This is a genomic window from Serratia sp. PGPR-27 (assembly GCF_022678525.1).
GTDB lineage: Bacteria > Pseudomonadota > Gammaproteobacteria > Enterobacterales > Enterobacteriaceae > Serratia > Serratia nematodiphila.
Window position 1 is genome coordinate 1 of record NZ_JALBYS010000041.1, and the last position, 52689, is coordinate 52689.

Annotated in this window: 44 protein-coding genes and 3 tRNA genes; 20 read left to right on the forward strand and 27 right to left on the reverse strand. The window is 60.4% G+C overall.

Annotated elements, in window-relative coordinates; translation table 11 throughout:
• Positions 1-46: 46 nt before the first annotated feature.
• From odhB to sdhC, 6 genes are all read right to left on the reverse strand, one after another.
• Positions 47-1264 (reverse strand): 2-oxoglutarate dehydrogenase complex dihydrolipoyllysine-residue succinyltransferase, encoded by a 1218-nt coding sequence (odhB, locus tag MMS95_RS19620; RefSeq protein ID WP_033633906.1) that lies wholly within the window; start codon positions 1262-1264, stop codon positions 47-49.
• Positions 1265-1328: 64 nt separating this feature from the next.
• The gene (gene sucA, locus MMS95_RS19625) at positions 1329-4136 is read right to left on the reverse strand and encodes a 2-oxoglutarate dehydrogenase E1 component (protein ID WP_015376976.1); all 2808 of its coding nucleotides are present in this window, start codon (positions 4134-4136) and stop codon (positions 1329-1331) included.
• Between the two features lie 276 nt (positions 4137-4412).
• Positions 4413-5129 (reverse strand): succinate dehydrogenase iron-sulfur subunit, encoded by a 717-nt coding sequence (locus MMS95_RS19630; RefSeq protein WP_015376975.1) that lies wholly within the window; start codon positions 5127-5129, stop codon positions 4413-4415.
• A 16-nt stretch (positions 5130-5145) separates the two neighbouring features.
• Entirely contained in the window at positions 5146-6912 is a 1767-nt protein-coding gene (sdhA, locus tag MMS95_RS19635; protein ID WP_015376974.1) for a succinate dehydrogenase flavoprotein subunit, read from the reverse strand.
• On the reverse strand, positions 6913-7260 hold the full coding sequence (gene sdhD, locus MMS95_RS19640; RefSeq protein ID WP_004939891.1) for a succinate dehydrogenase membrane anchor subunit: 348 nt from the start codon (positions 7258-7260) through the stop codon (positions 6913-6915).
• Positions 7254-7643, reverse strand: coding sequence for a succinate dehydrogenase cytochrome b556 subunit (gene sdhC, locus MMS95_RS19645; RefSeq protein ID WP_004939893.1), 390 nt, complete (start codon positions 7641-7643; stop codon positions 7254-7256). Before sdhC ends, sdhD begins: the two co-directional genes overlap by 7 nt.
• Before the next feature lie 729 nt (positions 7644-8372).
• On the opposite strand from sdhC, the gene MMS95_RS19650 reads away from it, so the two are divergent.
• Positions 8373-9665, forward strand: a complete 1293-nt coding sequence (locus MMS95_RS19650; RefSeq protein WP_004939895.1) for a citrate synthase — start codon at positions 8373-8375, stop codon at positions 9663-9665.
• Between the two features lie 58 nt (positions 9666-9723).
• On the opposite strand, the gene nei is transcribed toward MMS95_RS19650, so the two are convergent.
• The 12 genes from nei to MMS95_RS19710 form a co-directional block, all read right to left on the reverse strand.
• Complete coding sequence (gene nei / locus MMS95_RS19655; protein WP_015376972.1) at positions 9724-10515, reverse strand: endonuclease VIII; 792 nt, start codon at positions 10513-10515, stop codon at positions 9724-9726.
• Positions 10516-10569: 54 nt separating this feature from the next.
• Positions 10570-11214 carry a pyroglutamyl-peptidase I gene (pcp, locus tag MMS95_RS19660; RefSeq protein WP_049186579.1) on the reverse strand — a complete coding sequence of 215 codons (645 nt, stop codon included), beginning with the start codon at positions 11212-11214 and terminating at the stop codon, positions 10570-10572.
• Between the two features lie 8 nt (positions 11215-11222).
• A complete protein-coding gene (locus MMS95_RS19665) occupies positions 11223-12242 on the reverse strand; it encodes a DUF979 domain-containing protein (protein WP_004939900.1) in 1020 nt (339 codons plus the stop codon).
• A complete protein-coding gene (locus MMS95_RS19670) occupies positions 12239-12970 on the reverse strand; it encodes a DUF969 domain-containing protein (RefSeq protein WP_015376970.1) in 732 nt (243 codons plus the stop codon). Before MMS95_RS19670 ends, MMS95_RS19665 begins: the two co-directional genes overlap by 4 nt.
• A gap of 62 nt (positions 12971-13032) precedes the next feature.
• Entirely contained in the window at positions 13033-13773 is a 741-nt protein-coding gene (gene pxpA / locus MMS95_RS19675; protein ID WP_033633909.1) for a 5-oxoprolinase subunit PxpA, read from the reverse strand.
• Complete coding sequence (pxpC, locus tag MMS95_RS19680; protein WP_015376969.1) at positions 13763-14695, reverse strand: 5-oxoprolinase subunit PxpC; 933 nt, start codon at positions 14693-14695, stop codon at positions 13763-13765. The genes pxpA and pxpC overlap by 11 nt, the downstream gene beginning before the upstream one ends.
• Positions 14689-15345 (reverse strand): 5-oxoprolinase subunit PxpB, encoded by a 657-nt coding sequence (gene pxpB / locus MMS95_RS19685; protein ID WP_015376968.1) that lies wholly within the window; start codon positions 15343-15345, stop codon positions 14689-14691. The genes pxpC and pxpB overlap by 7 nt, the downstream gene beginning before the upstream one ends.
• A gap of 156 nt (positions 15346-15501) precedes the next feature.
• On the reverse strand, positions 15502-16245 hold the full coding sequence (locus MMS95_RS19690; protein WP_004939910.1) for a type 2 GTP cyclohydrolase I: 744 nt from the start codon (positions 16243-16245) through the stop codon (positions 15502-15504).
• An 18-nt stretch (positions 16246-16263) separates the two neighbouring features.
• On the reverse strand, positions 16264-17244 hold the full coding sequence (locus MMS95_RS19695) for an MBL fold metallo-hydrolase (protein WP_076740480.1): 981 nt from the start codon (positions 17242-17244) through the stop codon (positions 16264-16266).
• Positions 17245-17266: 22 nt separating this feature from the next.
• On the reverse strand, positions 17267-18697 hold the full coding sequence (phrB, locus tag MMS95_RS19700) for a deoxyribodipyrimidine photo-lyase (RefSeq protein ID WP_242142129.1): 1431 nt from the start codon (positions 18695-18697) through the stop codon (positions 17267-17269).
• A gap of 15 nt (positions 18698-18712) precedes the next feature.
• Positions 18713-19669 carry a DUF523 and DUF1722 domain-containing protein gene (locus tag MMS95_RS19705; protein ID WP_033633915.1) on the reverse strand — a complete coding sequence of 319 codons (957 nt, stop codon included), beginning with the start codon at positions 19667-19669 and terminating at the stop codon, positions 18713-18715.
• Positions 19670-19812: 143 nt separating this feature from the next.
• On the reverse strand, positions 19813-20022 hold the full coding sequence (locus tag MMS95_RS19710; protein ID WP_004939916.1) for a YbfA family protein: 210 nt from the start codon (positions 20020-20022) through the stop codon (positions 19813-19815).
• 441 nt (positions 20023-20463) lie between these two features.
• Here MMS95_RS19710 and MMS95_RS24280 point away from each other — a divergent pair, with 441 nt between their 5' ends.
• The 6 genes from MMS95_RS24280 (at position 20464) to kdpE (ending at position 28399) form a co-directional block, all read left to right on the forward strand.
• Positions 20464-20553 carry a K(+)-transporting ATPase subunit F gene (locus MMS95_RS24280; RefSeq protein ID WP_016928742.1) on the forward strand — a complete coding sequence of 30 codons (90 nt, stop codon included), beginning with the start codon at positions 20464-20466 and terminating at the stop codon, positions 20551-20553.
• On the forward strand, positions 20553-22241 hold the full coding sequence (gene kdpA, locus MMS95_RS19720; RefSeq protein ID WP_060558780.1) for a potassium-transporting ATPase subunit KdpA: 1689 nt from the start codon (positions 20553-20555) through the stop codon (positions 22239-22241). The genes MMS95_RS24280 and kdpA overlap by 1 nt, the downstream gene beginning before the upstream one ends.
• A 24-nt stretch (positions 22242-22265) precedes the next feature.
• Positions 22266-24335: a potassium-transporting ATPase subunit KdpB gene (gene kdpB / locus MMS95_RS19725; protein ID WP_242142131.1), complete on the forward strand. Its 2070-nt coding sequence runs from the start codon at positions 22266-22268 to the stop codon at positions 24333-24335.
• Positions 24336-24353: 18 nt separating this feature from the next.
• The gene (gene kdpC / locus MMS95_RS19730; protein ID WP_015376963.1) at positions 24354-24923 is read left to right on the forward strand and encodes a potassium-transporting ATPase subunit KdpC; all 570 of its coding nucleotides are present in this window, start codon (positions 24354-24356) and stop codon (positions 24921-24923) included.
• Between the two features lie 73 nt (positions 24924-24996).
• A complete protein-coding gene (gene kdpD / locus MMS95_RS19735; protein WP_033633919.1) occupies positions 24997-27693 on the forward strand; it encodes a two-component system sensor histidine kinase KdpD in 2697 nt (898 codons plus the stop codon).
• Positions 27694-27709: 16 nt separating this feature from the next.
• Entirely contained in the window at positions 27710-28399 is a 690-nt protein-coding gene (gene kdpE, locus MMS95_RS19740) for a two-component system response regulator KdpE (RefSeq protein WP_033637458.1), read from the forward strand.
• A 27-nt stretch (positions 28400-28426) separates the two neighbouring features.
• Here the strand turns inward: kdpE and MMS95_RS19745 are convergent, their stop codons facing one another.
• The 4 genes from MMS95_RS19745 to seqA form a co-directional block, all read right to left on the reverse strand.
• The gene (locus MMS95_RS19745; RefSeq protein ID WP_004939927.1) at positions 28427-28726 is read right to left on the reverse strand and encodes a DUF3861 domain-containing protein; all 300 of its coding nucleotides are present in this window, start codon (positions 28724-28726) and stop codon (positions 28427-28429) included.
• Entirely contained in the window at positions 28726-29364 is a 639-nt protein-coding gene (locus MMS95_RS19750) for a PadR family transcriptional regulator (RefSeq protein WP_015376959.1), read from the reverse strand. Before MMS95_RS19750 ends, MMS95_RS19745 begins: the two co-directional genes overlap by 1 nt.
• A gap of 191 nt (positions 29365-29555) precedes the next feature.
• On the reverse strand, positions 29556-31199 hold the full coding sequence (gene pgm / locus MMS95_RS19755) for a phosphoglucomutase (alpha-D-glucose-1,6-bisphosphate-dependent) (RefSeq protein ID WP_060560416.1): 1644 nt from the start codon (positions 31197-31199) through the stop codon (positions 29556-29558).
• Between the two features lie 77 nt (positions 31200-31276).
• The gene (gene seqA / locus MMS95_RS19760; RefSeq protein ID WP_242142132.1) at positions 31277-31819 is read right to left on the reverse strand and encodes a replication initiation negative regulator SeqA; all 543 of its coding nucleotides are present in this window, start codon (positions 31817-31819) and stop codon (positions 31277-31279) included.
• 224 nt (positions 31820-32043) lie between these two features.
• Between seqA and ybfF the strand changes: the two genes are divergently transcribed.
• From ybfF to fur, 4 genes are all read left to right on the forward strand, one after another.
• Positions 32044-32817, forward strand: coding sequence for an esterase (ybfF, locus tag MMS95_RS19765; protein ID WP_081835542.1), 774 nt, complete (start codon positions 32044-32046; stop codon positions 32815-32817).
• Between the two features lie 256 nt (positions 32818-33073).
• Positions 33074-33361, forward strand: a complete 288-nt coding sequence (gene ybfE / locus MMS95_RS19770) for a LexA regulated protein (RefSeq protein ID WP_004939936.1) — start codon at positions 33074-33076, stop codon at positions 33359-33361.
• Between the two features lie 255 nt (positions 33362-33616).
• Complete coding sequence (fldA, locus tag MMS95_RS19775) at positions 33617-34156, forward strand: flavodoxin FldA (protein ID WP_004939938.1); 540 nt, start codon at positions 33617-33619, stop codon at positions 34154-34156.
• 329 nt (positions 34157-34485) lie between these two features.
• On the forward strand, positions 34486-34932 hold the full coding sequence (fur, locus tag MMS95_RS19780; protein WP_004939939.1) for a ferric iron uptake transcriptional regulator: 447 nt from the start codon (positions 34486-34488) through the stop codon (positions 34930-34932).
• Positions 34933-35180: 248 nt separating this feature from the next.
• On the opposite strand, the gene MMS95_RS19785 is transcribed toward fur, so the two are convergent.
• From MMS95_RS19785 to nagE, 5 genes are all read right to left on the reverse strand, one after another.
• Entirely contained in the window at positions 35181-37838 is a 2658-nt protein-coding gene (locus MMS95_RS19785; RefSeq protein ID WP_242142134.1) for a beta-N-acetylhexosaminidase, read from the reverse strand.
• A gap of 13 nt (positions 37839-37851) precedes the next feature.
• The gene (gene chiQ / locus MMS95_RS19790; RefSeq protein ID WP_076740485.1) at positions 37852-38178 is read right to left on the reverse strand and encodes a ChiQ/YbfN family lipoprotein; all 327 of its coding nucleotides are present in this window, start codon (positions 38176-38178) and stop codon (positions 37852-37854) included.
• 46 nt (positions 38179-38224) lie between these two features.
• Positions 38225-39628 carry an OprD family outer membrane porin gene (locus MMS95_RS19795; RefSeq protein WP_004939945.1) on the reverse strand — a complete coding sequence of 468 codons (1404 nt, stop codon included), beginning with the start codon at positions 39626-39628 and terminating at the stop codon, positions 38225-38227.
• Positions 39629-40206: 578 nt separating this feature from the next.
• The gene (gene glnS, locus MMS95_RS19800; protein ID WP_015376953.1) at positions 40207-41871 is read right to left on the reverse strand and encodes a glutamine--tRNA ligase; all 1665 of its coding nucleotides are present in this window, start codon (positions 41869-41871) and stop codon (positions 40207-40209) included.
• A gap of 240 nt (positions 41872-42111) precedes the next feature.
• Positions 42112-44148, reverse strand: coding sequence for an N-acetylglucosamine-specific PTS transporter subunit IIBC (nagE, locus tag MMS95_RS19805; protein ID WP_031299992.1), 2037 nt, complete (start codon positions 44146-44148; stop codon positions 42112-42114).
• Between the two features lie 334 nt (positions 44149-44482).
• Here nagE and nagB point away from each other — a divergent pair, with 334 nt between their 5' ends.
• The 9 genes from nagB to MMS95_RS19850 all read left to right on the forward strand — a co-directional run bounded on the left by nagB (position 44483) and on the right by MMS95_RS19850 (position 52593).
• Entirely contained in the window at positions 44483-45283 is an 801-nt protein-coding gene (gene nagB, locus MMS95_RS19810) for a glucosamine-6-phosphate deaminase (RefSeq protein ID WP_004939952.1), read from the forward strand.
• An 18-nt stretch (positions 45284-45301) separates the two neighbouring features.
• Positions 45302-46441, forward strand: coding sequence for an N-acetylglucosamine-6-phosphate deacetylase (gene nagA, locus MMS95_RS19815; protein ID WP_015376951.1), 1140 nt, complete (start codon positions 45302-45304; stop codon positions 46439-46441).
• A 27-nt stretch (positions 46442-46468) separates the two neighbouring features.
• Positions 46469-47689, forward strand: coding sequence for an N-acetylglucosamine repressor (locus MMS95_RS19820; protein ID WP_004939956.1), 1221 nt, complete (start codon positions 46469-46471; stop codon positions 47687-47689).
• Between the two features lie 67 nt (positions 47690-47756).
• On the forward strand, positions 47757-48509 hold the full coding sequence (locus tag MMS95_RS19825; RefSeq protein ID WP_004939957.1) for an HAD-IIA family hydrolase: 753 nt from the start codon (positions 47757-47759) through the stop codon (positions 48507-48509).
• Positions 48510-48699: 190 nt separating this feature from the next.
• A complete protein-coding gene (locus tag MMS95_RS19830) occupies positions 48700-50142 on the forward strand; it encodes a glycosyl hydrolase family 18 protein (protein ID WP_242142136.1) in 1443 nt (480 codons plus the stop codon).
• A 284-nt stretch (positions 50143-50426) separates the two neighbouring features.
• Positions 50427-52091 (forward strand): asparagine synthase B, encoded by a 1665-nt coding sequence (asnB, locus tag MMS95_RS19835; RefSeq protein WP_015376949.1) that lies wholly within the window; start codon positions 50427-50429, stop codon positions 52089-52091.
• A 219-nt stretch (positions 52092-52310) separates the two neighbouring features.
• Positions 52311-52387 (forward strand) — tRNA-Met (locus tag MMS95_RS19840).
• A gap of 16 nt (positions 52388-52403) precedes the next feature.
• Positions 52404-52488 (forward strand) — tRNA-Leu (locus MMS95_RS19845).
• Between the two features lie 30 nt (positions 52489-52518).
• Positions 52519-52593 (forward strand) — tRNA-Gln (locus MMS95_RS19850).
• The last annotated feature ends 96 nt before the right edge of the window (positions 52594-52689 follow it).

The window sequence follows — 52689 nt, forward strand, 5'->3', positions numbered from 1 at the left end:
ATCGTCGGCAGCGTCAGATGTGTATAAGAGACAGCGGCAAGGGTTACTAGACGTCCAGCAACAGACGAGCCGGATCTTCCAGCATCTCTTTGACCGTCACCAGATAACCGACGGATTCCTTACCGTCGATCAGGCGGTGGTCATAAGACAGCGCCAGATACATCATCGGCTGGATCACCACCTGACCATTGACCGCCATTGGGCGATCTTTGATGGCGTGCATGCCCAGGATGGCGCTCTGCGGCGGGTTGATGATCGGGGTGGACATCAGGGAGCCGAATACGCCGCCGTTGGTAATGGTGAAGTTACCGCCGGTCAGCTCTTCCACGGTCAGTTTGCCGTCGCGGCCCTTAACGGCCAGCTCTTTGATTTTCTTCTCGATGTCAGCCATGCTCATGGCGTCTACATCGCGCAGTACCGGCGTCACCAGGCCGCGCGGGGTAGAAACCGCGATGCTGATGTCGAAGTAGTTGTGGTAAACCACGTCGGAACCGTCGATCGACGCGTTCACTTCCGGGAAGCGCTTCAGCGCTTCAACCACCGCCTTGATGTAGAAGGACATGAAGCCCAGACGCACGCCGTGGCGTTTCTCGAAGGCTTCGCCGTACTGCTTGCGCAGATCCATGATCGGCTGCATGTTGATTTCGTTGAAGGTGGTCAGCATCGCGGTGCTGTTCTTCGCTTCCAGCAGACGCTCGGCGACGCGTTTGCGCAGGCGGGTCATCGGCACGCGTTTTTCGCTGCGGCCGGCCAGAGCCGGCTGCGGTGCGGCTTCAACGGCGGCGGCCGGTTTGGCGGCGGCGCCGCCTTTGGCCAGGTGCGCTTCCACGTCTTCACGGGTGATGCGGCCACCCACGCCGGTGCCTTTGATGGCGCCGGCATCGAGGTCGTGTTCGGCGATCAGGCGGCGAATCGCCGGGCTGAGCGCGTCATTGCTTTCTTCTTCCAGGCTCGCGGTCGCGCGCTGTGCAGGCGTGGACTCTTTCTCCTGGCTCTTCTCGGCGGTCGGTTTGCCGGAGCTGTCGCCTGGGCGGATGCGGCCGAGCAGCTGGCGAGACAGCACGGTCGCACCCTCTTCTTCCACGATAGCATCGAGAATGCCCGCTTCACTGGCCGGCACTTCCAACACCACTTTGTCGGTTTCGATTTCAACCAGGACTTCATCACGCTGCACGCTGTCGCCCGGTTTTTTGTGCCAGGTGGCTACGGTCGCATCGGCAACCGATTCAGGAAGGTCAGGAACCAGAATATCTACGCTACTCATTTAGCTTTCCCTTAAGTTTTTTATCATCTGCTTGCCGACCCCTCGGCCGGCAAGCGAGCGAACATTAGTCAATATTCAGCGCGTCGTTCACCAGAGCCTGCTGCTGCTTCTGGTGTACGGACATATAGCCCACCGCCGGAGAAGCGGAGGCCGGACGTCCTGCGTAACGTAAAGAAGCCCCGAACGGCACCACTTCACGGAAGTTGTGTTGGCTGCAGTACCAGGCGCCCTGGTTCAGCGGCTCTTCCTGACACCAGACGAAATCATGCACGTGCGAGTATTGCTCCAGCACGGCCTGCACGGCCTGATGCGGGAACGGATACAGCTGCTCGATGCGCACGATGGCCACGTCTTTCTGCTCGTTCTTGCGACGCTGTTCCAGCAGGTCGTAGTAGACCTTGCCGGAGCACAGCACGACGCGCTTGACCGCTTTCGGATCCAAGTCGTCGATCTCGCCGATCGCCGGCAGGAAGGTGCCGTTAGCCAGCTCGTCCAGCGAAGAAATCGCCAGCGGGTGACGCAGCAGCGACTTCGGTGACATCACCACCAACGGACGGCGCATACCGCGCAGCGCCTGACGACGCAGCATATGGTAAACCTGCGCCGGCGTAGACGGGACGCACACCTGCATGTTCTGCTCTGCGCACAGCTGCAGATAGCGTTCCAGACGCGCGGAAGAGTGCTCAGGGCCCTGGCCTTCATAGCCGTGCGGCAGCAGCATCACCAGGCCGCACATACGGCCCCATTTTTGCTCGCCGGAGCTGATGAACTGGTCGATAACGACCTGTGCGCCGTTGGCGAAGTCGCCGAACTGCGCTTCCCAGATGGTCAGCGTGCGCGGTTCCGCCGTAGCGTAGCCGTATTCGAACGCCAGCACCGCTTCTTCAGACAGCACGGAGTCCCAGACCTTGAATTCGCCCTGGCCGCTGTGGATGTTCGCCAGCGGAACATAGACCGAACCGTTTTTCTGGTTGTGCACCACCGCGTGACGGTGGAAGAAGGTGCCGCGGCCGGCGTCTTCGCCGGAGATGCGGATGGGAATGCCTTCATCCGCCATGGTGGCGTAAGCCAGCGTTTCGGCGGCGCCCCAGTCGAACGGCTTGTTGCCTGCGGCCATCTCGGCGCGGTCCGCGTAGATTTTCGCCACGCGCGATTGCATTTCGATCGCTTCCGGCACGGTGCTGATGCGGCGGCCCAGCTCCTGCAGGCGCTTCATCTCAACCTTGCTCGGGTACTCTTCGTCCCACTCGTGGTTCAGGTACGGCGACCAGGTGAAGGAGTGCAGGTTCATCGGACGCCACTCTTCAACCACGCAATCGCCGCGGTCGAGCGCATCACGATAAAGGTTGACCATTTCCGTGGCATCTTCCAGGCTGGCCACTTTCTGTTCGGTCAGAACGTCAGCATAGATTTTGCGCGGCGTAGGGTGTTTCTTGATCTTCTGATACATCACCGGCTGGGTGGCGCTCGGCTCGTCGGCCTCGTTGTGCCCATGGCGACGGTAGCAGACCAGATCGATCATCACGTCACGCTTAAAGGTGTTACGGAAATCCAACGCCAGGCGAGTGACGAAGGCCACGGCTTCCGGATCGTCCGCGTTAACGTGGAAGATCGGTGCCTGAACCATTTTGGCGATGTCGGTACAGTATTCGGTAGAGCGCGCATCCAGCGGGTTGGAGGTGGTGAAACCAACCTGATTGTTGATGACGATGCGCACGGTGCCGCCCACTTCGTAGCCGCGAGCCTGAGACATGTTCAGGGTTTCCTGAACCACGCCCTGGCCGGTGATGGCGGCGTCGCCGTGGATGGTGATCGGCAGCACCATGTTGCTGCGCGCTTCGTCCAGACGATCGCGACGGGCGCGTACCGACCCCATGACCACCGGGCTGACGATCTCCAGGTGCGACGGGTTGAACGCCAGCGCCAGGTGAACCATGCCGCCTTCGGTTTCCACGTCGGAGGAGAAGCCCTGGTGATATTTCACGTCACCGGTGCCGAGGTGTTCTTTATGCTTGCCGGCGAATTCGTCGAACAGATCGGCCGGCTTTTTGCCCAGCACGTTGATCAGCACGTTCAGACGGCCGCGGTGGGCCATGCCCAACACCACTTCGCGCGTGCCGTTCTTGCCGGCGTGGCGCACCATCTCTTTCAGCATCGGCACCAGCGCGTCGCCGCCTTCCAGCGAGAAGCGTTTGGCGCCCGGGAATTTGGCGCCCAGGTAGCGCTCCAGGCCTTCCGCCGCGGTCAGCTCGTTCAGGAAACGGCGTTTTTCGTCGGCGGTAAAGCTGGCGCGCCCCACCACCGACTCGATGCGCTGCTGGATCCAGCGTTTCTCTTCGGTGTTGGTGATGTGCATGTACTCAGCGCCGATCGACCCGCAATAGGTCTGCTTCAGCGCGGCGTACAGATCGCCCAGCTTCATGGTTTCTTTGCCGATGGCGAAAGAGCCCACGTTGAAGGTTTCCTGGAAATCGGCTTCGGTCAGGTTGTGGTAAGCGGGATCAAGGTCAGGAACTTGCTCGCGCTGCCACAGGCCGAGCGGATCGAGGTTGGCATGCTGATGCCCGCGGAAGCGGAAGGCGTTGATCAGCTGCAGTACCTTGACCTGTTTGGCGTCGGTTTCCGGATCGGTGATGGTGGTGTTGTAGCGCGCGGAGTCTTTCGCCAGGCGGCGGAAGTAATCGCGCGTTTGAGAGTGAAGCTGATCGGGTTTGACACCCGCGGTTGGTAGCTGTTGAAAAATGGAACGCCAGCTATCTTCAACGGAACCCGGATCGGTTAAGAAGTCTTCATAGAGCTGCTCTATGTAAGACTGGTTCGCGCCCGCCAGATAGGAGGAATCCAGCCAGGCCTTCATTGCGCCGTTCTGCATCATGATCCCTTAAGCTTTGAAGCTTTAGTTTTCGCCGTGGTTAACATAATTACCGTGATGAATACGGTTTGCCGTAAAACGGTTCACTCGACGTACTTGCGGCCATGTCGGCCCGATACGTTCTGTTATGGACCTTGCGGTCCCTTACAAGGAACCTCTAAAAACCGGCGGAAGAACCAGGCTGCATAGCGCCGCAGCCGCGGGTCAGTTTTTAGAGGTTCCCTCCCCTATGGGACGTGCGCCGGAAAAAGAGCCCGGCGCAGCATCTCATTCCGTTTATGCGCCGCGTTGCAGCAGCATGGACTTGATATGCCCGATCGCACGCGTCGGGTTCAAGCCTTTAGGACATACACTGACACAATTCATAATGCTATGGCAGCGGAAAACACTAAAAGCGTCGTCCAGATCATCTAAACGTTCTTGCGTTTCCGTGTCACGGCTGTCGATCAGGAAGCGATACGCCGCCAACAGACCGGCTGGGCCGATGAACTTGTCCGGGTTCCACCAGAACGATGGGCAAGAGGTCGAGCAGCAGGCGCACAGGATGCACTCGTACAGACCGTCCAGCTTGGCGCGCTGCTCCGGCGACTGCAGGTGCTCGCGCGCCGGCGGGTTCTTGCCGTCGTTCAGCAGGTAAGGCTTGATCTTTTCATACTGGGTGTAGAACTGCCCCATATCCACCACCAGATCGCGCACCACCGGCAGGCCCGGCAGCGGACGGATCACGATCTTGCCGTTGCCTTTGCGCAGCGACGAAACCGGAGTGATGCACGCCAGGCCGTTTTTACCGTTCATGTTCAGGCCGTCGGAACCGCACACGCCTTCGCGGCATGAGCGACGGAACGACAGGGTCGGGTCTTTTTCTTTCAGCTGGATCAACGCATCCAGCAGCATCATGTCACGGCCTTCTTCCGCTTCCAGGGTGTAGTCCTGCATGTGCGGGGCATCGTCGACATCCGGGTTGTAGCGATAAATGGAAAATTCGAGTTTCATCTGTCGATCTCCGCAATTAGTAAGAACGCACTTTCGGCGGGAATGCCGGGCGCAGCTTCGGTTGCATGTTCACTTCGCGGCGCGTCATGCTTTCCGATTGCGGCAGATACAGCGAATGGCACAGCCAGTTGGCGTCATCGCGTTCCGGATAGTCGAAGCGGCTGTGCGCGCCACGGCTCTCGGTACGGAAGTTGGCCGACACGGCGGTGGAATACGCGGTCTCCATCAGGTTATCCAACTCCAGGCATTCGATGCGCTGGGTGTTGAACTCGCTGGAGGTATCGTCCAGGCGTGCGTTCTTCAAACGTTCACGGATCACTTTCAGTTCTTCCAGGCCCTTGGCCATCGCATCGCCTTCGCGGAATACCGAGAAGTTGTGCTGCATGCAAGACTGCAGCGCTTTGCGAATTTCGACCGGGTCTTCGCCGGAACGGGTGTTGTTCCAACGGTTCAGACGATCCAGCGAGGCTTCCACGTCGGAGTCGCTGGCGTCACGGCTCACGCCCTGCTCTTCCAGCGATTCCTGCAGGTGCATGCCGGCGGAACGGCCGAACACCACCAGATCCAGCAGCGAGTTGCCGCCCAGGCGGTTGGCGCCGTGCACCGATACGCAGGCGATTTCGCCCACGGCGAACAGCCCCGGGATCACCACGTCTTCACCTTTCTCGTTCACGGTCAGCGCCTGGCCGGTCACCTTGGTCGGAATGCCGCCCATCATATAGTGACAGGTTGGGATAACCGGGATCGGCTCTTTCACCGGATCGACGTGCGCGAAGGTGCGGGACAGTTCCAGAATGCCCGGCAGACGGGATTCCAGCACCTCTTTGCCCAGGTGATCCAGCTTCAGCTTGGCGTGCGGGCCCCAAGGACCGTCGCAGCCGCGGCCTTCGCGGATTTCGATCATGATCGAACGGGCAACCACGTCGCGGCCCGCCAGATCTTTGGCGTTCGGCGCATAACGCTCCATGAAGCGCTCGCCGTGCTTGTTCAGCAGGTAGCCGCCTTCGCCGCGGCAGCCTTCGGTCACCAGCACGCCCGCGCCGGCGATGCCGGTCGGGTGGAACTGCCACATTTCCATGTCCTGCACCGGCACGCCGGCGCGCAGCGCCATGCCGACACCGTCGCCGGTGTTGATGTGGGCGTTGGTGGTGGACTGGTAAATGCGGCCAGCGCCGCCGGTCGCCAGCACGGTGGCCTTGGCTTTGAAGTAAACCACTTCACCGGTTTCGATGCAGATAGCCGTGGTGCCGACCACCGCGCCGTCCTGGTTTTTCACCAGATCAAGCGCATACCACTCGGAGAAGATGGTGGTGTGGTTTTTCAGGTTCTGTTGATACAGGGTGTGCAGCAGCGCATGGCCGGTACGGTCGGCTGCGGCTGCGGTACGTGCCGCCTGCTCGCCGCCGAAGTTCAGCGACTGGCCGCCGAACGGGCGCTGATAGATGCGGCCGTCGTCCAGACGAGAGAACGGCAGCCCCATGTGTTCCAGTTCCAGAATCGCTTCCGGGCCGGTTTTACACATATATTCGATGGCGTCCTGGTCACCGATATAGTCGGAACCTTTCACCGTGTCGTACATATGCCATTCCCAGTTGTCCTCGTGGCTGTTGCCCAGCGCGACGGTGATGCCGCCCTGTGCAGACACGGTATGGGAACGGGTCGGGAAAACTTTGGACAGCAGGGCACAGGTCGAGCCCGCTTGGGAAATTTGCAGCGCGGCACGCATGCCCGCACCGCCGGCGCCGATTACGACGGCATCAAACTCTCTGACTGGCAGTTTCATTTAAGCACCCCACACTACGATTGTTCCGTACAGTAAATAGACCAGCAACGCGACCACGACAGCCAGCTGCAACACCAGGCGAACCGCCAGCGGCTTGACGTAGTCCGTCAGCACCTGCCACAGCCCGATCCAGGCGTGCACCAGAATCGACAGCAGGGTCAGCAGAGTGAACACTTTCGTAATGGAAGTGGCGAAGAAACCGCGCCAGATGTCATAAGTGAGTTCCGGAGCCGTGACGAAAAAGCCCAGGATATACAGGACGTACAGGGTAATGATGATAGCGGAAGCGCGCAGCAGCAGCCAATCGTGCACGCCGTTGCGCCCTAATGCAGAAACGTTGTTTACCATACGAGGACTCCAGCCAGAACTGACAGCACGACGGTCAGACCGATCGCCACCTGGGCGGAACGGGTGCCGGCGGCCAAACTCTCTTCGATGTAGCCAAAATCCATTAACAAGTGACGGATGCCACCGCAAATGTGATAGGCCAGCGCCGTGAGGATGCCCCAGAATATGAATTTGACGATGAAGCTATTCATGATGGCGGCCGCCTGCAGGAACCCCTCTTGGGAAGAGAGTGACAGGCCCAGCAGCCAGAGGAGGATACCCACGGCAACGAAGGTAATTACGCCAGAGACTCGGTGTAAGATAGACGCTATCGCAGTTACGGGGAACCGGATCGTTTGCAGATCCAAGTTGACAGGTCGTTGTTTTTTCACGTATTTGCCCACACAGCTCTTATTATTTTCCTTCCTCCGGGCCTGGGCGGGGATCAGACAGCGTTAAGAGCCTAAAACCCTTACACGTCACGCGCTCAAACATCAACATCCTCTGTGCTCAAACGGCGCGCATTTATAACGCTGGGTGCTCCTACTTCAGGGTAATCCGGAGACCTGGCGGCAGTATAGGAGGATCACATTCTGATTACAATTCTCATACAACCGCTTTGATAACATTTCCCCCGAACAGTGATTCAGATCACGGATTTCACAATTAGTGCAAAATTAATTATCTGATTTGACAAGAGATCAACATTTCCATTACATATAGGGGCACAAACGGTCCTATGATGCGCTATGGGTCAGCAGATACACTTCCTCCCGGGTTCGAGTTATGCAACAGTGTATTTGGCGAACCTATCCCAATAGCCGTTGTTTCCCGCTCGAGTTTGCCGGCGTCTAAAGCAAATAAAGCACACAAAAACAGATTATTGGGATAGGTTCACATCTCTTCGAACAGCTCATAGGTAAGATTAACAGACTATAACGAATTACTATGAATCGTTAACAACTGGTCACCCGTCTCGTTCGCCTGGTCAGCACTCTGTACCCTACCCGCGCACAGTTGCGCAGTCGCTCACAGAGTTAGCGTCCGCACCATTTTTTTGCGGGCAACCTGCAGAGATTTAAGGTATTTCAGTTGTTAGTGGTTTTTAAAATAAGGCGCTAAGGAGACAGTAAATGACTGATAAGAAAGCGACGCTAACCATTAACGACAGCGAAGCTCCGATCGAACTGGGCGTATTGACACCGACACTGGGCCCCGATGTCCTCGATGTCCGCGCTCTGGGTTCCAAAGGTTATTTCACATTTGATCCCGGCTTTACCTCCACCGCTTCTTGCGAATCCAAGATTACCTTCATCGACGGCGACAAAGGCGTGCTGCTGCACCGCGGCTTCCCTATCGAGCAGCTGGCGAAAGAATCTTCCTACCTGGAAGTGTGCTACATCCTGCTGTACGGCGAGACCCCAACGCCGGAAGAGTTCGAAACCTTCAAGACCACCGTGACCCGCCACACCATGATCCACGACCAGATCACCCATCTGTTCCGTGGCTTCCGTCGCGACTCGCACCCGATGGCGGTGCTGTGCGGCGTGACCGGCGCGCTGGCGGCGTTCTACCACGATGCGCTGGACGTCAACAACGAGCGTCACCGTGAAATCACCGCGTTCCGTCTGCTGTCCAAAATGCCGACCGTGGCCGCGATGTGCTACAAATACTCCCTGGGCCAGCCGTTCGTTTACCCGCGCAACGATCTGTCCTACGCCGGCAACTTCCTGCACATGATGTTCGCCACCCCGTGCGAAGAGTACGTGGTGAACCCGGTGCTGGAACGCGCCATGGATCGCATCCTGATCCTGCACGCCGACCATGAGCAGAACGCCTCTACCTCAACCGTGCGCACCGCCGGCTCTTCCGGCGCCAACCCGTTCGCCTGCATCGCGGCCGGCATCGCCTCCCTGTGGGGGCCGGCGCACGGCGGCGCCAACGAAGCGGCGCTGAAAATGCTGGAAGAGATCAAGACCGTCGAGCACATTCCGGAATTCATCAAGCGCGCCAAGGACAAGAACGACTCCTTCCGCCTGATGGGCTTCGGCCACCGCGTGTACAAGAACTACGATCCGCGCGCCACCGTGATGCGCGAGACCTGTCACGAAGTGCTGAAAGAGCTGAACAAGAAGGACGACAACCTGCTGCAGGTGGCGATGGAGCTGGAACACATCGCGCTGAACGACCCGTACTTCATCGAGAAGAAACTGTACCCGAACGTCGACTTCTACTCCGGCATCATCCTGAAGGCGATGGGCATTCCTTCTTCCATGTTCACCGTGATCTTCGCCATCGCGCGCACCATCGGCTGGATCGCCCACTGGAACGAAATGCACGACGAAGGCATCAAAATTGCCCGTCCGCGTCAGCTGTACACCGGCTATGCCGAGCGTGATTTCAAATCCCAGCTGAAAACCAAGTAAGCCGCTTCCCCGGCTGAAACCGCACAGCGCCGCCCCTTCGGGCGGCGTTTTTTTTTGCTTATTTCTGGCAGCCCGGGCACCAATAAAACGGCCGCGACGACAGCTCGGTGCGCACGATCATCCCACCGCAGCGCTCACAGGGCTCGCCGCTGCGATGAAACACCTTGAAGCGAAACAGCGCGCCGTGATGGCGGTTGTCATCCGCCTGCCCGCGCGTCTGGTAGGAAAGGCGCGGCACCGCCAGCAATGCCTCCGCCAGGTGGCGCAGCGCCTCTGGCGCCAGATCCTGTGGTTTGTGCTGCGGCGCCAACTCGGCCTGCCACAGGATTTCGGCGCGCAGATAGTTGCCCAATCCGGCGAGAAACGCCTGGTCGAGCAGCATGCCGCTCAGCTGCCGGCGGCGAAAACGCGGCGTCAGCAACCGCTCCACCACATCGTCTACCGTCAGCGACATGTCCAACACGTCAGGGCCGATGCGTTGCAAAAACGGGTGTTGCTCTATTTCCTCGCGCGGCCCGACGGTAATGTCGGAAGCGCTGTAGAGCAATATCGCGCGGTGGGCGGTTTCCAGCCGCACCCGCAGATCGCGCTTGGTCTCCGGCGTCTCCCCCGCCGCCGCCACTTTCCACACGCCGTACAGCTGGTTATGGCTGTACATCGTCAGCCCGTTGGAAAAGTGGGTCAACAGCGCCTTGCCGCGCGGCTCGATGGCGACGATGCGCTCGCCGAGCAAACGCTGGCGATAATGTTTCAGCTGAGGAAAAGCGAAATCGACGGCGGTCAGCGGCTGATCGATCACCGCCGCCGCCAGTTTGTCCGCCGCCCGGCGGATCTCCGGTCCTTCCGGCATAGACCACTCCTTACATAGACCCGGCGCAGCCCGATGCGCCGGGGATTCTCTTGATTAATGCGTTGCGCCGCCCGCCACTTTCAGATCGTGTTCCACCTGCAACGCGATGGAAACGGCCAGCTCCAGCGCAAACAGCACCGTCGAGGCCGCCATGCTCGGTGCGCCGGGGTGCGCCGCCGCCTGTTCCGGCAGGTACGGGATATGAATAAACCCGCCCTTCACCTCGCGCTGGCCGCTCAACCGGTGCAGCAGGCCGTACATGACATGGTTGCACACGTAGGTGCCGGCGGTCTGCGAAACGGAGGCCGGAATGCCGGCCTCGCGCATCGAGCTGACCATCGCCTTGATCGGCAAGGTGCTGAAATAGGCCGCCGGGCCGCCGGCGACGATCGGCTCATCCACCGGCTGCTGCCCCTGATTATCGGGGATACGTGCGTCGTCGACGTTGATCGCCACCCGTTCAATCGTGATGTCGGTGCGGCCGCCGGCCTGGCCGACAGCCAGCACCATCACCGGCTGCACCTCGTCGATCGCCGCATTGAGCGCCTCCAGCGCCGCGCCGAACACGCACGGCAGCTGGCGCGCCACAATGCGCGTACCCACCAGCTCCATATCATTGAGCTGCTTCACCACTTCCCAGGAAGGGTTGAGCCGCTCGCCGCCAAACGGCTCAAAGCCGGTAATCAATACTTTTTGCATCCTTACTCCTACAGGAACATCAGGAAATACAGCAGGAACACGTTAACCAACAGCAGCAGCACGCCGGTCGGCACCTGCGCCTTGATCACCGCATTCTTGTCCGGCAGCTCCAGCAGCGCCGCCGGCACAATGTTGAAGTTCGCCGCCATCGGCGTCATCAGGGTGCCGCAATAGCCGGAGAACATGCCGATCGCCGCCATCACCGCCGGGTTGCCGCCGTGCTGCAGCACCAGGATCGGAATGCCGATGCCGGCGGTGACGATCGGGAACGCGGCGAAGGCGTTACCCATCACCATGGTCAGCACCGCCATACCGATAGCGTAGACCGCCACGGCGATAAAGCGGTTATCCACCGCCAGATACTCCTGGGTCAAATGCGAGATCGCGGTGCCGACGCCGGCGACGGTAAACAGCAGGCCAAGCGTGGCGAGGATCTGCGGCAGAATGAACGCCCAGCCGATCGAATCCAGCAGGCGCCGCGCTTCCTGCACCGGCTGCAACGCCTTCTCATGGGTCATTTTCACCGCGATCGCCAGGCCGATCAGGCAGCCGACGGTCATAGAGAACAGGGTGATCAGCGTCGCATGGTTACCGCTGCCGAACACCGCGCTTTGCAACGCCGGAATATTGTTGAACAGCAGCACGCCGATCACCGTCACCACCGGGATCGCCAATGCGGGGATAAACAGCTTGTTGCCTAGGCGCTTGGCGCTGGCCTCGCGCTCCTGCGGCGTTCGCTGATGATAGCTGCCGAGGCGCACGCCGCCGAAGCCGGCGATCAGGGCCATCACCACCACCACCACGCCAACGATGATGTGCAGCATGCGTTTCTCGTTGCTGCCTTCGCCGAGCACGTCGCCCAGCAGGCGGTAAGTCCAGTCGCCGACCAGGAACACCAGGCCGTACAGCCCCCAAAACAGCCCGGTGGTGATGCGGCGCGGGTTGGCGCGATCGCGGAAGGACATCACCGCCACAATCAGCAGCACCGCGCCGGCCAGCCAGTAGAGATATTGTTGCTGGAAGTTCATCGTGCTTCCCCCTTCGCCTGCAGCGCCGCCTGATTCAGCTGCGCCAGCTCGGCACTCAGCTGTTTATCCATCCGATACAGCCGGAAGGCGTGGATCAGGAAAGCGAAAATGGCGGTCGGAATGCCCCACAGCGCGATATGCAGCGGCTCGGTCTGAATGCCGCCGGACTCCAGCATAAAGTTGTGCATGAAGATGATCGCGCCGAAGGCCACGAAGATATCTTCGCCGAAGAACAGCCCGACGTTGTCGGTAGCGGCCGACATGGCGCGCAGGCGGTGGCGGGTGCGCTCCGGCAGCTCGCCGTAACGGTTTTCCGTCGCTCCTTCCGCCATCGGCGCCAGCAGCGGCCGCACCATCTGCGGGTGCCCGCCCAGGCTGGTCAACCCCATCGCCGCGGTGATCTCGCGCACGAACAGGTATACGATCAGCAAACGGCCGGCGGTGGCGCTTTTGATCCTGGCGATCCACGCCTGCGCCCGCTCTTTCAACCCGTGGCGCTCCAGCAGGCCGATCACCGCCAGCGGCAGCAGCAGGATCAGCGGCAGGTTACGGGTGTTGAGAAAGCCCTCACCGAGCTTTTCCAGAATGACGTCCAGCGGCATCAGCGCCGCCAGACCGGTGATGATGCCGGCGGCGATCACCACCAGCACCGGATTGAAACGCAATACAAACCCGACCACGATAGCGGCGATGCCGATCAGTGGCCAGAGATTCACGGCCTGTTCCATAGTCTTCCCTCGATATTTTCTAATAGTTTTTTGCTTGTGATGTTGTGTCTTGCTTTACGGCTTTACTGCTCCGCGCTGACGCGGATCCCCTGTTGAACAAAACTGTCACGCAGCTTGCGCGCATACGCCAGCGCATGCTCGCCGTCCCCGTGCAGACAGACGGTTTCCGCCTGTACGGGGGCCCAGACGCCATCCACGCTGCGCACCCGGTGATGGCGCACCATCTCCAGCGTTTGCGCCAGCGCCTGTTCGTCATCCTCGATCAACGCCCCCGGCAAACCGCGCGGCACCAGCGTGCCGTCGGCCTGATAACCGCGATCGGCGAACACCTCCTGCCGGGTGGTCAGACCGAGCCGTTGCCCGGCGCGGATCAGCTCGCTGCCGGCCAGCCCCACCAGCCGCAGCGCCGGATCGACCGCCTGCACCGCCCGGGCGATGGCTTCTGCCAGTGCCGGCTCAACCGCCGCCTGGTTGTACAGCATGCCGTGCGGCTTAACGTGCACCATCACCCCGCCCTCGGCGCGGGCGATGGCCGCCAGCGCCCCGAGCTGATACACCACCTGCGCGTACACCGTTTCCGGCGGCAGCTGCATGCGGGTGCGGCCGAAATTCTCCCGATCGGGAAAACTCGGGTGGGCACCGATCGCCACGCCGTACTGCAATGCCCAGCGCACCGACTGACGCATGGTCTGCGCATCGCCGGCGTGGAAGCCGCAGGCGATGTTGGCCGAGCTCACCAATTGCAACAGCGCCTGGTCGTTGGCGCAGCCTTCGCCGAGATCGGCGTTCAAATCAACGATCATGTAACCCCCAGGCAATCTGTCGAAGGAAAAGATCCTGCTCGGCCTTGGCGCGCTGCGCCTCGGCCAGTGAACAGAGCACGAAATGGATCGGTTCGCCGAGACGGATCTGCGCCAAATGGTAAAGATCGGCTTCGATCACGCAGGCGATGCGCGGGTAACCGCCGGTGGTTTGCGCATCGGCCATCAGCACGATCGGCTGGCCGTTGTGCGGCACCTGCACCACGCCGGGCATCAGGCCGTGCGACAGCATCTCTCTGTCGGTGGTGCGAGCCAGCGGCGTGCCGCCGTGCAAACGGTAGCCCATGCGGTTACTCTGCGGGCTGAGCTGCCAGGCGGCGCGCCAAAACGTATCTTGCGCCTCTTCGCTGAATTCGGCGTACTCCGGCCCCGGCAACGCACGGATGCGATTGGTGAACAGCAACTGCTTCACGCCACAGCGGGTTTGCGGTTCAGCGGCGGATTTACCCAGCGGCAACCGATCGCCGTCCTTCAGATTACGCCCCTCGCACCCGCCAAAAGCGGCTTTCATGTCGGTGCTGCGCGAGCCCAGCATTTCCGGCACGGCGATACCGCCGGCGATCGCGAGATAACTGCGCATGCCGCGCTTCGGCGTGCCCAGCACCAGACGCTGCCCCTTTTTCACCGGGTAGCGCCAGCCGGTCCACAGCGGCTTACCGTCCAGCTGCGCGTCGCAGCCGGCGCCGGTCAGGGCGATCCAGCCGGGACGGGTAAACTCGGCGCTGAACTGGCCGAGCGTGATCTCCAGCCCGGCGGCCTCCGGCGCGTTGCCCACCAGCAGGTTGGCGATCTTCAGCGCCGGTTGATCCAACGCGCCGCCGGTACTGATGCCCAGACGGCGAAATCCTTCACGGCCCAAATCCTGCACCGTGGTATAGATGCCGGCGCGCAGAATAATCAGCATACGCCCTCCTTCTGCGGCACAAAGCGTACGCTATCGCCCGGGCGCAGCAGCGTCGGCGGCATTTCATGCGGATTGAACAGCGCCAGCGGCGTGCGGCCAATCAGCTGCCAGCCGCCGGGCGTCACCAGCGGATAGATGCCGGTCTGGCCGCCGCCGATGCCGACGGAGCCGGCCGCCACCGCCAGACGCGGTTCAGCGCGGCGCGGCGTCGCCAGTTGTTCCGGCATGCCGCCCAAATAGGAAAAGCCCGGCTGAAAGCCGAGGAAATAGACCACATAGGCCGCCGCCGCGTGGCATTCCACCACCTGTTGCGGCGTCATGCCGGTATGACGCGCCACCTCATCCAGGTCGGGGCCCTGTTCCCCGCCGTAGATAACCGGAATATCCACCTGACGCGATTCCGGCGTCAGGCGCTCTTTGCTCTCCCACCCCTGCTGCAGCAATGCCAGCATCGCTTCGGCGTCGGCCTGCGGCGTATGCAGCAGCAGCGTCAGGTTATTCATCCCCGGCACCACTTCCCGCACGTCGGGATGGTGATTCAGCTTTTCCGCCAGCGCCCAAATGCGCTGCTGGCTCGGTAACGTCACCGGCGGCGACAGTTCAAGCACTACCGCTCTTTCACCCAACAGGTAATAACGTGCTTGTTGCACCCTTATTCTCCTTATTATCGCGCTGAAAAACACACCAGTTATGCGTGACGCGGCCCCGGCTGTCAATAGAACGCAACCATAAGGAAAATAAGGAAATAGCGCGGTAAAAGGATTCAGCCGGCGCGCAGGCCGGGCTGGATCCGGGGAAGAAAAAGATCAGGCGGGATTCGGGATATCGATAAAGGTCACATCAAAGCCGTGGTGCTGGGCCAGCCAGTCCCCCAACGCCTTCACGCCGCCGCGCTCGGTGGCGTGGTGACCGGCGGCGAAGAAATGCACGCCCATTTCGCGCGCGCTGTGAATGGTCTGCTCAGAGACTTCACCGCTGATGAACGCATCGACGCCGAAGCGCGCCGCGCTGTCGATAAAGCCCTGACCGCCGCCGGTGCACCAGGCCACCCGGCGAATATGCTCAGGCGCGTTATCGCCGCAGTGCAGCACCGCGCGCCCCAGCCGGCTTTCGATGCGCTGTTGCAGCGCTTCGCCGGTCAGCGGCTGTTCGAATTCCCCGTGCGGTACCAGCGGCTCGATTTCACCAATCACCCGAATGCCCAGCGCCTGCGCCAGCTGCGCGTTGTTGCCCAGCACCGGATGCGCGTCCAGCGGCAAATGATAGCCGTACAGGTTGATGTCGTGGGTCAACAGCGTTTTCAGGCGGTTGCGCTTCATGCCGCGCACCGCCGGTGCCTCGTTTTTCCAGAAATAGCCGTGATGCACGATAATCGCGTCGGCCTGATGCGCCACCGCGGCGTCCAGCAGCGCCTGACAGGCGGTGACGCCGGTCACGATGCGCTGTACATGCGCACGCCCCTCTACCTGCAAACCGTTGGGGGCGTAGTCCTGAAACGCCGCGGCGTTCAGTTCCGTGTTGATCAGTTGTTCCAGATCGAGGTTACGCATTCTCTTCTCTCTTCATAGTCAAAATGTCTGCCGGTCGCCCTGCGCCATCAGGATGAATTTCACCCCCAGATCGTTGCCCTGCGCCAGCTGCTGCGCAATGGCGGCGCGCGTGTCTTCGCCCTGCTTCAAGCTGGGCTTGATGTGGCTGATCACTACCGGCAGACCGTTCAGCGAGCCTTCACCGCCGCTGTACTGCGTCAGGTTCTTCAGCTCCTTCAGCAGCCAGGCCGGCGTCAGATGGCCGTACAGATGTTTGTCCTCCACCCCGTTGGGGTAAGAGGTTTCGATAATCATGCCCTTGAGCTTTTTCTGCTCGACAAGCGGCCCCAGCACGCGCCAGACGGTATCGAGATCGCGCGACTGCTCCACCTTATCCGGCCCGGTATCGCCGAAATAGGCGAAGAACTCGTTGCCGTTGGAAATCAGCAGCATCGACGACGGGTAGCGATCGTGGCTGAGCGGATACATCACGCCGGTCAACCCGGTCAGTCCGAGGGTAAACCGCTGCTGCGGCCGCACCGTTTGCAGCCGGTAGGTGCCCAGCCGCGCACCGTTGCCGGCATCGGTAAAGTTCGGCCAGGCCTTCCAGTTAAAGTAATGGTTGCGCAGGGTCAGCACGGTGTCCGCCTGGGCGTAAACGGTTTTTTTATTGTCTTCCGGCGAGCCGACGATCAGCCCCGCCACGTGGTCCAGATGGCCGTGGCTGATAAAGTAGCTGCCGATCAACTGCCGAAACACGTAGCCCTGCGGCGTATAAGGCGCGGCCAGCTCGGGCGTCACCTGCGGGAAGCTGCCCTTCTCCAGCCCTTTGGCGATGCCCGGCAGCAGCGAACCGGCGTCCAGCGCCACATACTGCGGCTGATTGTCGCTGCGGATCAGGTAGGAAGTCAGGTTGCCGTCGCTGACGCCGCCGTCGACGCCCAGCGCCACCACGTCAAAGCCGGCGATCGCCAGCGCGGAATAGCCGCTCAGGCACAGGGCCAGCACCTTTTTCATCATTGCGTCGCTCCTTGCAGTTGCCTCAAGACTCTCCCCGTTTCGCCGCCTCGAACGCCGCCAGCGTCTCCAGGCGGGCTTGCTTATGATCGACGATCGGCAGCGGGTAATTCAGCACGCATGGCTGCTTTTCCGCCCAACGGTGGGGATGATGGATGTCATTGTCGGGCACATCCGCCAGTTCCGGCAACCATTTACGGATAAAAGTGCCTTGTGGATCAAAACGTTCACCCTGGGTGGTCGGGTTGAAGATGCGGAAATACGGCGCGGCGTCGGTGCCGGTGGAAGCCGCCCACTGCCAGCCGCCGTTGTTGGCCGCCAGATCCCCGTCCAGCAGTTGCGACATGAAATAGCGCTCCCCGGCCCGCCAGTCGATCAGCAGATCCTTCACCAGGAAACTGGCGCTGATCATGCGCAGCCGGTTATGCATCCAGCCGGTAGCGTTCAGCTGGCGCATGGCGGCATCGACGATCGGATAGCCGGTCTCGCCCCGCTGCCAGGCCTGCAGCTTCGCCGCGTCATCGCACCAGCGCACTTTGTCCGTCCAGGCGATAAACGGCCGATGGCGGCACAGCTCGGGATAGGCCACCAGCAGATGGCGGTAGAACTCGCGCCAAATCAGCTCGTTCAGCCAGGCGAAAGCGCCGCTCTCGCGATCTTCCAGCAGCTGCGGGCATTCGGCGCGCAGGCGGTTAAAACACTGGCGCGGCGACAGCGCGCCGATCGCCAGATAAGGCGACAGGCTGCTGGTGCCGGCGATGGCGGGCAGATCGCGCTGGCGAAGGTAATCCTGCACTTGCTCACGACAAAAGGCGCGCAGCCTCTGTAGCGCGGCCTCCTCGCCGGCGGGATAGTCATTCCCGATGTCCGCCGCGGGATAATCGAACGCCGCCGGCGCTTCAGGCGCTGGCAACGCGCCATCGGCACGGATCTTCGGCGCCGGCAGGCAGCTCACGTCGGACTCAGTCAGGCGCTGAATAAAGGCGTTGCGAAACGGCGTATAAACCTTGTACATCTCGCCGCCGCCGGTTAGCACGCTGCCCGGCGGCAACAGCAGGCTGTCATCAAAACCGTGGCACGTTACCCGTCCATTCAACTGCTGCTCCAGCCGCGCATCGCGTCGCCGTTCATTCAGTTCGTACTGGCGGTTGTAAAACAGCGCGTCCACCTGCTCTCGCCGGCAATACTCCGCCAACCAGTCGATCGACGCGGCAAAGTCCGTGCCGGCATGGCAATGCAGCGCAATGCCCTTTTGCGCCAGCGCCTGCTGTACCGCCCGCAGGCTGGCGTGGATCAGCGCCGCCTGCCGCGGCGCCATCTCATGCTGCCGCCACTGCTGCGGGGTGGCGATAAACACCGCCAGCACCCGGGCTTTGGGAACGCTGCAGGCGGCGTGCAGCGCTTTGTTGTCGGTGATACGCAGATCGTTACGCAACCAGACCAGATGCGTGGTCATAAAACTCCTTGTCAATCAATGGCCGTAACGCAAACGCAGCGCCTCCGGGTAAGGTTCGAAATAGCGTTGTTCCGCCAGATAACTGTCGGGGTATTCCGCCATGTAATGCTTAAGCAGCGCGATCGGCGCCAGCAGCGGCTGCATGCCCTGCCGATAACGGTCGATCAGGTGCGCCAGCTCCTGGCGCTGCGCCGCGCTGAGCTGACGGCGGAAGTACCCCTGCACGTGCATCAGCACGTTGGTATGGTTGCGGCGCGTCGCTTTGTGCGCCAACAGCGCCATCAGGCGGCTGCGGTATTCCACGGCGAAGGCCTCCAGCGAGTCCCAGCGGTGAATATCGGCGACGAAGCGCCCCAGCTCGCGATAAGCCGGCTGCGAATGCGCCAGCAGTGAAAGCTTGTAGCGGCTGTGAAACGCGATCAGCCCGCCGCGGGTCAGCCCCTGGCGCCACAGCATATTCAACTCATACAGCGCGTACACCCGTTCAATGAAGTTTTCCCGCAATGCCGCATCCTGCAATCGTCCGTCTTCTTCCACCGGCAGCCACGGCATCTGACGCAGCAGTTCGGCGGTAAACAGCCCGACGCCGTTTTTACGCGAGTCCTTGCCGTTCTCGCTGTAGACCCGCACCCGCTCCAGGCCGCAGCTCGGCGACTTGGCGCAGACAATATAACCGCACAGGTGCTGCAACGCGGCCACGCGCTGCGCGGAGAAACTGCGCATCTCCTCGGTCAGATCCACGCTCGCGTCGTTGCTATAGCGCATCGCCGGCCAGGGCTGCGTCTGTTTCACCAGGCGCAGCGCCGGGCGCGGCGTGGGCAGGCCGATCGCCATTTCCGGGCAAACGGGCTCAAAGCGCACATAGGGCGCCAACTGTTCCACCGCAAAGGCCAACCGCTTGTGGCCGCCGTCGAAACGCACCGTCTCGCCCAGTAAACAGGCGCTGATGCCGATAGGGATCTTGTCGCTCATACCGCTCTCCCGCGTTGTTAGCCGATTGAGGAAAGTGTAGAAGAATGGCTTGCCAAATACGACCTTGCGCTTGACGGCAGCGGGCTCGGGGCATAAAAAAACCCCCGCCGCAGGGCGAGGGTTGTTCGTGAGTCGGCAGTGACTCAGTAGAAGTCGCAGGACGCCAGTTCCGCCTGCTGCAGCCAGACCGGCTTGTCGCTGGTTTTTGACCAGACGCGGTGCAGGTAGCTGTAAAAACGCCCGCGATCGCTGCGGAACAGCATCACCGGCAGGGCTAAAATGCCCGCGATAACCACTGCGCTGCGGCGCAGGAGAATCCGATGCAGTGAATAAGCGTGATAGGTCGTAGACATGCGAACCTCCTTAAAAACGCCTGCCGTTGATTTGTCAGGGAAAACGGCGTCGGCGTATCAAATGAACAATCGGTAATTTGGTAACTGGACAAAATTTTAGCGCACTTGATGAAAGTTTACTACTCATCCGACCACTAAATCGCACAAAAAATCGCTAATCACCGCAGTGATTCGTAATTTTGTTACAATCAAGTTAATTTTTAACTAAACATGGGTTACATTGTGGTTATTATTCGGTTCTTCATCCCACGCCTCAGCCCCGGCTTATTCACACATCAGGCGCAATCTCGCCGCAAGCAGGCTGCCTGAAACGGCCAATTTCCGCTGAAATTTCAGCCATTTTTATACTTTTTTTACACCTGCCCGCGCGATTTTTTCATCTTCTTTCTACCCCTCTCCCTACACTGCCTCTATCAAAAACAACACCTCTGGAGGTGTCCCGTGAGTTTCAGCGTTATTGGTGGTGCGCTGTTGGTCCTGCTGCTGTTGGCCTATCTGGTCTACGCCCTGTTTAACGCGGAGGATTTCTGATGGCGGCTTCAGCCTTTTTACTGATCGCCAGCTTCCTGCTGGTGCTTCTGCTGCTGGCCCGGCCGCTGGGCGGTTTTATGGCGCGCCTGATCGAAGGTGAGCCGCTGCCTGCGCTGCGCGCAGTGGAAGCCGGCGTCTGGCGCGCCTGCGGCATCCGCGCCACCGAGATGAATTGGTGGCAGTACGCGCTGGCGATCCTGGCGTTCAACCTGCTCGGCCTGGCGCTGCTGTTCGCCCTGCTGATGACGCAGGGCTCGCTGCCGCTCAACCCGCAGGGCTTCCCGGGCCTCTCCTGGGATCTGGCGCTCAACACCGCCGTCAGCTTCGTCACCAACACCAACTGGCAGGCCTACAGCGGCGAAAGCGCCCTCAGCTATTTCAGCCAGATGGCCGGGCTGGCGGTGCAGAACTTCGTCTCCGCCGCCACCGGCATCGCCGTGGCCTTTGCGCTGATCCGCGCCTTTACCCGCCGCGCCGGCAAGACCGTCGGCAACGCCTGGGCCGATCTGTTCCGCATCACGCTGTATGTGCTGCTGCCGATCGCGCTGCCGATCGCCCTGTTCTTCGTCAGCCAGGGCACGCTGCAAAACTTCCTGCCTTACCTGCACGTCACCACGCTCGAAGGCGCGCAGCAGACGCTGCCGATGGGGCCGGTCGCCTCGCAGGAAGCGATCAAGATGCTCGGCACCAACGGCGGGGGGTTCTTCGGCGCCAACTCGGCGCACCCGTTCGAAAACCCGACCGTGCTGACCAACTTCGTGCAGATGCTGGCCATCTTCCTGATCCCCTGCGCGCTGTGCTTCTCCTTCGGCCAGCTGGCCGGTGAAAACCGCCAGGGCCATGCGCTGATCTGGGCGATGGCGCTGATCTTCGTGGTGGCGGTGGTGGTGGTGATGGTCGCCGAGCTGGCGGGCAACCCGCACCTGAGCGCGCTGGGCGCCGACAGCAACATCAATATGGAAGGCAAAGAGTCGCGCTTCGGCATTCTCGCCACCAGCCTGTTCTCGGTGGTGACCACCGCCGCGTCCTGTGGGGCGGTCAACGCCATGCACGACTCCTTCACCGCGCTGGGCGGCATGGTGCCAATGTGGCTGATGCAGATCGGTGAAGTGGTGTTCGGCGGCGTCGGCTCCGGCCTGTACGGCATGCTGCTGTTCGTGCTGCTGACGGTGTTTATCGCCGGCCTGATGATCGGCCGCACCCCGGAATACCTGGGCAAGAAAATCGACGTTTACGACATGAAGATGACCGCACTGGCGATCCTGGTCACGCCGACGCTGGTGTTGCTGGGCAGCGCGCTGGCCATCGGCACCGACGCTGGCCGCGCCGGCATCCTCAACCCGGGCGCCCACGGCTTCAGCGAAGTGCTGTATGCCCTGTCTTCCGCCGCCAACAACAACGGCAGCGCCTTCGCCGGATTGAGCGTCAATACGCCGTTCTACAACCTGCTGCTGGCCTTCGCCATGTTCGTCGGCCGCTTCGGGGTGATCCTGCCGGTGCTGGCGATCGCCGGTTCGCTGAGCGCCAAGCAACGCCAGCCGGCGGGCAACGGCACCCTGCCAACCTATGGGCCGCTGTTTATCGGCCTGCTGATCGGCACCGTGCTGCTGGTGGGCGCGCTGACCTTCGTGCCGGCGCTGGCGCTGGGCCCGGTGGCCGAGCATTTGCAGCTTTGGTTGGCAAACTAACCGACGTCAGAGAGAGAATAAGAGATGACTCGCAAACAACGCGCGCTGTTTGAACCGGCTCTGGTGCGCACCGCGCTGATCGATGCGGTGAAAAAACTGGACCCTCGCGTTCAATGGCGCAACCCGGTGATGTTCGTGGTGTATATCGGCAGCCTGCTGACCACCGCCATCTGGCTGGCGATCCTCACCGGCCAAACCGACGGCGCCGCCGCCTTTACCGGCAGCGTCTCCCTGTGGCTGTGGTTCACCGTGCTGTTCGCCAACTTCGCCGAAGCGCTGGCCGAAGGCCGCAGCAAAGCCCAGGCGGAAAGCCTGAAGGGCACCAAGAAAACCAGCTGGGCGAAAAAGCTGGCCGGCCCGCGCCGTGACGGCGCCACGGAGAAAGTGGCCGCCGAGAGCCTGCGCAAAGGCGATATCGTGCTGGTGGAAGCCGGCGATACCATCCCGTGCGACGGCGAAGTGCTGGAAGGCGGCGCTTCGGTGGATGAAAGCGCCATCACCGGCGAATCCGCGCCGGTGATCCGCGAATCCGGCGGTGACTTCTCCTCGGTCACCGGCGGCACCCGCGTGCTGTCCGACTGGCTGGTGGTGCAGTGCAGCGTCAACCCGGGGGAAACCTTCCTCGATCGCATGATCGCCATGGTGGAAGGCGCCAAGCGCCGCAAAACGCCGAACGAGATCGCCTTAACCATCCTGCTGGTGGCGCTGACCATCGTGTTCGTGCTGGCCACCGCCACCCTGTTCCCGTTCTCGCAATACAGCGTCGAGGCGGCCGGCAGCGGCAGCGTGGTCACCATCACCGTACTGGTCGCGTTGCTGGTTTGCCTGATCCCCACCACCATCGGCGGCCTGCTGTCCGCCATCGGCGTGGCCGGGATGAGCCGCATGCTCGGCGCCAACGTGATCGCCACCAGCGGCCGCGCGGTGGAAGCCGCTGGCGATGTGGACGTGCTGCTGCTGGATAAAACCGGCACCATCACGCTGGGCAACCGTCAGGCTTCGGAGTTCCTGCCGGCGCCGGGCGTGAAAGAGCAAGAGCTGGCGGACGCCGCGCAGCTGGCTTCGCTGGCGGATGAAACGCCGGAAGGCCGCAGCATCGTGGTGCTGGCCAAACAGCGCTTTAACCTGCGCGAGCGCGATCTGCAGGCGCTGAACGCCACCTTCGTGCCCTTCTCCGCCCAGACCCGCATGAGCGGCGTCAACGTGCAGGAGCGCATGATCCGCAAAGGCGCGGTGGACGCCATTCGCCGTCACGTCGAATCCAATCAGGGCCACTTCCCGCGGGCGGTGGACGATCTGGTGGAAAGCGTGGCGCGCACCGGCGGCACGCCGCTGGTGGTGGCGGAAGGCGCCCGGGTGCTGGGCGTGGTGGCGCTGAAGGATATCGTCAAGGGCGGCATCAAGGAACGCTTCAATGAGCTGCGCAAGATGGGCATCAAAACGGTGATGATCACCGGCGATAACCCGCTGACCGCGGCGGCGCTCGCCGCCGAAGCCGGGGTGGACGACTTCCTGTCGGAAGCCACGCCGGAAGCCAAGCTGGCGCTGATCCGCCAATATCAGGCGGAAGGCCGTCTGGTGGCGATGACCGGCGACGGCACCAACGACGCCCCGGCGCTGGCGCAGGCCGATGTGGCGGTGGCGATGAACTCCGGCACCCAGGCCGCCAAAGAGGCGGGCAACATGGTCGATCTGGATTCCAACCCGACCAAGCTGATCGAAGTGGTGCATATCGGCAAACAGATGCTGATGACGCGCGGTTCGCTGACCACCTTCAGCATCGCCAACGACGTGGCCAAGTACTTCGCCATCATTCCGGCGGCGTTCGCGGCCACCTATCCGCAGCTGAACGCGCTGAACGTGATGCACCTGCACTCCCCCGCCTCCGCCATCATGTCGGCGGTGATCTTCAACGCCCTGGTGATCGTGTTCCTGATCCCGCTGGCGTTGAAAGGGGTGAGCTACAAACCGATGAGCGCCGCGGCCCTGCTGCGCCGCAACCTGTGGCTGTACGGGGTCGGCGGTCTGCTGGTGCCGTTCGTCGGCATCAAACTGATCGACCTGATCCTGGTCGCGCTGCACGTCGCCGGTTAACCATTGAGGGAAATGAACATGACGTATTTACGACCTGCGCTGGTGATGTTGATCCTGCTGACGCTGATCACCGGCATCGCCTATCCGCTGCTGACCACCGGGCTGGCGCAGCTGCTGTTTTCGGGCGCGGCCAACGGTTCGCTGCTGTACCAGGGCGACAAGGCGGTCGGCTCCGCGCTGATCGGCCAGAACTTCACGCGCGCCGACTATTTCTGGGGCCGCCCGTCGGCCACCGGCGATTCGGCTTATAATCCACAGGCCTCCGCCGGCAGCAACCTGGCGGCCACCAACCCGGCGCTGGATAAGGCTATCGCCGAACGCGCGGCGCAGCTGCGCCAGGCCAATCCGGCCATGAGCGGCCCGATCCCGGTGGATCTGCTGACCGCCTCCGGCAGCGGGCTGGATCCGCAGATTTCGATCGCCGCGGCGCGGTATCAGCTGGCGCGGGTTGCGGCGGCGCGTCATCTGCCGCCGGAACAGGTCGCCAAACTGATCGAAGACAACACCGATCGGGCCACGCCCAACTTCATGGGGGAATCGGTGGTCAACGTGCTGAAGCTGAACCTGGCGCTGGATGCGTTGAAGTAACGCGCCGTATTCAGCATAGTGATAGGGTTCGGCGTGCCGAACCCCTTTTTGCTTGGTAACACAAGGAATTGTCATGGTCGAAGAAGAACAGCAGCGTCCCGATCCCGATAGCCTGCTGGCGCTGGCCAATGAAAAACCGCGCGGCCGATTGAAGGTATTCTTCGGCGCCTGCGCCGGCGTGGGCAAAACCTACGCCATGCTGCAGGAGGCCCAGCGTTTGCGCGCTCAGGGGCTGGACGTGCTGGTCGGCGTGGTGGAAACCCACGGCCGCAGCGAGACCGCCGCCCTGCTCGACGGCCTGGCGCTGTTGCCGCAAAAGCGCATCCAGCATCGCGGCCGGCTGGTGCATGAATTCGATCTCGACGCCGCGCTGGCGCGCCATCCGGCGCTGATCCTGATGGATGAACTGGCGCACAGCAACGCCCACGGTTCGCGCCACCCCAAACGCTGGCAGGATGTGGAAGAGCTGCTGGACGCCGGCATCGACGTGCTGACTACCGTCAACGTGCAGCATTTGGAAAGTCTGAACGACGTGGTGGGCGGCGTGACCGGCGTGCGGGTGCGCGAAACGGTGCCCGACCACGTGTTTGACGAGGCCAGCGAAGTGGTGCTGGTCGATCTGCCGCCGGACGATCTGCGCCGGCGGCTGCACGAAGGCAAAGTGTATATTCCCGGCCAGGCCGAGCGCGCCATCGAGCATTTTTTCCGTAAAGGCAACCTGATCGCCCTGCGCGAGTTGGCGCTGCGCCGCACCGCCGATCGAGTCGATGACCAGATGCGCGAGTTTCGCGACACCCAGGGGCGCGAGAAAGTGTGGCACACCCGCGACAGCATTCTGCTATGCGTCGGCCACAACAGCGGCAACGAAAAGCTGGTGCGCATCGCCGCCCGCCTGGCGGCGCGGCTCGGCTGCCACTGGCATGCGGTCTACGTGGAAACCCCCAAGTTGCACCGGCTGCCGGAAAACCAGCGCCGCGCCATTCTGCGCGCGCTGCGGCTGGCGCAGGAGCTGGGCGCCGAAACCGCCACCCTGGCCGATCCGTCCGAAGAGCGCGCAGTGCTGCGCTACGCCCGCGAACATAACCTCGGCAAAATCATCATCGGCCGCCGCAGCGAGCAACGCTGGAAGCTGCGCGGCAGCTTCGCCGATCGCCTCGGCCGGCTGGGCCCGGATCTCGATCTGGTGATCGTCGCGCTGGACAGCGACGCCGCACAGCCGCCGCCGGGCAAGGAGCACGACGGCCGCAGCTTCAATGAGAAATGGCGCATGCAGCTGCGCGGCTGCGCGGTGGCGGTGGCGCTGTGCGCGCTGATCACCCTGCTCTCGCAGTGGCTGCTGCCGGGCTTCGATCAGGCCAACCTGGTGATGGTCTACCTGCTCGGCGTGGCGATCGTCGCGCTGTTCTTCGGCCGCTGGCCATCGGTGCTGGCGGCAGTGATCAACGTCGCCAGTTTCGATCTGTTCTTCGTCCAGCCCGAATGGTCGTTCGCCGTCAGCGATATGCAGTATCTGCTGACCTTCGGCGTGATGCTCGCCGTCGGCATCATCATCGGCAACCTGACCGCCGGGGTGCGTTATCAGGCCCGGGTGGCGCGCTACCGCGAGCAGCGGGCGCGCCATCTGTACGAAATGTCACGCGGGCTGAGCCGCGCGCTGACCGTGGCCGACATCGCCAACACCAGCCGTCATTTCCTCTCCAGCAGCTTCCAGGCGAAAACCGTGCTGCTGCTGCCGCAGGAAGACGGCCGGCTGCAGCAAATGATCGGCGAGGAAGGCGGGCTGCTGTCGGTAGACGAAGCCATCGCGCGCTGGAGTTTCGATAAAGGCTTGCCGGCCGGTGCCGGCACCGACACTCTGCCCGGCGTGCCTTACCAGCTGCTGCCGCTCAATACCCCCAAACAGACCTTCGGCCTGTTGGCGATCGAACCCAACAACCTGCGCCAGCTGATGGTGCCGGAACAACAGCGGCTGCTGCAAACCTTCGCAGTGCTGATCGCCAGCGCGCTGGAACGGCTGCACCTGGCGCGCAGCGCCGAAGAAGCCAAGCTGGACGCCGAACGCGAACAGCTGCGCAACTCGCTGCTGGCGGCGCTGTCGCACGATCTGCGCACCCCGCTGACCGTGCTGTTCGGCCAGGCGGAAATTCTCACGCTGGACCTGGCGGCCGAAGGCTCCAATCACGCCACCCAGGCCAGCCAGATCCGCCAGCAGGTGCTGAGCACCACCCGGCTGGTGAACAACCTGCTGGATATGGCGCGCATCCAGTCCGGCGGTTTCAGCCTGCGTAAAGAGTGGCAGTCGCTGGAAGAGATCGTCGGCGCTTCGCTGCACATGCTGGAGCCGCTGCTCAGCCAGCATCCGATCGAGGTCGAGCTGCCGCCGGAACAGATCCTGGTCAACTGCGACGGCAGCCTGCTGGAGCGGGTGTTCACCAACCTGTTGGAAAACGCCAATAAATACGCCGGCGCCGAGGCCACCATCGGCATTCGCGCCCGCACGCTGCCCGAGTGGCTGGAAGTCGAGGTCTGGGATAACGGCCCCGGCATCCCCGCCGATCAGCTGCAGCTGATTTTCGACAAGTTTTCACGCGGCAATAAAGAGTCGGCGATCCCCGGCGTCGGCTTGGGGTTAGCCATTTGTCGTGCCATTATTGAAGTGCATGACGGCCGCATCTGGGCGGAAAACGGCGCCAACGGCGGCGCCAGCTTCCGCTTCGTGCTGCCGCTGGAAAAACCGCCCGAGATCGACGGCGACGCCTTCGATCTGTAATCAACGCAGGGGAAACGTGAGCATAACGCCAACCAACATTCTGATTGTTGAAGATGAAAAAGAGATCCGCCGCTTCGTGCGCACCGCGCTGGAGAGCGAAGGCCTGCGGGTGTTTGAAAGTGAAACCCTGCAGCGTGGGCTGATTGAGGCCGGCACGCGCAAACCGGATCTGATCATCCTGGATTTGGGCTTGCCGGATGGCGACGGGCTGAGCTACATCCGCGATCTGCGGCAGTGGAGCGCCATTCCGGTGATCGTGCTGTCGGCGCGCAACGCCGAAGAGGACAAAATCGCCGCGCTGGACGCCGGCGCCGACGACTACCTCAGCAAGCCGTTCGGCATCGGTGAGCTGCTGGCGCGGGTGCGGGTCGCGCTGCGCCGCCACTCCGCCAGCCAACAGGAAAGCCCGCTGGTGAGCTTTTCGGCTATCACCGTCGATCTGGTGAATCGCCGGGTGCTGCGCAACGACGAAGATCTGCATCTGACGCCGATCGAGTTTCGCCTGTTAGCGGAGCTGTTGGCCAACGCCGGCAAGGTGATCACCCAACGCCAGCTGTTGAGCCACGTCTGGGGGCCGAACTACGTGGAGCACAGCCACTACCTGCGCATCTACATGGGCCATCTGCGGCAGAAGCTGGAAGCCGATCCGGCCCGGCCCAAACACCTGCTGACCGAAACCGGCGTCGGCTATCGTTTCATGCCTTAATCCCGGTGGGCGCGGTTTGCCGCGCCTTTACGCCGCCGGGCCCTTCTTCAATCCGACCATAAATTCCTTGAACGCCTCGCGCAGCGGAGCGAACACCGGGTGTTTGCGGTTTTCGATCATCACTTCGGAGAACAGTTTCAACCCCACGGCGAAGGCCGCGCTCTGCTCAGGGCCGAAGTTCAGATCGTCACGCGCCCGAATGCGCTCGACGATCTCGAGAATATCGTCGTGGTTGGTCACCTCAAAACTCAGCGGTGCCTTCTCGACGGGGTTGCCCTGGCGATCGCTCAGGGCTTCAACGGTAATGTTAAAACGGTGGCCGGGCATCAGTTCTCCTCCTGCTGCGTGGGTTGAATGTGCATTTCGCTTTCGATCGCCGCCACGGCGGTCAACAGTGCGGCGTTGATGCGCTCCACCTGCTGCGGCGTAAGATCGGCGCGCATCACGTTGCCGCGCAGCAGACTGCGCAGACGGTTCATGGCGTCGTAAATGCCTTCCGCCAGGTTGCCGTGCCGATGATGCTCGCGGCCGGCGCCCGCCAAACGCGCCAGAATGACCTCAACCACCTGTTGATGCTTTTGCAGCTCGCCCTCGCCCGCCGAGGTGATGCGGTAGCTTTTGCGGCCGTTGCCGGTGGTGAGCGGTTCGAGGAAATCCTGCTCTTCCAGCAGTGTCAGCGTGGGGTAAATCACCCCCGGGCTCGGCACATACAGGCCGGAAGAGGCTTCCTCGATCGCCTTGATCAATTCGTACCCGTGGCTGGGCTTGCGCGCCACCAGCGCCAGCAGCACCAGGCGCAGATCGCCGTGTTCGAACAGACGATGACGCCCGCCCCGGCCGCCGCGTCCGCCACGGCCATGCTCTTCGCCGTCGCCGCCGAAGTGATGGCGCCCACCGCGATGACGGCGCCCCTCTTCACATTCATGATGGTGATGATGCCGGTGTAAACCTAATCGATGAAACATAGGGTGATACCTCGCTCTAACAGTGAACATCAATACGAGGTTGTTTAGATATATCTAAACAGCGTCGATAACGCTAATCTAGATCGATATATCTAAATGCGCAAGCGCGTGCCATAAAAAAGATATATCTAAATTACAGACATAAAAAAAGCGCTGTAAAAACAGCGCTTTTTATCAGACGAGAACAGCGATTATTTGGCGGAAGCCAGCACTTCGCTGACGATCTCAACCGCTTCGTGCTCGATTTTCTCGCGGTGTTCCGCCCCGAGGAAGCTCTCGCAGTAGATCTTGTATGCCTCTTCGGTACCGGAAGGACGGGCCGCGAACCAACCGTTGTCGGTCATGACTTTCAGGCCGCCGATCGACGCGCCGTTGCCCGGCGCTGCGGTCAGACGCGCGGTGATAGGATCCCCGCCCAGCGTACTGGCCTTGACCATCTCCGGCGACAGCTTGGACAGCGCCGCTTTCTGCGCATGGGTTGCCGGCGCCTGGATGCGGTTGTAGCTTGGCGCGCCGAAGCGCTTGGCCAGATCGTCATAGTGATGCTGCGGGTTCTCACCGGTTACCGCGGTGATTTCAGCCGCCAGCAGGCACATGATGATGCCGTCTTTGTCGGTCGACCACGGCTGGCCGTTGAAACGCAGGAACGAGGCCCCGGCGCTCTCTTCGCCGCCAAAGCCCAGGCTGCCGTCGAACAGGCCGTCCACGAACCATTTGAAACCGACCGGCACTTCCACCAGCTTGCGGCCCAGGTCAGCCACCACGCGATCAATCATCGCGCTGGACACCAGCGTTTTACCTACCGCCACATCGGCGCCCCACTGCGGGCGATGCTGGAACAGGTAGTTGATGGCTACCGCCAGATAGTGGTTCGGGTTCATCAGGCCCTTCGGCGTGACGATGCCGTGACGGTCGTAATCCGGATCGTTGGCGAACGCCAGATCGAATTTGTCGCGCAGCGCCAGCAGGCCGGCCATCGCCGACTCGGACGAGCAGTCCATGCGGATGATGCCGTCGTGATCCAGGTGCATAAAGCGGAAGGTCTGATCGATGGAGTCGTTCACCAGCGTCAGATCCAGCTTGTAGTGTTCCGCCACGCGCTGCCAATAGGCGATGCCGGAACCGCCGAGCGGATCCACACCCAGCTTCAGGCCGGCGCGTTGAATGGCCGGCATGTCGACCACGTCAACCAGGCCTTCGACATAAGGCTGCACCAGATCTTTGGCGTGCAGGTGGCCGCTGTTCCAGGCCTTGTCCAGCGACTGACGCTGAACGCCTTTCAACTGTTGCGCCAGCAGATCGTTGGCGCGTTTTTCGATCACCGACGTCAGGTTGGTGTCGGCCGGGCCGCCGTTCGGCGGGTTGTACTTGATGCCGCCGTCTTCCGGCGGGTTGTGGGACGGCGTAATGACGATGCCGTCGGCCTGCGCGCCGCCGCGGCGGTTGTGGCACAGAATGGCGTGCGATACCGCCGGCGTTGGCGTGAAGCCGTTGTTTTCCTGCACGATCACATCGACGCCGTTGGCGGTCAGCACTTCCAGCACGGAAATAAAGGCCGGCTCGGACAACGCATGGGTGTCTTTACCCACGTAGCACGGGCCGGTGGTGCCCTGCTGATGACGAACTTCGGCGATCGCCTGAGCGATGGCGAGGATGTGCGCTTCGTTGAAGCTGTGGCGCTGCGCGCTGCCGCGGTGGCCGGAGGTACCAAACTTCACCGCATGTGCGGCATTGCCGGCTTCCGGTTGCAGCACATAGTACTGCGACGTCAGCTGGGCTACGTTGATCAGATCGCTTTGACGGGCGGGCTGCCCGGCACGTGGATTATTCGCCATCGACATATCTCCCTAATCCCTGTCGGTGACCGGGCAAATACGTCGCGCACGGCCATCATGACGGGCTGTTCGCTAAATTAGACGGTACCGCAAACTTTCTCGATCAGTTCCACCGGGAACTGCATGGTCTGCATGATGTGTTCGATCATGCTGCGCTTGCGGCCGGTATTGGTATTGGTGATCACCCAGTAAGGGGTGCCCGGTACATGCTTCGGCTTGGTATGCGTGCCGTTGGCCAGCAAGGTCTGCTGATCGCCGGCGAAATAGGTGCGGGTACGGCCGGTCAACGCCTCGGTGGCGGCGGCGAAACCGGCGGCATCGAGAGTATACAGCGTAGACAGCACCAGCATGAAACGGTTGACCGCTTTGTTCTGCTCGGCATATTCATCCGACAACAGCAGCTCACGCACAGCGCGCACGCGATCGCGCGGACGCTGCGCGGACGCCGTTTTTTCCAGCTCGACGGACGGCGGCGCACTGGCGGCAGGCAACGCGCGCACCGGCTGCCCGGCGGTGAATTTCAACATGCGGCGTAAAATATCGGACGCGCTTTCACCGATGTGTTGCGTGTGGCTGGCAATATAACGGTAAAGCTCTTCGTCGACTTCAATAGTTTTCATCTTTATCCAATACTGTTTTTTCTACTTAGAACCTGAAGCCAGATCCTGCATTCAAGCCATGGGATTATAAGGTTAAAAGCGCTGGGGCGAACACAACAATGTGCCTCCGGACTGAAAATGCAGACTAATACCTATAGCCGGCACTGCCAAGCCCGCGCCGCGAAAATTCCGCATGATTCATCGTGCGATTCAATCATGATACCCTAATCTGAATCTCTCTCAGTATGAACTTCGCCATGAAATTACATTATCAACTGCTGGCCGCCGAGTCAGACGCGCTGCCGGTGCTGCTGATCCACGGGCTGTTCGGCAATCTGGACAACCTGGGCGTGCTGGCGCGCGATCTGCATAAACAGCACAGTGTGATCAAGGTCGATTTGCGCAACCACGGCCTCTCCCCGCGCGCCGACGACATGAACTACCCCGCCATGGCGCAGGATCTGCTGGCGCTGCTCGACGAACTGCAGCTGGAGAAAGCGATCGTCATCGGCCACTCGATGGGCGGCAAAGCGGCGATGGCGCTGACCGCCATCGCGCCCGAGCGCATCGCCAGGCTGATCGTGATCGACGTCGCGCCGGTGGATTACCAAACCCGACGCCACGACGAGATCTTCGCCGCGCTGAAGGCCGTCAGCGCCGCCGGCATCACCCAGCGCCAGGCGGCCGCCCAGCTGATGCGCGACTACCTGCAGGAAGAAGGCGTGATCCAGTTCCTGCTGAAGTCCTTCCATCACGGTGAATGGCGCTTCAACCTGCCGGTGCTGATCGAACGCTACGAAGACATCACCGGCTGGCAGGAAGTCCCGGCCTGGCCACACCCGACCCTGTTCATTCGCGGCGGCCTGTCGCCGTACGTGCAGGACAGCTACCGTGCAGACATCGCCCGCCAATTCCCGCAGGCACGCGCGCACGTCGTCGCCGGCACCGGCCATTGGGTGCACGCCGAAAAACCGGAAGCGGTGCTGCGCGCCATCCACCGTTTCCTCGGCGAAGCCTGAAAAACGCGCTCACCTGACGAAAAAACGCGCTAAAGATAACGGCTTAGCGCGTTTAGCCCGCAGTTAGGCATTGTCGCCGCTCCATCTGCTGGGGTAATATGGCGCGCTATAATTTTGCCGCCGCGCCAGCGCGTTCGCGAACGCCGGTTCGGCGGTAAATTTGGGTTAGGGTTTATTGGCCCGAAGTGTGTTAACCGATGCCTCCGGAAGCGTGCGAGCGCTTTTTGATGCAAACTCCCTTGCAGTACCGCTACCTATGGCAAAAGAACAAACGGATCGCACGACGCTGGATCTGTTCGCAGATGAACGCCGTCCGGGGCGCCCGAAAACCAACCCGCTTTCCCGCGATGAACAGCTTAGAATCAATAAGCGCAATCAGTTACGGCGCGATAAAGTGCGCGGATTGCGGCGCGTAGAGCTGAAAATCAACGCGGATGCGGTGGACGCCCTGAACAAACTGGCGGAACAGCGCAACATCAGCCGCAGCGAACTCATCGAGCAGATGCTGTTGGCGCAACTGGCGGAAGAACAGCCGGAACATTGATCTCTTCGGCCGCACGCGCGGCGCGGCGTTAAGGACAACGCCGGATCGACCACGCTTTTCTTCATCCTTCGGCATCGCATAAATGCGATAAAACCCCGGCGCCACTTTCTGGCATGATACGCATTTACCGGTAAGAGACTGCGCCTGTCGGCGCCCGCCACCGTGGCGAAAGGCTCTTGCCATGGCATCATTTTAATCGGCGGCAGTGCCGGCGCCGAGTAATGCAATTAATTGAATTTAAAGGTTATACGCGATATGGCTACTGTAGGCATTTTCTTTGGCAGCGACACTGGCAATACCGAAAACATTGCCAAAATGATCCAGAAAATTCTCCAGAAACAGTTTGGCGACGACGTCTCTGAAGTGCACGACATCGCCAAAAGCAGCAAAGAAGACCTGGAAGGGTTCGATATCCTGCTGCTGGGTATCCCGACCTGGTACTACGGTGAAGCGCAGTGTGACTGGGACGATTTCTTCCCGACGCTGGAAGAAGTCGATTTCAACGGCAAACTGGTGGCGCTGTTCGGCTGCGGCGACCAGGAAGACTACGCGGAATACTTCTGTGACGCGATGGGCACCATTCGCGACATCATCGAACCGCGCGGCGCGGCCATCGTTGGCCACTGGCCGACCAAAGGCTACCACTTCGAAGCTTCCAAAGGCCTGGCGGACGACAACCACTTCATCGGTCTGGCGATCGACGAAGACCGTCAGCCGGAGCTGACCAACGAGCGTGTCGACGCCTGGGTCAAACAGATCGTCGAAGAGCTGAGCCTGGCCGATATCGTCGGCTAAACGCCGGGACTGGCGAAAGGTTGAACAAAGGCCCTGTAAAGTGCATAGTGTGCCGACAGGGCCGTCATCGGCAACAGGGATTGCTGCGATAGAAGCTACAGATTTGTAACTTCCCACCCCGTCACGGTAGACTGAGATATCGGTTTATCCCATCCATCAAGGCGTTGCATGCAAAACATGCAATAGTGCAATTATATCTTTGTTAACAACCGGCGGTTTCCATTTAGTACAACCGGTTCTATAATGAGACGCATTAACTCTTTGTGCCGACCGATGCCACAGGCGAGTACGCCTCAACTTGATTAGCATAGTAACAGGACTGAATTCGCATGACCGACAACAACATCGCATTGAAGAAGGCCGGCTTAAAAGTCACGCTTCCGCGACTCAAAATCCTGGAAGTACTGCAAAATCCGGAATGCCATCACGTCAGTGCGGAAGATTTGTACAAAAAACTGATTGATATGGGCGAAGAGATCGGCCTGGCAACGGTTTATCGCGTACTGAACCAGTTTGACGATGCGGGCATTGTGACACGTCACAACTTCGAAGGCGGCAAGTCCGTGTTCGAGCTGACCCAACAGCATCACCACGATCACCTGATTTGCCTGGACTGCGGCAAAGTGATCGAATTCAGCGACGAATCCATCGAAGTGCGCCAGCGTGATATCGCCAAGCAGCACGGCATCAAGCTTACCAACCACAGTCTGTACCTGTACGGCCACTGTGAAACCGGTGACTGCCGCGAAGACGAATCGCTGCACGACAAGAAATAAGCCTCACCGGCTATGAGAAACCGCCTCACATTGAGGCGGTTTTTTTATGCCCGCCGTACAACGGGCAAAAAAATCCCCGGGCAAGCCGGGGAAAGATCATGTCATGAAATACTACAATTGCAGCGGCACTGCGACTCCACGTACTGCTCTCACTTCGACATCCGCCCCACGCCGGCACGCGCGGGGGCGAACGCATTCCCCCTTCGTTAAGCGGCCCGCCGCCATGACGACAGGCCGATGTGCCGGGCTTAGACCTTCTCGGCGCGGCTGTAACGTTTACCGTCCGGACTGACCGAACGCACCTGCACCTCACCCGATACCGCCGGCTTGGCCTTGGCGTCATAACGCTGCCACTGCTTGCCGCCGTCGGTGGAGTACTCGATGCCCAATCCCGGCAGCGCGATATTCGCTTCCAGCTTGCCGCCCGCCACACGAGCGCCCGGCACCGGCAGACGGTAGGCGACGCCGCCTTTGTCCAGCTTGGCCAGTTCTCGTTGGCCCAGGATATTGGCGAAGCGCAGCCAGTCTTTCTCCAGCGCCTTGGTGTCGACAAAGTGGGTTTCCCCGCCTTTGTATTCACGGCCGGCGCGATAGTCCTGCTCCCAACCGGCGCGGTGCCAGGCGCGTTCCGCTACCGACAGCGCGCGCGGGAAGATCATGTATTCCATCTGCGGATCGGTGCGCTGGGTTTCGCTCCACAGCTGAGCGGACAGACCGTAGGCGCCCGGCCACGGCTTGTCGCTTTTGGCGTTAAAGTGGTTGCCGTCGCGGTCGACCGAGGTTTCCGCGTTCTGCGGCATGTTGTCCGGCGCGAAGCTGAACACCTTGCGCTCGTCGCTGGAGCGTGTGCCCCAGTAGTAACCACGCTCGTCCGGGTTCACCTCGTAAGGGAAGTCCATGTAGACGTAGTCCGGGTTGGAGACCACCACTTCATATCCTTTGTTGGCCCAGTCGTTGACGCTATCGAAACCGCCCCAGTACAACGTATCCCAGAAGTTGACGCCCACGCGCGAGGTGGCGAACGCCTTTGCGTTCTCGGCGTCTTTCAAGCCGTCTTGCCAGGCCTGCATTCTGTCGATACCGTGCGCCTTCACCAGCTTGCTGACCTCCTGGCCGAAGTAGCTCGGCAGGTGTTCCATGTCGGCCACCTTGCCTTCTTTGATCATCGTCTGGCAAACCTGCGACTTGGCCCACGGCTTGTCTTCGTTGCTCTGGTCGATGACGCCTTTACCCGGCTCCGGTTTCGCCTTGTCGGTATAGCCGGCGCCCAGGCGGATGTTTTTCGCCTCATCGCCGCCGAAGTGCCAGGTTTTGATCGGCTGCCCGGCTTCTTTATGCATCTGGGCAATCTCGCCAATCACCTTGTCGACAAAGCGCTGGGAGGAATCCAGGCACGGGTTCAGGTAGCTCTGGCGGTTAAAGAACTGCACCGAGGTGGTATTGGAGGTATCGGTCGGATCCACCAGGCGGAACTCGTTGGCCTCCTGCTCTTTGCCGGCGGCATGCAGTTTCTTGTAGCGCGCTTCCATAGAGACCACCGCCGCGCGGGCGTGCGCCGGCATGTCGATCTCCGGGATCACCTCAATCTGGCGCGCCTGGGCGTATTTGATGATGTCGATATAGTCCTGACGGCTGAAGAAGCCGCCGTAGACGTCCGGCCCCTGGCCGTACTGCGGCAGCAGGCAGGTGGTTTCGCTCAGATCGTGGCAGCGCTGGCCGCCGACTTCCGTCAGCTCCGGCAAACCGGGGATCTCGATGCGCCAGCCTTCGTCATCGCTCAGGTGGAAGTGGAATTTATTGAGCTTGTAAGCCGCCATCTGATCCAGCAGGCGCAGCACCGCGTCCTTCTTATGGAAGTTGCGCGCCACGTCAAGGAAAATGCCGCGATACTGGAAGCGCGGCGCATCGCTGGCGTCGAGCGTGGCGATCTTGCCGCTGCCGTCGCTCGGCACTAACGACAGGATCGACTGCAACCCGTAGAACACCCCGGCCTGATCGAAGCCGATCACCCGCGCCTCTTTCTTACCGATTTTCAGCTCATAAGCGCCCGGCACCGCCATCGCGCCTTTAAACTTGCCCGGCTGGATGTCGGTCTTGATCGGGTAACCGTTGGCCTGAACCGGCACGCCCAGCAGCGCGAAGCGCTGGTTGACGACGTCCGCCGCCGGCTTGACCAGCGTGCTCAGATCCGGCGATACCCCTTTGCGCAGGTCGGCGTCCTGTGCGTGCACTTTCACCTGCATCGGTGTCGGCACGATCTGGCCGCGCAGCGCGCCGGCGGGCAGCGTCTGCAGATCGGCATTGCTGACAAAGCGCGAAGCCGGCGTCATCAGAATGTTTTTGTCGTCCTTGATGCGCTTCCACTGATCGCCGGTGAACGGCGCCACGAACTGGTCCAGGTTTTCGGTGTCGGTATTCGCCAGCATTTTCGGCTTGGCGTCGCCGGAGGTGGCATACCAGCGCGGCAGGAAGTCGTTTCTGAACAGCTGCCAGTATTCGGCGACCACCGGGATTTCCACCGCCTTGCCGGCAGGGAAACCGCTGAATTTGGCGGTCGGCTCCAGCTTGTACAGATCGCCGGTCAGATGCGCGATCTTGAACTGATCGTTATCCACCCGCAAGGTCTGGCGCGGGCTGTGGAAATAGATGACCCAGTCCTTGCCGTCGATCGCCTGCCCGTCGTTGCTGAGGGTGAACAACACCCGGTTGCATGAGGCCCAGTCGGCGCCCAGCGCCGCGCAATCCACGCCGTTTTCGCCGGCGCGGTTATCCAGCATTTTCACGTTCAGCTTCAGCTGGCTCAGCTGATCCACCAGCTGTTGATCGGCCATGGCATTACCCATGCCGCCCAGGAATCCCATCGTTGCCGTCAAAGCGGCCAGTGCGCTCAGTTTGAATGCGTTCATCTTCTAGTCCTTCTTAATTATTGTTATCGCGAATTTCTTGCCACAGCTTGCCGCACTTGGCGTCGTAAGCCTGACCGTTACCGCTGTGCACCGCCATAATGCAGTTCTGATAATCCATCACCCGCACCGTTTCCTGCGCGGCGAACTGCTGGTGCTGTTTCTCTTGTTTCAGCACGTTCAGCACCGCCTTGCAGGGCTGCAGACGCTCCGGCGAGCCTTCGGCGGTGTTGATGCAGGCGCTGTAAGCCTGCTTCAATTTAGCGTCTTCCGGCGGCGCGGCGGGTTGCGCGCAGGCGCTCAAGAGCGCGGCGGCCGCCAACATCAGCATGATTTTTTTCATCGTTGAATTCCCTTAACTGCCCCCGGCGACGAGGCCGGGGAACGCATCAGAAGATGGTGAATGGCGCGATGACCATGAACTTGACGTCTTTCTCGTCCTGGAAGATGTTGCCGTAACCGCCGCCCCAGCTCGGGATGTTGGTGTGGTTGTCATACTGGGTGTAGTGCAGCTTGATCAGCGTGCCCTTGGCGCGCCCTTCCTGGATGGTGTACATCGCGTCCAGGCTCCAGGCGCTCTCTTTCAGGCGCTGGCTCTGATCGTAGATCGGGTTGGTGCTCGGCTTGGCGTCCCAGGCGTAAACGTAGGAGCCGCCGACCGCCATGCCCGGCAGGTTCCAGTTGCTGAGGTCATACATCACGCCGGCGTACACCGCTTTCTCGCCGTTGGCGTTAAAGTCGGAGCGGTTGTCCCACCACACGTCCAGGCGGCCGTTGGACGAGGCGTAGGTCGGGGTCATGCGCTGCAGGAAGAAACCCTGGTTGCCTTCCGCCTTGACCATGGTGCCTTCCAGACGCCAGTTGAACTGGCCGGTGGTGTAACCGAAGGTCAGCGCCTGCAGCCAGGCCAGCCCGTCGTAGATGCTGTTCGGATCGTTCTTGTCGCTGATGCGATCTTCCGCACCGTAGAACTGGTAACTGGTGGTCAGCGGGTTGCCCAGCACATCGAATTTGTAAGACGCCTTGGTGAAGTACTGATTCACGTAACCCTGGGCCTGGCCGAAGGCGGCTTCCAGCACCAGATCGTTTTTGAAATCGTACTTGGCGCCCAGCGAGTGCAGGTAGGAGACGCGGGTTTTCTTATCGTTCTGGCGGAAGTCGTCCACCTCGATATGCCACGGCGCCTTGTATTTGTCGGCCCACATGTAGGAGAAGCTCAACGCGCCGGCATCGCCGTAGTCGAACTTGGCGCCGGCCTCGGCGCCCTGATAGGTGCCCGGCATAAAGCTCCAGTGCGGCGCCAGCAGGGTTTGGCCGCTCGGCTGAATATAGCCGGCGCGCGCCCAGACCGGGCCGTATTTGAACTTGGCGGCGGCTTTGTACAGGCTGACGCCGCCTTTGTCACCGGAATAGTCTTCGTCGTAGGTACGGTTTTTTGAGGAGAACGCGATCTCGTTAGGGTGGCCGCTGGCGCTGGATTCCGCCAGCTCGATGGCGGTAAAGGCACCGACATCCAAGCCGAACATGTCCCAGGCGTAGCCCGAGGCGAAATCCAGGCTCAGGTTGGCGGTAGAGTGCGACAGGTTGGTGGTGTATTGGTTGTAATCCTTGCTGTCCGGATTGAGATCTTTACGGTCGCGCTCACGTTGCCAGTAATAGATGCCGCCGGTCAGCGTGGAGTCATCGATAAACCCTGCGGCTTTCGCCTCAGGCGCCATGGCAAACCCTGTTCCCAACAGCGCGCCCGCGACTGCGAGCGCCAGCGTTTTACGCTGAGCACCGTGCGTACCCATATTGAAATTCCTCTTTGACTTAACTTAAAAGTTGCAGCCGCCTGTGTTCACCACTGCCCTGCACGACTGCCAATAAAAAACCCGAACGGGTAAAAAAAATTGCCGACGAGATGTTATTCCCACAGCACTAATTGCTACAGACAGACTATTTTTCGCGACGCGAATTATCAAATGAAAAATGCGGGAGATTTGTCAAAATATGACAAGGAGCACATATCAGTGAGATTTTGTTACGCCGGTGTTCATGGAAGGTGTCGAATAAAAAATTCAATTAAATCAGAATAAATTGAGATACAAGGTCAACCAGAGACGATTAATGGTTTCAGCCTGACTAAATGCGTCATTCAGACAATAAAAATTGAGAGCGCTCTCCAAATGAAATTAATTCGCATCACGAATATATAAGTAAAAATTAAGACTATTAAGTCCAATATCAAAAAACTTATTGATTAACGCACCGCGGTTAATTAAGCACAGCCCGGAATAACGCTGCAGGAATAGATGATTTGCTCGATGGCAGACATAAAAAAAGCGCGGCCTAAGCCGCGCTGATTCATTAATTTCCAAGGCGAATAAGATTAGCCTTCGATTTTCGCCCAGGTGTCACGCAGACCAACGGTGCGGTTAAACACCAGATGCTCGGCCGACGAGTAACGATTGTCGGCACAGAAGTAGCCTTCACGCTCGAACTGGTAGGCCTTCTCCGGCTGGGCGGCCGCCAGACTCGGCTCGACGAAACCGTGCTTGATGACCAGCGATTCCGGGTTGATGGTGGAGAGGAAATCCTCCGCCGCGCCCGGGTTAGGCACGCTGAACAGGCGATCGTACAGGCGAATTTCCGCCGGCAGCGCGTGCGCCGCGGACACCCAGTGGATCACGCCCTTCACCTTGCGGCCGTCGGCAGGATCTTTGCTCAGCGTTTCCGCATCGTAGCTGCAGAAGATGGTGGTGATCTCGCCCGCTTCGTCCTTCTCGACGCGCTCGGCCTTGATCACGTACGCATTGCGCAGACGCACTTCCTTGCCTAGCACCAGACGCTTGTACTGCTTGTTGGCTTCTTCGCGGAAGTCGGCGCGATCGATATAGATCTCGCGGCTGAACGGCACATCGCGGCTGCCCATTTCCGGCTTGTTCGGGTGGTTAGGCATGGTGACCATTTCCACCGCATCGCCCATGTTCTCGATGACGATTTTCACCGGATCCAGCACCGCCATGGCGCGCGGGGCGTTCTCGTTCAGATCGTCGCGAATGCAGGATTCCAGCGCCACCATCTCGACGTTGTTGTCTTGCTTGGTCACGCCGATGCGCAGGCAGAACTCGCGAATCGAGGCGGCGGTATAACCGCGGCGGCGCAGACCGGAGACGGTCGGCATGCGCGGGTCATCCCAACCTTCGACGATCTTCTCGGCCACCAGTTGGTGCAGCTTGCGCTTCGACATGATGGCGTATTCGAGGTTCAGACGCGAAAACTCGTACTGCCGCGGGTGGCAAGGAATGGTGATGTTATCCAGCACCCAGTCATACAGACGGCGGTTATCCTGGAACTCCAGGGTGCACAGCGAATGGGTGATCCCTTCCAGCGCATCGGAAATGCAGTGGGTGAAATCATACATCGGGTAGATGCACCATTTGTTGCCGGTCTGGTGGTGTTCGGCAAACTTGATGCGGTACAGCACCGGATCGCGCATCACGATAAACGGCGAAGCCATATCGATCTTGGCGCGCAGGCAGGCGGCGCCTTCGGCGAACTCGCCGTTGCGCATCTTCTCGAACAGCGCCAGGTTCTCTTCCACGCTGCGGTCGCGGTACGGGCTGTCTTTGCCCGGCGAGGTCAGGGTGCCGCGATATTCACGGATCTGCTCCGGCGACAGCTCATCGACGTAGGCCAGCCCCTTGGTAATCAGCTCAACCGCATACTGGTGCAGCTGATCGAAATAGTCTGAGGAGTAATGAACGTTGCCGCTCCACTCAAAGCCCAGCCACTCCACGTCGTGCTTGATTGACTCCACGAACTCGATGTCTTCTTTCACCGGGTTGGTGTCATCGAAACGCAGGTTGCACTGGCCCTGATAGTCCTTGGCGATGCCGAAGTTCAGGCAGATGGACTTGGCGTGGCCGATATGCAGATAGCCGTTAGGCTCCGGCGGGAAACGGGTATGTACCGACGTGTGTTTCCCCGACGCCAGATCTTCATCGACGATCTGACGGATAAAATTGGTTGGGCGGGCTTCAGCCTCACTCATTTCACTGTTCCTCAATGCAAAGCGCTACACATAACCGCCTATGATCCAACAAGCCACGTCTGGAAACAACCGTTTGTTTCACGAAAAATGCGGCATATTGCACCATCGGCGCGCAGCGCACCGCCGTGGAGCGAAATGGGATAAAAAAAGCGGGAAGAGATCGCTCTCTTCCCGCCAAGTCGGGGCAAACTCCGCCATGATGCGTGACCGGCCCCGGGTACTACTCAGGTAAAAACAGCCTTATTTCTGGATCTCGTACAGCTTGGTCTGACCGGCGACCACCGAGCCGCTGGCCAGCGCCGCCAGGCCGGCATAGTCGTCAGAATTGCTGACTACCACCGGGCTTATCATCGAACGCGCATTGGCGTTCAGGTAATCCAGATCCAGTTCCAGAATCGGTTGACCGGCTTTCACTTCCGCGCCCTCTTCCACCAGGCGTTTGAAGCCCTGGCCTTCCAGCGCGACGGTGTCGATCCCCATGTGCACCACGATCTCAGCGCCCTTGTCGGTTTCCAGGCAGAAGGCGTGGTTGGTATTGAAGATTTTCACCACGGTGCCGTCAGCCGGCGACACCACGATGTTGTCGGTCGGGCGAATCGCCAGGCCGTCGCCTACCGCCTTGCTGGCGAAGGCTTCGTCCGGCACCTGATCGAGCGCCACCACTTCACCGGTTACCGGCGCCACCAGCGTTTCAAACGCGGCTTTCGGTGCGTTCGGCACCGCCTGCGGTTTGGCTTCTGCAGCAGGGGCCGCCGCCGGAGCCGCCGCTGCCGCTACCGGGCCGGCCGCGATCACGTTGCGCATCGCGCTGGCGATAAGTTCGGCACGGGTGCCGACGATCACTTGCACGCTCTGCTTGTTCAGGCGGATAACGCCCGATGCGCCGAGGCGTTTCGCCAATGCGTCGTTCACCAGCGCGGAGTCTTTCACATTCAGACGCAGGCGGGTGATGCAGGCATCGATGCCGGTCAGGTTGTCGGAGCCGCCGATCGCGCCGACGTAGCGACGGGCCAGCGTGGTGGTTTCGTTCTCGTCTTTACCGGCGTTGCTGTCGACGTTGACGTCGTAGCCGTCGGTTTCGTCACCGGCAACCGCCAGCTCGCGGCCCGGGGTCATCAGGTTGAACTTGTTGATAGTGAAGCGGAACACCACGTAGTAGATGACGAAGAACGCCAAGCCTTGCGGGATCAGCATGTACCAGTGGGTCGCCAGCGGGTTGCGGGACGACAACACCATATCGACCAGGCCGGCGCTGAAGCCGAAACCGGCGATCCAGTGCATGCTGGCGGCGATGAACACCGAGATACCGGTCAGCACGGCGTGGATCACGTACAGCACCGGTGCCACGAACATGAAGGAGAATTCTAGCGGTTCGGTGATACCGGTAAAGAAGGCGGCGAACGCGGCCGCCAGCATGATGCCCGCCACTTTGGCTTTGTTCTCAGGACGCGCGCAATGATAAATGGCCAGCGCCGCACCCGGCAGACCGAACATCATAATCGGGAAGAAGCCCGCCTGATAACGGCCGGTGATGCCGACAACCGCTTTACCGGCTTCGATCGACTGCTGGCCACCGAGGAAGTTAGGAATATCGTTGATGCCGGCCACGTCGAACCAGAACACCGAGTTCAGCGCGTGGTGCAGGCCAACCGGAATCAGCAGGCGGTTGAAGAAGGCATAGATGCCCGCGCCGACCGAGCCCATTTTCTGGATGTGTTCACCGAAGTTCACCAGACCGTTGAAGATCACCGGCCAGATGTACATCAGAATGAAAGCGACCAGGATCATCAGGAAGGAGATGAGGATCGGCACCAGGCGGCGGCCGCTGAAGAACGACAGCGCCTTAGGCAGCTCGACGCCGCTGAAGCGGTTGTACACTTCGGCGGAAATGATGCCCACCAGAATACCGACGAACTGGTTCTGGATCTTGCCGAACGCGGCAGGCACCTGATCCAGCGGGATCTTCTGAATCATCGACACGGCGGCCGGCGAACAGAGGGTGGTCAGCACCAGGAAGCCGACGAAGCCGGTCAACGCGGCGGCACCGTCCTTGTCTTTGGACATGCCGTAGGCCACGCCGATAGCGAACAGCACCGACATGTTGTCGATGATAGCGGAGCCGGATTTAATGAAGAAAGCGGCGAGCGCGTTGTCGCCGCCCCAACCAACAGGGTCAATCCAGTACCCGACGCCCATCAAGATGGCGGCGGCGGGCAGCGTGGCGACCGGCACCATCAGCGCCCGTCCCACCTTTTGCAAATAACTAAGAATGTTCACCTTTTCCCCCTATGTTGTCCGCGGACGGACCCTATTAGTAGTTTATTTGGAGCTCTCACTACCTTTTTAGAAACAACGCATGGCACGTATCACTCATGCCGAGTGTAAAAAATTTATTTTGTATCGCAAATTAAAACCTCCCTTTTTGTGATAAATATCACCAAAAAGTAGTCTTCACCTCCCAGATTGCTGGCCATCACACAAAACTTATTTTATCATTCAAAAAATCAACCGGACGGACGATTCACGCGAGAATCATAAAGCTGGGTTACGCTTAGGACTCCCGCAGGCCCGTACAGTATAGCTTTAGTTTACTTATCCCAAGAGGTGTTAGATGAGACTTATCCCACTGAAAGATACCGCACAAGTCGGCAAATGGGCCGCGCGTCATATCGTTCAACGCATCAACGCATTCAAGCCAACCGCAGAGCGCCCGTTTGTACTCGGCCTGCCTACCGGCGGCACGCCGCTGGAAGCCTACAAACATCTGATTGCGATGCACAAAGCAGGTGAAGTAAGCTTTAAGCATGTTGTGACTTTCAACATGGACGAGTACGTTGGCCTGCCGCAGGAACACCCGGAAAGCTACCACACCTTCATGTACCGCAACTTCTTTGATCACGTTGATATTCCTCGTGAAAACATCAACCTGCTGAACGGCAACGCCGCGGATGTCGACGCCGAGTGCCGCCAGTACGAAGAGAAGATCAAGTCTTACGGCAAAATTAACCTGTTCATGGGCGGCGTGGGCATCGACGGCCATATCGCGTTCAACGAGCCGGCTTCGTCCCTGGCTTCGCGCACCCGCATCAAAACGCTGACCGAAGACACCCGCATCGCCAACTCGCGCTTCTTCGGCGGCGACGTCAGCCTGGTGCCGAAATATGCGCTGACCGTCGGCGTGGGCACGCTGCTGGACGCGGAAGAAGTGATGATCCTGGTCACCGGCCACGCCAAGGCGCAGGCGCTGGAAGCCGCAGTGGAAGGCAACATCAACCACATGTGGACCATCAGCTGCCTGCAGCTGCACGCCAAAGCGGTGGTGGTGTGCGACGAACCGGCCACCATGGAACTGAAAGTCAAAACCGTCAAATACTTCCGCGAGTTAGAAGCGGAAAGCGTGAAAAGTCTTTAATCTTTGCAGGGGGCTACGATGTTCGCTTTAACCCACGGCCGAATCTATACCGGCCACGACGTACTTGATGACCATGCAGTCATTATCGCTGATGGGCTGATCGAGAAAGTCTGCCCGGTGGCTGAATTGCCCGCCGGCATCGAAACGCGCGACCTGGGTGGCGCCATCCTGGCCCCCGGGCTTATCGACGTGCAGCTGAACGGCTGCGGCGGCGTCCAGTTCAACGATTCGCTGGAAGCGATCTCGGAAGAAACGCTGGAGATCATGCAGCGCGCCAATGAGAAATCCGGCTGCACCAGCTATCTGCCGACGCTGATCACCAGCAGCGACGAATTCATGAAGCACAGCGTCGACGTGATGCGCGCTTATCTGAAAAAGCACCAAAATCAGGCGTTGGGCCTGCACCTGGAAGGGCCGTATCTCAGCCCGGTGAAAAAAGGCACCCACAACCCGGCGTTCATTCGCAAGCCGACCCAGGACATGATCGATTACCTGTGCGCCAACGCCGACGTGATCACCAAGGTGACGCTGGCGCCGGAAATGGTTGAGCCGCACTTTATCAAGCAGCTGACCGAGGCCGGCATCGTGGTCTCCGCCGGCCACTCGAACGCCACCTACGATCAGGCGCGCACCGGCTTCGCCGCCGGCATCAGCTTCGCCACCCACCTGTACAACGCCATGCCGTATATCACCGGCCGCGAACCGGGGCTGATGGGGGCTATCTTCGACACGCCGGAGGTCTATACCGGCATCATCGCCGACGGCCATCACGTGGCCTGGGCGAGTATCCGTAACGCCAAACGCCTGAAAGGTGATAAATTGGTCTTGGTCACCGACGCGACCGCACCGGCGGGTGCAGATATTGACCAATTTATTTTCGCCGGTAAAACAATATACTATCGGGACGGGCTGTGCGTGGATGAGAACGGCACCCTGAGCGGTTCCGCGCTGACCATGATCGAAGCGGTGCAAAACAGCGTCGAGCATATCGGCATCGCGCTGGACGAAGCGCTGCGCATGGCGACGCTGTACCCGGCGCGCGCGATCGGCGCCGATCGCCGTCTGGGCACCATCGAAGCCGGCAAGGTGGCTAACCTGACCGCCTTCACCCGTGATTTCAAGATCACCAAAACGCTCGTTAACGGTAACGAGGTTTAATTCAATGAACAGCGAGTAACATTATTGATGAGCACTGGCGGACAAGCACAAATAGGGAACGTTGACTTAGTCAAACAACTTAACGGCGCGGCAGTTTATCGCCTGATCGACCAACAGGGCCCGATCTCGCGCATTCAAATCGCCGAACTCAGCCAGCTCGCCCCCGCCAGCGTCACTAAGATTACTCGCCAGCTGCTGGAGCGCGGGCTGATCAAAGAAGTCGATCAGCAAGCCTCCACCGGCGGCCGCCGCGCGATCTCCATCGTGTCGGAAACCCGTCATTTCCATACCGTCGCGGTGCGTCTCGGCCGCCACGACGCCACCATCACCCTGTATGACATGAGCGGTAAATCGCTCAGCGAAGAACACTATCCGCTGCCGGAACGCACCCAGGAAACGCTGGAGAATGCGCTGTTTGCCGCCATCGCCCAATTCATTGAAGCGAACCAGCGCCGCCTGCGCGAACTGATCGCCATCGCGGTGATCCTGCCTGGCCTGGTGGATCCGGCGCTGGGCGTGGTGCGCTATATGCCGCACATCAGCGTCAGCAACTGGGCGCTGGTAGACAACCTGCAGCAGCGCTTTAACGTCACCAGCTTCGTCGGCCACGACATCCGCAGCCTGGCGCTGGCGGAGCACTACTTCGGTGCCACCCGCGACTGTGAAGACTCGATTCTGGTGCGCCTGCACCGTGGTACCGGCGCCGGCATCATCGTCAACGGGCAGATTTTTCTCGGCAACAACGGCAACGTCGGCGAGATCGGCCATATCCAGATCGATCCGCTCGGCGAACGCTGCCACTGCGGCAACTTCGGCTGCCTGGAGACGGTGGCCGCCAACGCGGCGATCGAACAGCGCGTGCGCCAGCTGCTGAGCCAGGGCTACCCGAGCAAACTGACGCTGGAAGACTGCGGCATCAACGCCATCTGCAAGGCCGCCAACCGCGGCGATCTGCTGGCCAGCGAAGTGATCGAACACGTCGGCCGCTATCTGGGCAAGGCGGTGGCCATCGCCATCAACCTGTTCAATCCGCAGAAGGTGGTGATCGCCGGTGAGATCACCGAAGCGGACAAGGTGCTGCTGCCGGCGATCCAGAGCTGCATCAATACCCAGGTGCTGAAGGACTTCCGCAAAAATCTGCCGGTGGTGACCTCCGAACTCAATCATCGCTCGGCGATCGGCGCTTTCGCCCTGGCCAAACGCGCGATGCTCAACGGCGTGCTCTTGCAGCGATTGCTGGAAAGCTGATCCGCCGCTTCTGGCAGGTGTGTTATCGTCACTTCTTGCCTGCCGTAATCATGAGAAACAGCGACAAATGAAAATCAAAAACGTTATATGCGATATCGACGGCGTGCTGCTGCATGACAATACGCCGGTGCCCGGCGCCGATCTGTTCCTGGCGCGCATCCAGGAACAAGGCATGCCGCTGGTGGTGCTGACCAACTACCCATCACAGACCGCACAGGATTTGGCGAACCGCTTCGCCGCCGCCGGGCTGGAAGTGCCGGAGAGCGCGTTCTATACCTCGGCGATGGCCACCGCCGACTTCCTGCGCCGTCAGGAAGGTAAAAAAGCCTATGTGGTCGGCGAAGGCGCGCTGATCCATGAGCTGTACAAAGCCGGTTTCACCATCACCGACATCAACCCGGATTTTGTGATCGTCGGTGAAACCCGCTCTTACAACTGGGACATGATGCACAAAGCCGCCTACTTCGTCAGTAACGGCGCGCGCTTTATCGCGACTAATCCGGATAGCCACGGCCACGGCTTCTCGCCGGCCTGCGGTGCCCTGTGCGCGCCCATCGAGAAGATCACCGGCCGCAAGCCGTTTTATGTCGGCAAGCCCAGCCCGTGGATCATTCGCGCCGCACTGAACAAAATGCAGGCGCACTCGGAAGAGACGGTGATCGTCGGCGACAACCTGCGCACCGACATTCTGGCGGGCTTCCAGGCCGGCCTGGAAACCGTGCTGGTGCTGTCCGGCGTCTCCACGCTGAGCGACATCGAAACCATGCCGTTCCGCCCGAGCTACGTTTACCCTTCCGTCGCCGATATCACCATCTTCTGATGCGACCATGGCGGCCGCCCGGCCGCCGTTATTTCCTTCTCCCCCAGCGTCAGTTTGAATTTAATTCGTTCATGGCCGTAAAAGGTTTCAGCCTGCCTGCGTTAAAAATCCTCATTATAACGTTACGCCCCGCCAATAGCTGATATTGCCGGCGAGCGGAAAACCCTTACCCCTAATTAATGAGGCTACCATGAGCACAAATAACACTATTAATGCCGTCGCCGCCGATGACGCGGCCATTATGCCGTCTATCGCCAATAAAAAGATCCTGATGGGTTTCTGGCACAACTGGGCCGCCGGCGCCAGTGACGGCTACCAGCAAGGGCAGTTCGCCAATATGAACCTGACCGACATTCCCACCGAGTACAACGTGGTGGCCGTCGCCTTTATGAAAGGCCAGGGCATCCCGACCTTCAAGCCTTACAACCTGTCCGACACCGAGTTCCGCCGCCAGGTGGGCGTGCTGAACAGCCAGGGCCGCGCGGTGCTGATCTCCCTCGGCGGCGCAGACGCGCATATCGAGCTAAAGACCGGCGATGAAGACAAGCTGAAAGACGAGATTATTCGCCTGGTGGAAGTCTATGGCTTCGACGGCCTGGATATCGATCTGGAACAGGCGGCGATCGGCGCCGCCAATAATAAAACCGTCTTGCCTGCGGCATTGAAAAAAGTAAAAGACCATTACGCCGCGCAGGGAAAAAATTTTATTATCAGCATGGCGCCGGAATTCCCGTATTTACGCACCAACGGCACCTACCTGGATTATATTAATGCCCTCGAAGGCTATTACGACTTTATCGCGCCGCAATATTATAACCAGGGCGGCGACGGTATTTGGGTGGATGAACTCAATGCCTGGATCACGCAGAATAACGACGCCATGAAAGAGGACTTCCTCTACTACCTGACGGAAAGCCTGGTTACCGGCACCCGCGGCTATGCGAAGATCCCGGCGGCGAAATTCGTCATCGGCCTGCCAAGCAACAACGATGCCGCCGCCACCGGCTACGTGGTCAACAAACAGGCGGTGTATAACGCTTTCTCGCGTCTCGACGCCAAAAACCTGTCGATCAAGGGCCTGATGACCTGGTCAATCAACTGGGATAACGGCAAGAGCAAAGCCGGCGTCGCCTACAATTGGGAGTTCAAAACCCGCTATGCGCCGCTGATTCAGGGCGGCGTCACCCCGCCGCCGGGAAAGCCTAATGCGCCGACGGCGCTGACGGTCGCCGAACTGGGCGCCACCTCGCTGAAACTGAGCTGGGCCGCCGCCACCGGCGCTTTCCCGATCGCCAGTTACACCGTCTACCGCAACGGCAACTCGATCGGCCAGACCGCCGGTCTGTCGCTGGCCGACGGCGGTCTGACGCCGGCGACCCAGTACAGCTACTTCGTTACCGCGACCGATAGCCAGGGCAATACCTCGCTGCCAAGCAGCGCGCTGGCGGTCAAAACCGCCAACGACGGCACGCCGCCCGATCCGGGGGCGCCCGAGTGGCAGAACAACCACAGTTACAAGGCTGGCGACGTGGTGAGCTATAAAGGCAAGAAATATACCTGTATCCAGGCGCACACCTCCAACGCCGGCTGGACGCCGGACGCCGCCTTCACCCTGTGGCAGCTCATCGCCTAATCGCTAATCGATTGCCGGCCAAACTGGCCGGCAATCCCGCCATCACGCTAAAAATTGCATAATCGATAATTTTTCACGTCGATAACTGAACATCCGTTAAAAACCACATCTAAGCAAACAACTATTTCTCAACGCATGGCTAAAACGCTTGCATCTCCCGCAGCTTTTGGCGCATTTTCATAACCACAGCGCAGCAAAACCGGGTTATCGCTGATAAATCGGCAATGCTGCCCATAACAGTAAAAAACAACATCACAGTCATAAAAGCCCGTTAGGAGAGTTGTATGTGTTCTATTTTCGGTGTGCTCGATCTGAAGTCCGATCCCGTTGAACTGCGTAAGAAAGCGCTGGAGCTGTCACGTCTGATGCGCCACCGCGGCCCGGATTGGTCCGGCGTTTACGCCAGCGACAAAGCCATTCTGGCTCACGAACGCCTGTCGATCGTCGACGTCAACAATGGCGCTCAACCGCTGTACAACGCTGCGCACACCCACGTTCTGGCGGTCAACGGCGAAATTTACAACCATCAGGCGCTGCGCCAACAGCTGAGCGAACGCTACGCGTTCCAGACCGGTTCCGACTGTGAAGTGATCCTGGCGCTGTACCAGGAGAAAGGCCCGGACTTCCTCGACGATCTGCAAGGCATGTTCGCCTTCGCCCTGTATGACACCGAAAAAGACGCCTACCTGATCGGCCGCGATCACCTGGGCATCATTCCGCTGTACATGGGCCACGACGAGCACGGCAACCTGTACGTCGCCTCGGAAATGAAAGCGCTGGTGCCGGTGTGCCGCACCATCAAGGAATTCCCGGCCGGCAGCTACCTGTGGAGCCAGGACGGTGAGATTCGTGAATATTATCGCCGCGATTGGTTCGATTACGACAGCGTCAAGGACAACGTGACCGACGCCGCCACCCTGCGCACCGCGCTGGAAGAGTCGGTGAAAAGCCACCTGATGTCCGACGTACCTTACGGCGTGCTGCTGTCGGGCGGGCTGGATTCCTCGGTCATTTCGGCGATCACCAAGAAGTACGCCGCGCGCCGCGTGGAAGATCAGGAACGCAGCGAGGCCTGGTGGCCACAGCTGCACTCCTTCGCCGTAGGCCTGGAGGGCTCGCCGGATCTGCGCGCCGCGCAAGAGGTGGCCAACCATCTGGGCACCGTGCACCATGAAATCCACTTCACCGTACAGGAAGGCCTGGACGCCATCCGCGACGTGATTTATCACATCGAAACCTACGACGTCACCACCATTCGCGCCTCGACGCCAATGTACCTGATGTCGCGCAAAATCAAGGCGATGGGCATCAAGATGGTGCTTTCCGGTGAAGGCGCGGACGAAGTGTTCGGCGGCTACCTGTACTTCCATAAGGCGCCGGACGCCCGCGAATTCCACGAAGAGACCGTACGCAAACTGCTGGCGCTGCACATGTTCGACTGCGCGCGCGCCAACAAGGCGATGTCCGCCTGGGGCGTCGAAGCCCGCGTGCCGTTCCTGGACAAGAAATTCCTCGACGTGGCGATGCGCATCAACCCGAAAGATAAAATGTGCGGCAACGGCAAAATGGAAAAACACATCGTTCGCGAATGTTTCGAGTCCTATTTGCCGGCCAGCGTGGCCTGGCGCCAGAAAGAGCAGTTCTCCGACGGCGTCGGCTACAGCTGGATCGACACGCTAAAAGAGGTGGCTGCGCAGCAAATCAGCGATCAACAGCTCGAAACCGCGCGTTTCCGCTTCCCGTACAACACGCCGACCTCGAAAGAAGGCTACCTGTACCGCGAGATCTTCGAAGAGCTGTTCCCGCTGCCGAGCGCCGCCGAATGCGTGCCGGGCGGCCCATCCGTCGCCTGCTCGTCCGCCAAGGCCATCGAATGGGATGAATCGTTCAAGAAGATGGACGATCCTTCCGGCCGCGCCGTCGGCGTGCACCAGGCCGCCTATAAATAAACGCGCGGCGTTTTCCCTTGGGGCGGGCCTTTTGGCCCGCCTTTTTGTTGCCTTTTCCGCCCGCCAACTGCCTGAATTGCCGATTTTATCGCCATAATGTTCACAACCCAGACAAACGGCGCTTCCGGGCGCTTTTTCGGGAAAAAACTTGTTGACGCAAATCGGTCATATACGCATAATGCGCCCCGCAACGCCGATGAAGGCAAAGCAAAAAAAGAGGGCTACGTAGCTCAGCTGGTTAGAGCACATCACTCATAATGATGGGGTCACAGGTTCGAATCCCGTCGTAGCCACCATCTCTTTTTTGCATTTGCGGGAGTGGCGAAATTGGTAGACGCACCAGATTTAGGTTCTGGCGCCGCAAGGTGTGCGAGTTCAAGTCTCGCCTCCCGCACCATTTCTCTTCATCGTCGGCGCAGTATGTTGATGGGGTATCGCCAAGCGGTAAGGCACCGGTTTTTGATACCGGCATTCCCTGGTTCGAATCCAGGTACCCCAGCCATAACAAACTGCTTGCAAATCAAAGAAGTAAAAAGTAACATCGGCTACGTAGCTCAGCTGGTTAGAGCACATCACTCATAATGATGGGGTCACAGGT

Bases quoted from the DNA above. Each gene is read 5' to 3' on its own strand.
- ybfE (WP_004939936.1), top strand. From the start codon at position 33,074: ATGGCAAAAGAACAAACGGATCGCACGACGCTGGATCTGTTCGCAGAT.
- pcp (WP_049186579.1), bottom strand. From the start codon at position 11,214: ATGCAAAAAGTATTGATTACCGGCTTTGAGCCGTTTGGCGGCGAGCGG.
- kdpC (WP_015376963.1), top strand. From the start codon at position 24,354: ATGACGTATTTACGACCTGCGCTGGTGATGTTGATCCTGCTGACGCTG.
- kdpD (WP_033633919.1), top strand. From the start codon at position 24,997: ATGGTCGAAGAAGAACAGCAGCGTCCCGATCCCGATAGCCTGCTGGCG.
- MMS95_RS19665 (WP_004939900.1), bottom strand. From the start codon at position 12,242: ATGAACTTCCAGCAACAATATCTCTACTGGCTGGCCGGCGCGGTGCTG.
- pxpC (WP_015376969.1), bottom strand. From the start codon at position 14,695: ATGCTGATTATTCTGCGCGCCGGCATCTATACCACGGTGCAGGATTTG.
- MMS95_RS19710 (WP_004939916.1), bottom strand. From the start codon at position 20,022: ATGTCTACGACCTATCACGCTTATTCACTGCATCGGATTCTCCTGCGC.
- MMS95_RS19750 (WP_015376959.1), bottom strand. From the start codon at position 29,364: ATGTTTCATCGATTAGGTTTACACCGGCATCATCACCATCATGAATGT.
- sucA (WP_015376976.1), bottom strand. From the start codon at position 4,136: ATGCAGAACGGCGCAATGAAGGCCTGGCTGGATTCCTCCTATCTGGCG.
- MMS95_RS19705 (WP_033633915.1), bottom strand. From the start codon at position 19,669: ATGAGCGACAAGATCCCTATCGGCATCAGCGCCTGTTTACTGGGCGAG.
- MMS95_RS19670 (WP_015376970.1), bottom strand. From the start codon at position 12,970: ATGGAACAGGCCGTGAATCTCTGGCCACTGATCGGCATCGCCGCTATC.
- MMS95_RS19795 (WP_004939945.1), bottom strand. From the start codon at position 39,628: ATGGGTACGCACGGTGCTCAGCGTAAAACGCTGGCGCTCGCAGTCGCG.
- MMS95_RS19745 (WP_004939927.1), bottom strand. From the start codon at position 28,726: ATGCCCGGCCACCGTTTTAACATTACCGTTGAAGCCCTGAGCGATCGC.
- asnB (WP_015376949.1), top strand. From the start codon at position 50,427: ATGTGTTCTATTTTCGGTGTGCTCGATCTGAAGTCCGATCCCGTTGAA.
- MMS95_RS19650 (WP_004939895.1), top strand. From the start codon at position 8,373: ATGACTGATAAGAAAGCGACGCTAACCATTAACGACAGCGAAGCTCCG.
- MMS95_RS19690 (WP_004939910.1), bottom strand. From the start codon at position 16,245: ATGCGTAACCTCGATCTGGAACAACTGATCAACACGGAACTGAACGCC.
- pxpA (WP_033633909.1), bottom strand. From the start codon at position 13,773: ATGATCGTTGATTTGAACGCCGATCTCGGCGAAGGCTGCGCCAACGAC.
- chiQ (WP_076740485.1), bottom strand. From the start codon at position 38,178: ATGAAAAAAATCATGCTGATGTTGGCGGCCGCCGCGCTCTTGAGCGCC.
- MMS95_RS19630 (WP_015376975.1), bottom strand. From the start codon at position 5,129: ATGAAACTCGAATTTTCCATTTATCGCTACAACCCGGATGTCGACGAT.
- nagA (WP_015376951.1), top strand. From the start codon at position 45,302: ATGTTCGCTTTAACCCACGGCCGAATCTATACCGGCCACGACGTACTT.
- seqA (WP_242142132.1), bottom strand. From the start codon at position 31,819: ATGAAAACTATTGAAGTCGACGAAGAGCTTTACCGTTATATTGCCAGC.
- MMS95_RS19830 (WP_242142136.1), top strand. From the start codon at position 48,700: ATGAGCACAAATAACACTATTAATGCCGTCGCCGCCGATGACGCGGCC.
- nagB (WP_004939952.1), top strand. From the start codon at position 44,483: ATGAGACTTATCCCACTGAAAGATACCGCACAAGTCGGCAAATGGGCC.
- pgm (WP_060560416.1), bottom strand. From the start codon at position 31,199: ATGGCGAATAATCCACGTGCCGGGCAGCCCGCCCGTCAAAGCGATCTG.
- odhB (WP_033633906.1), bottom strand. From the start codon at position 1,264: ATGAGTAGCGTAGATATTCTGGTTCCTGACCTTCCTGAATCGGTTGCC.
- sdhD (WP_004939891.1), bottom strand. From the start codon at position 7,260: ATGGTAAACAACGTTTCTGCATTAGGGCGCAACGGCGTGCACGATTGG.
- MMS95_RS19825 (WP_004939957.1), top strand. From the start codon at position 47,757: ATGAAAATCAAAAACGTTATATGCGATATCGACGGCGTGCTGCTGCAT.
- fur (WP_004939939.1), top strand. From the start codon at position 34,486: ATGACCGACAACAACATCGCATTGAAGAAGGCCGGCTTAAAAGTCACG.
- MMS95_RS19785 (WP_242142134.1), bottom strand. From the start codon at position 37,838: ATGAACGCATTCAAACTGAGCGCACTGGCCGCTTTGACGGCAACGATG.
- sdhA (WP_015376974.1), bottom strand. From the start codon at position 6,912: ATGAAACTGCCAGTCAGAGAGTTTGATGCCGTCGTAATCGGCGCCGGC.
- glnS (WP_015376953.1), bottom strand. From the start codon at position 41,871: ATGAGTGAGGCTGAAGCCCGCCCAACCAATTTTATCCGTCAGATCGTC.
- kdpB (WP_242142131.1), top strand. From the start codon at position 22,266: ATGACTCGCAAACAACGCGCGCTGTTTGAACCGGCTCTGGTGCGCACC.
- ybfF (WP_081835542.1), top strand. From the start codon at position 32,044: ATGAACTTCGCCATGAAATTACATTATCAACTGCTGGCCGCCGAGTCA.
- phrB (WP_242142129.1), bottom strand. From the start codon at position 18,697: ATGACCACGCATCTGGTCTGGTTGCGTAACGATCTGCGTATCACCGAC.
- MMS95_RS19820 (WP_004939956.1), top strand. From the start codon at position 46,469: ATGAGCACTGGCGGACAAGCACAAATAGGGAACGTTGACTTAGTCAAA.
- fldA (WP_004939938.1), top strand. From the start codon at position 33,617: ATGGCTACTGTAGGCATTTTCTTTGGCAGCGACACTGGCAATACCGAA.
- nei (WP_015376972.1), bottom strand. From the start codon at position 10,515: ATGCCGGAAGGACCGGAGATCCGCCGGGCGGCGGACAAACTGGCGGCG.
- MMS95_RS19695 (WP_076740480.1), bottom strand. From the start codon at position 17,244: ATGATGAAAAAGGTGCTGGCCCTGTGCCTGAGCGGCTATTCCGCGCTG.
- kdpA (WP_060558780.1), top strand. From the start codon at position 20,553: ATGGCGGCTTCAGCCTTTTTACTGATCGCCAGCTTCCTGCTGGTGCTT.